Annotated in this window: 56 protein-coding genes (2 of these 56 only partly in view); 28 read left to right on the forward strand and 28 right to left on the reverse strand. The window is 70.4% G+C overall.

The genetic code is table 11. From position 1 onward, the window contains the following. Positions 1-386: the 3' portion of an iron chaperone gene (locus V6S67_RS00825; RefSeq protein ID WP_334208437.1), read on the forward strand. Its footprint begins 55 nt before the window's first position; 386 of the gene's 441 nt are visible here — the last part of the coding sequence; its start codon lies beyond the left edge, outside the window; its stop codon occupies positions 384-386. A 164-nt stretch (positions 387-550) separates the two neighbouring features. After that, entirely contained in the window at positions 551-1,387 is an 837-nt protein-coding gene (locus tag V6S67_RS00830; protein ID WP_334208438.1) for an SRPBCC family protein, read from the forward strand. Between the two features lie 86 nt (positions 1,388-1,473). On the opposite strand, the gene V6S67_RS00835 is transcribed toward V6S67_RS00830, so the two are convergent. From V6S67_RS00835 to V6S67_RS00855, 5 genes are all read right to left on the reverse strand, one after another. Beyond that, a complete protein-coding gene (locus V6S67_RS00835; RefSeq protein ID WP_334208439.1) occupies positions 1,474-4,659 on the reverse strand; it encodes an RICIN domain-containing protein in 3,186 nt (1,061 codons plus the stop codon). Positions 4,660-4,689: 30 nt separating this feature from the next. Continuing rightward, positions 4,690-6,735: a beta-galactosidase gene (locus tag V6S67_RS00840; RefSeq protein ID WP_334208440.1), complete on the reverse strand. Its 2,046-nt coding sequence runs from the start codon at positions 6,733-6,735 to the stop codon at positions 4,690-4,692. A gap of 171 nt (positions 6,736-6,906) precedes the next feature. Continuing rightward, positions 6,907-8,259, reverse strand: a complete 1,353-nt coding sequence (locus tag V6S67_RS00845; RefSeq protein ID WP_334208441.1) for an ABC transporter substrate-binding protein — start codon at positions 8,257-8,259, stop codon at positions 6,907-6,909. Positions 8,260-8,297: 38 nt separating this feature from the next. After that, positions 8,298-9,236 (reverse strand): carbohydrate ABC transporter permease, encoded by a 939-nt coding sequence (locus V6S67_RS00850; RefSeq protein WP_442884673.1) that lies wholly within the window; start codon positions 9,234-9,236, stop codon positions 8,298-8,300. A 2-nt stretch (positions 9,237-9,238) separates the two neighbouring features. Beyond that, positions 9,239-10,177, reverse strand: coding sequence for a carbohydrate ABC transporter permease (locus V6S67_RS00855; protein WP_334208442.1), 939 nt, complete (start codon positions 10,175-10,177; stop codon positions 9,239-9,241). Positions 10,178-10,270: 93 nt separating this feature from the next. Between V6S67_RS00855 and V6S67_RS00860 the strand changes: the two genes are divergently transcribed. After that, a complete protein-coding gene (locus V6S67_RS00860) occupies positions 10,271-11,305 on the forward strand; it encodes a LacI family DNA-binding transcriptional regulator (protein ID WP_334208443.1) in 1,035 nt (344 codons plus the stop codon). Between the two features lie 42 nt (positions 11,306-11,347). On the opposite strand, the gene V6S67_RS00865 is transcribed toward V6S67_RS00860, so the two are convergent. From V6S67_RS00865 to V6S67_RS00890, 6 genes are all read right to left on the reverse strand, one after another. After that, on the reverse strand, positions 11,348-11,644 hold the full coding sequence (locus V6S67_RS00865; RefSeq protein ID WP_334208444.1) for a hypothetical protein: 297 nt from the start codon (positions 11,642-11,644) through the stop codon (positions 11,348-11,350). A 48-nt stretch (positions 11,645-11,692) separates the two neighbouring features. Then, positions 11,693-12,046 carry a GNAT family N-acetyltransferase gene (locus V6S67_RS00870; protein WP_334208445.1) on the reverse strand — a complete coding sequence of 118 codons (354 nt, stop codon included), beginning with the start codon at positions 12,044-12,046 and terminating at the stop codon, positions 11,693-11,695. A 297-nt stretch (positions 12,047-12,343) separates the two neighbouring features. After that, positions 12,344-13,006, reverse strand: coding sequence for an ANTAR domain-containing protein (locus tag V6S67_RS00875; protein ID WP_334208446.1), 663 nt, complete (start codon positions 13,004-13,006; stop codon positions 12,344-12,346). Positions 13,007-13,093: 87 nt separating this feature from the next. Then, the gene (locus tag V6S67_RS00880) at positions 13,094-13,441 is read right to left on the reverse strand and encodes a hypothetical protein (protein ID WP_334208447.1); all 348 of its coding nucleotides are present in this window, start codon (positions 13,439-13,441) and stop codon (positions 13,094-13,096) included. Beyond that, positions 13,441-14,196 (reverse strand): GAF and ANTAR domain-containing protein, encoded by a 756-nt coding sequence (locus V6S67_RS00885; RefSeq protein WP_334208448.1) that lies wholly within the window; start codon positions 14,194-14,196, stop codon positions 13,441-13,443. Before V6S67_RS00885 ends, V6S67_RS00880 begins: the two co-directional genes overlap by 1 nt. Positions 14,197-14,795: 599 nt before the next feature. Continuing rightward, positions 14,796-15,050 (reverse strand): hypothetical protein, encoded by a 255-nt coding sequence (locus V6S67_RS00890; RefSeq protein ID WP_334208449.1) that lies wholly within the window; start codon positions 15,048-15,050, stop codon positions 14,796-14,798. A gap of 284 nt (positions 15,051-15,334) precedes the next feature. Here V6S67_RS00890 and V6S67_RS00895 point away from each other — a divergent pair, with 284 nt between their 5' ends. Next, entirely contained in the window at positions 15,335-15,586 is a 252-nt protein-coding gene (locus V6S67_RS00895; protein WP_334208450.1) for a hypothetical protein, read from the forward strand. Positions 15,587-15,616: 30 nt separating this feature from the next. Here the strand turns inward: V6S67_RS00895 and V6S67_RS00900 are convergent, their stop codons facing one another. Genes V6S67_RS00900 through V6S67_RS00910 form a run of 3 tightly spaced genes read right to left on the reverse strand, consistent with a single transcriptional unit; the run spans position 15,617 to position 17,658 of the window. Beyond that, a complete protein-coding gene (locus V6S67_RS00900; protein ID WP_334208451.1) occupies positions 15,617-16,384 on the reverse strand; it encodes an SCO1664 family protein in 768 nt (255 codons plus the stop codon). Then, positions 16,384-16,941 (reverse strand): DUF3090 domain-containing protein, encoded by a 558-nt coding sequence (locus V6S67_RS00905; protein WP_334208452.1) that lies wholly within the window; start codon positions 16,939-16,941, stop codon positions 16,384-16,386. Before V6S67_RS00905 ends, V6S67_RS00900 begins: the two co-directional genes overlap by 1 nt. A 15-nt stretch (positions 16,942-16,956) precedes the next feature. Beyond that, positions 16,957-17,658 (reverse strand): histidine phosphatase family protein, encoded by a 702-nt coding sequence (locus V6S67_RS00910; RefSeq protein ID WP_334208453.1) that lies wholly within the window; start codon positions 17,656-17,658, stop codon positions 16,957-16,959. 241 nt (positions 17,659-17,899) lie between these two features. Between V6S67_RS00910 and V6S67_RS00915 the strand changes: the two genes are divergently transcribed. Further along, positions 17,900-18,979, forward strand: coding sequence for a TerC family protein (locus tag V6S67_RS00915; RefSeq protein ID WP_334211487.1), 1,080 nt, complete (start codon positions 17,900-17,902; stop codon positions 18,977-18,979). Between the two features lie 87 nt (positions 18,980-19,066). Here V6S67_RS00915 and V6S67_RS00920 read toward each other — a convergent pair whose 3' ends face one another. Beyond that, the gene (locus V6S67_RS00920) at positions 19,067-20,173 is read right to left on the reverse strand and encodes a spore photoproduct lyase family protein (RefSeq protein ID WP_334208454.1); all 1,107 of its coding nucleotides are present in this window, start codon (positions 20,171-20,173) and stop codon (positions 19,067-19,069) included. Between the two features lie 176 nt (positions 20,174-20,349). Here V6S67_RS00920 and V6S67_RS00925 point away from each other — a divergent pair, with 176 nt between their 5' ends. Beyond that, the gene (locus V6S67_RS00925; RefSeq protein ID WP_334208455.1) at positions 20,350-21,369 is read left to right on the forward strand and encodes a DUF808 domain-containing protein; all 1,020 of its coding nucleotides are present in this window, start codon (positions 20,350-20,352) and stop codon (positions 21,367-21,369) included. 39 nt (positions 21,370-21,408) lie between these two features. Here the strand turns inward: V6S67_RS00925 and V6S67_RS00930 are convergent, their stop codons facing one another. Next, positions 21,409-22,245 carry a polysaccharide deacetylase family protein gene (locus tag V6S67_RS00930; RefSeq protein WP_334208456.1) on the reverse strand — a complete coding sequence of 279 codons (837 nt, stop codon included), beginning with the start codon at positions 22,243-22,245 and terminating at the stop codon, positions 21,409-21,411. A gap of 280 nt (positions 22,246-22,525) precedes the next feature. After that, positions 22,526-23,233, reverse strand: a complete 708-nt coding sequence (locus tag V6S67_RS00935; protein ID WP_334208457.1) for a GntR family transcriptional regulator — start codon at positions 23,231-23,233, stop codon at positions 22,526-22,528. Between the two features lie 189 nt (positions 23,234-23,422). Between V6S67_RS00935 and V6S67_RS00940 the strand changes: the two genes are divergently transcribed. From V6S67_RS00940 to V6S67_RS00995, 12 genes are all read left to right on the forward strand, one after another. Continuing rightward, on the forward strand, positions 23,423-24,187 hold the full coding sequence (locus V6S67_RS00940) for an RraA family protein (RefSeq protein ID WP_334208458.1): 765 nt from the start codon (positions 23,423-23,425) through the stop codon (positions 24,185-24,187). 68 nt (positions 24,188-24,255) lie between these two features. Further along, the gene (locus V6S67_RS00945; RefSeq protein WP_334208459.1) at positions 24,256-25,155 is read left to right on the forward strand and encodes an NAD(P)-dependent oxidoreductase; all 900 of its coding nucleotides are present in this window, start codon (positions 24,256-24,258) and stop codon (positions 25,153-25,155) included. Beyond that, a complete protein-coding gene (locus V6S67_RS00950; protein WP_442884674.1) occupies positions 25,148-26,149 on the forward strand; it encodes a carbohydrate ABC transporter permease in 1,002 nt (333 codons plus the stop codon). The genes V6S67_RS00945 and V6S67_RS00950 overlap by 8 nt, the downstream gene beginning before the upstream one ends. Continuing rightward, positions 26,146-27,030, forward strand: a complete 885-nt coding sequence (locus V6S67_RS00955; RefSeq protein WP_334208460.1) for a carbohydrate ABC transporter permease — start codon at positions 26,146-26,148, stop codon at positions 27,028-27,030. The genes V6S67_RS00950 and V6S67_RS00955 overlap by 4 nt, the downstream gene beginning before the upstream one ends. Before the next feature lie 54 nt (positions 27,031-27,084). Next, positions 27,085-28,446, forward strand: a complete 1,362-nt coding sequence (locus tag V6S67_RS00960; RefSeq protein WP_334208461.1) for an ABC transporter substrate-binding protein — start codon at positions 27,085-27,087, stop codon at positions 28,444-28,446. A gap of 100 nt (positions 28,447-28,546) precedes the next feature. After that, a complete protein-coding gene (locus V6S67_RS00965; protein WP_334208462.1) occupies positions 28,547-29,725 on the forward strand; it encodes a CaiB/BaiF CoA transferase family protein in 1,179 nt (392 codons plus the stop codon). Beyond that, positions 29,722-30,510, forward strand: a complete 789-nt coding sequence (locus tag V6S67_RS00970) for an enoyl-CoA hydratase (protein ID WP_334208463.1) — start codon at positions 29,722-29,724, stop codon at positions 30,508-30,510. The genes V6S67_RS00965 and V6S67_RS00970 overlap by 4 nt, the downstream gene beginning before the upstream one ends. Beyond that, a complete protein-coding gene (locus tag V6S67_RS00975) occupies positions 30,510-31,448 on the forward strand; it encodes an amidohydrolase family protein (RefSeq protein WP_334208464.1) in 939 nt (312 codons plus the stop codon). Before V6S67_RS00970 ends, V6S67_RS00975 begins: the two co-directional genes overlap by 1 nt. After that, positions 31,432-32,622 carry a fumarylacetoacetate hydrolase family protein gene (locus V6S67_RS00980; protein ID WP_334208465.1) on the forward strand — a complete coding sequence of 397 codons (1,191 nt, stop codon included), beginning with the start codon at positions 31,432-31,434 and terminating at the stop codon, positions 32,620-32,622. The genes V6S67_RS00975 and V6S67_RS00980 overlap by 17 nt, the downstream gene beginning before the upstream one ends. Then, positions 32,622-33,638 carry a C-terminal binding protein gene (locus V6S67_RS00985; protein WP_334208466.1) on the forward strand — a complete coding sequence of 339 codons (1,017 nt, stop codon included), beginning with the start codon at positions 32,622-32,624 and terminating at the stop codon, positions 33,636-33,638. The genes V6S67_RS00980 and V6S67_RS00985 overlap by 1 nt, the downstream gene beginning before the upstream one ends. A 6-nt stretch (positions 33,639-33,644) precedes the next feature. Continuing rightward, positions 33,645-35,102, forward strand: coding sequence for an aldehyde dehydrogenase (NADP(+)) (locus V6S67_RS00990; RefSeq protein WP_334208467.1), 1,458 nt, complete (start codon positions 33,645-33,647; stop codon positions 35,100-35,102). Continuing rightward, the gene (locus V6S67_RS00995) at positions 35,099-35,617 is read left to right on the forward strand and encodes a gamma carbonic anhydrase family protein (protein ID WP_334208468.1); all 519 of its coding nucleotides are present in this window, start codon (positions 35,099-35,101) and stop codon (positions 35,615-35,617) included. Before V6S67_RS00990 ends, V6S67_RS00995 begins: the two co-directional genes overlap by 4 nt. Before the next feature lie 46 nt (positions 35,618-35,663). Here V6S67_RS00995 and V6S67_RS01000 read toward each other — a convergent pair whose 3' ends face one another. After that, positions 35,664-37,127, reverse strand: a complete 1,464-nt coding sequence (locus tag V6S67_RS01000) for a protein adenylyltransferase SelO (protein ID WP_334208469.1) — start codon at positions 37,125-37,127, stop codon at positions 35,664-35,666. Positions 37,128-37,259: 132 nt separating this feature from the next. Here V6S67_RS01000 and V6S67_RS01005 point away from each other — a divergent pair, with 132 nt between their 5' ends. Beyond that, positions 37,260-37,424, forward strand: a complete 165-nt coding sequence (locus V6S67_RS01005) for a hypothetical protein (RefSeq protein WP_334208470.1) — start codon at positions 37,260-37,262, stop codon at positions 37,422-37,424. A 60-nt stretch (positions 37,425-37,484) separates the two neighbouring features. Further along, entirely contained in the window at positions 37,485-38,180 is a 696-nt protein-coding gene (locus tag V6S67_RS01010; RefSeq protein ID WP_334208471.1) for a DsbA family oxidoreductase, read from the forward strand. A 37-nt stretch (positions 38,181-38,217) separates the two neighbouring features. On the opposite strand, the gene V6S67_RS01015 is transcribed toward V6S67_RS01010, so the two are convergent. The 3 genes from V6S67_RS01015 to V6S67_RS01025 form a co-directional block, all read right to left on the reverse strand. After that, positions 38,218-38,400 (reverse strand): hypothetical protein, encoded by a 183-nt coding sequence (locus V6S67_RS01015; RefSeq protein WP_334208472.1) that lies wholly within the window; start codon positions 38,398-38,400, stop codon positions 38,218-38,220. A 71-nt stretch (positions 38,401-38,471) separates the two neighbouring features. Beyond that, positions 38,472-39,317, reverse strand: coding sequence for a metal-dependent hydrolase (locus tag V6S67_RS01020; RefSeq protein WP_334208473.1), 846 nt, complete (start codon positions 39,315-39,317; stop codon positions 38,472-38,474). A gap of 112 nt (positions 39,318-39,429) precedes the next feature. Beyond that, a complete protein-coding gene (locus V6S67_RS01025; RefSeq protein WP_334208474.1) occupies positions 39,430-39,756 on the reverse strand; it encodes a hypothetical protein in 327 nt (108 codons plus the stop codon). 123 nt (positions 39,757-39,879) lie between these two features. On the opposite strand from V6S67_RS01025, the gene V6S67_RS01030 reads away from it, so the two are divergent. The 5 genes from V6S67_RS01030 (at position 39,880) to V6S67_RS01050 (ending at position 46,433) form a co-directional block, all read left to right on the forward strand. Then, a complete protein-coding gene (locus V6S67_RS01030) occupies positions 39,880-40,854 on the forward strand; it encodes an MsnO8 family LLM class oxidoreductase (protein ID WP_334208475.1) in 975 nt (324 codons plus the stop codon). Between the two features lie 215 nt (positions 40,855-41,069). Then, positions 41,070-41,978 carry a PRC and DUF2382 domain-containing protein gene (locus V6S67_RS01035; RefSeq protein WP_334208476.1) on the forward strand — a complete coding sequence of 303 codons (909 nt, stop codon included), beginning with the start codon at positions 41,070-41,072 and terminating at the stop codon, positions 41,976-41,978. 134 nt (positions 41,979-42,112) lie between these two features. Beyond that, positions 42,113-43,090 carry a D-cysteine desulfhydrase family protein gene (locus tag V6S67_RS01040; protein ID WP_334208477.1) on the forward strand — a complete coding sequence of 326 codons (978 nt, stop codon included), beginning with the start codon at positions 42,113-42,115 and terminating at the stop codon, positions 43,088-43,090. Then, on the forward strand, positions 43,087-44,217 hold the full coding sequence (locus V6S67_RS01045) for an aminotransferase class V-fold PLP-dependent enzyme (protein ID WP_334208478.1): 1,131 nt from the start codon (positions 43,087-43,089) through the stop codon (positions 44,215-44,217). The genes V6S67_RS01040 and V6S67_RS01045 overlap by 4 nt, the downstream gene beginning before the upstream one ends. 386 nt (positions 44,218-44,603) lie before the next feature. Beyond that, the gene (locus V6S67_RS01050; RefSeq protein WP_334208479.1) at positions 44,604-46,433 is read left to right on the forward strand and encodes an immune inhibitor A domain-containing protein; all 1,830 of its coding nucleotides are present in this window, start codon (positions 44,604-44,606) and stop codon (positions 46,431-46,433) included. Positions 46,434-46,643: 210 nt separating this feature from the next. Here V6S67_RS01050 and V6S67_RS01055 read toward each other — a convergent pair whose 3' ends face one another. Further along, entirely contained in the window at positions 46,644-47,393 is a 750-nt protein-coding gene (locus tag V6S67_RS01055; protein ID WP_334208480.1) for a hypothetical protein, read from the reverse strand. Positions 47,394-47,700: 307 nt separating this feature from the next. After that, positions 47,701-48,120 carry a GtrA family protein gene (locus V6S67_RS01060; RefSeq protein ID WP_334208481.1) on the reverse strand — a complete coding sequence of 140 codons (420 nt, stop codon included), beginning with the start codon at positions 48,118-48,120 and terminating at the stop codon, positions 47,701-47,703. A gap of 153 nt (positions 48,121-48,273) precedes the next feature. Here V6S67_RS01060 and V6S67_RS01065 point away from each other — a divergent pair, with 153 nt between their 5' ends. Then, positions 48,274-49,287, forward strand: coding sequence for a zinc-binding dehydrogenase (locus V6S67_RS01065; RefSeq protein WP_334208482.1), 1,014 nt, complete (start codon positions 48,274-48,276; stop codon positions 49,285-49,287). Between the two features lie 4 nt (positions 49,288-49,291). Here V6S67_RS01065 and V6S67_RS01070 read toward each other — a convergent pair whose 3' ends face one another. From V6S67_RS01070 to V6S67_RS01080, 3 genes are all read right to left on the reverse strand, one after another. Continuing rightward, positions 49,292-49,813, reverse strand: a complete 522-nt coding sequence (locus tag V6S67_RS01070) for a flavin reductase family protein (protein WP_334208483.1) — start codon at positions 49,811-49,813, stop codon at positions 49,292-49,294. A gap of 47 nt (positions 49,814-49,860) precedes the next feature. After that, the gene (gene soxR / locus V6S67_RS01075) at positions 49,861-50,301 is read right to left on the reverse strand and encodes a redox-sensitive transcriptional activator SoxR (RefSeq protein ID WP_334208484.1); all 441 of its coding nucleotides are present in this window, start codon (positions 50,299-50,301) and stop codon (positions 49,861-49,863) included. 181 nt (positions 50,302-50,482) lie between these two features. Next, on the reverse strand, positions 50,483-51,340 hold the full coding sequence (locus tag V6S67_RS01080; RefSeq protein WP_334208485.1) for an SDR family oxidoreductase: 858 nt from the start codon (positions 51,338-51,340) through the stop codon (positions 50,483-50,485). Positions 51,341-51,489: 149 nt separating this feature from the next. Here V6S67_RS01080 and V6S67_RS01085 point away from each other — a divergent pair, with 149 nt between their 5' ends. Together V6S67_RS01085 and V6S67_RS01090 are read left to right on the forward strand one after the other, a co-directional pair. Continuing rightward, positions 51,490-52,593, forward strand: coding sequence for a Gfo/Idh/MocA family protein (locus V6S67_RS01085; RefSeq protein ID WP_334208486.1), 1,104 nt, complete (start codon positions 51,490-51,492; stop codon positions 52,591-52,593). Beyond that, the gene (locus V6S67_RS01090; protein ID WP_334208487.1) at positions 52,593-53,375 is read left to right on the forward strand and encodes a ThuA domain-containing protein; all 783 of its coding nucleotides are present in this window, start codon (positions 52,593-52,595) and stop codon (positions 53,373-53,375) included. The genes V6S67_RS01085 and V6S67_RS01090 overlap by 1 nt, the downstream gene beginning before the upstream one ends. A 21-nt stretch (positions 53,376-53,396) precedes the next feature. On the opposite strand, the gene V6S67_RS01095 is transcribed toward V6S67_RS01090, so the two are convergent. Continuing rightward, a complete protein-coding gene (locus V6S67_RS01095) occupies positions 53,397-54,869 on the reverse strand; it encodes a mannitol dehydrogenase family protein (protein WP_334208488.1) in 1,473 nt (490 codons plus the stop codon). Positions 54,870-54,906: 37 nt separating this feature from the next. After that, a protein-coding gene (locus tag V6S67_RS01100) for a nucleoside/nucleotide kinase family protein (RefSeq protein WP_334211489.1) crosses the window boundary here: on the reverse strand, positions 54,907-55,307 show its 3' portion. It continues 235 nt past the right edge of the window; the window shows 401 of its 636 coding nt (coding positions 236-636); the start codon falls outside the window, past its right edge; the stop codon is at positions 54,907-54,909.

Genomic DNA, 55,307 nt, shown 5'->3' on the forward strand with positions numbered 1-55,307 from the left:
TGAAGGAGCGGTCGGCGGAGATGCGCGCCGAGGCGAAGCGCGGCAAGAGCCGGGCCGCGGGGGAGAAGGCGATCCAGGACAAGATCGCCGAGATGCCGCAGCCCGACCGCGGGATCGCTGAGAACTACCACGCGCTGGTGTCCGCCGTCGCCCCGGACCTCGAGCCCAAGACCTGGTACGGCATGCCGGCCTACGCGCGGGACGGAAAGGTGGTGACGTTCTTCCAGGCCGCGGCGAAGTTCGACTCGCACTACTCGACGATCGGCTTCAACGACGCCGCGAACCTGGATGACGGCGTGTTCTGGCCCAATGCTTTCTCGATCACCGCGTGGAACGACAAGGTGGAGGAGGAGTTGCGCCGCCTGGTGGCGAAGGCGGTCAGCTGAGCATCACTGCGGTTGCCGATGTCCGAATTCCGGCTCGGCGCACGACCCGGAAGTTCTCCTCGCCTGCAGCAGACGGAGGCCGCGGTATACTAAGCAGGCTGATGAATTGCTTCAGTTGTTACTCGCATCGCCAGACGCAGTCCGTCCTAACCGAAGGAGACTCCATGAGCACGAAGGTCGAGAAGAGCATCCTGGTCAACGTCCCGATCAGCATTGCCTACAACCAGTGGACCCAGTTCGAAGAATTCCCGCACTTCATGGGTGGGGTCAAGTCCGTCACGCAGCTCGATGACGAGCGCCTGAACTGGATCGTGGAAATAGGCGGCGTCCGCCGCCAGTGGGACGCGACGATCCTCGAGCAGGTGCCCGACACGAAGGTGTCGTGGGCCGCGACCGAGGGCGCGACGAATGCCGGGTCGGTCTCCTTCGAGGACGTCGGAGGAGGACAGACGCAGGTCCACCTCGCCCTCGAGTACGAGCCCGAGGGCCTTGTCGAGAAGATCGGCGACAAGCTCAACGTCGTCGAGAACCAGGCCGAGGCGGACCTCGAGCGGTTCAAGGCCTTCATCGAGGACGAGGGGTACGCCACGGGCGCATGGCGCGGAACCGTGGGCACCGGTATCGACACGGGCGCGCCCGGCGTCGAGGCGGCTGCGGCTTCCCGTGGTGACGGTGGCAAGGCCGGGATCTCCGGCAAGGTCGCAGCCGGTGTCGGCCTGGCCGCTGCAGCGGCAGCCGTAGGGGTCGCCGCCGGCAAGAAGCGCGGCGACGCGGACACCGTGGACGCCGGGGAGAACGACGTCACGATCACCCCCATCGACGGTGCGGCACCCGAGGTGTACACGAGTGAAGAGAGCGAGCTGTCTCCGAGCACCAGGGACACCCTCCTGCCGGTGGACGACGTCGATCCTGTCGGCACCGGGCACCAGCCCGGGTCCGCCACGGACGCACTGGATGATCCGTTGGTGGACAAGAACCGCACCACGGGCGGAGCGCTCTGACCGGCGACTGACGGTCCCGCTCCGGAACGACCGACAGCCACCCCTCCATCAGGAGCGGGTGGCTGTCGTCGTTCTCCGGGGTGCTGCTAGCGGGTGAGGGTCACCCGGTACTCACGCGTGGCCGAACCGTCCTCGCTCGTCACGGTGATGACGGCGGTCCGATTGCTGCCGGCGGGCTGCGTCACGGACACCGAGGCATAGGGATCCGACGGCACGGCGGAGACCGCGGGTGTCCTGCCCTTGATCGGAGCGGAGTAGCCCGTGACCGACGGCGAGAAGTCCGCCACCGGGGTGCCGCCCACGCTGATGCCGGCGAGCGTGGCGTCCGACGAGGTGGCCGGGACGAAGCCGAGTACCTCGATCTCGCTGACCACCATGTGCGTGTTCGGGCGGGCCGTCATGACCACCCGCACGGACGACGCCGTCACCCCGCTGAGGGGCAGGGTCACCACGGGGGCCGGGGAGCCGGCCGGGACGCCGACCGGTGCGCCGGAGGACGTCCACCGGCCGTCGGGGCCCTGAACCTGCAGCTGCACGGTCTGCGCGTAGCTGTCCGTGCTGCCGTCGCGGAAGAAGTGCACCTTCACGCCGCCGAGGGGCTGCGCCTCGGCCAGGGTCACCGTCAGGGTGTCGGCCGGGTTCTTGGCGCTGGAGCGCCAGTTGGACCACGCCTTGTCGCGGGTGTCGCCGTTGAACAGGCCGGCCGTGCCGTAGCCCGGCTCGGTGAACGTCGCGTTCGCGGTGGTGCCGCCGTCGTCGGCCACGTTGTCCGCCGTGCCCTCGGTGACCTGGATGCGGACGGTCGCCGGGAGGGTGGTGCCGTCGCCGGCATCGGCGTTCCCGGTCAGCTCGTACACGCCCGGGGCGGGGTGGCTGACAGCGGTATCCCAGGTGACGGGACGCTCCACGGTCCCGCCCTCACTACCCACGGCGGTCACCGTGGGCGGCAGGGCCGGGAGCCCGCCGACCACGGCCTTGGCACGCGCGGGCTGCGTGGACACGAGGGTGTCCACCGTGACCGTCAGTTCCGCGGCGAACTGCATGCCGGTGACGTCCGTGGCGGTGCCCTTGACCTTCACGGTGCCGGGCTTCCTCCAGCGGTTGTCGTTGGGGATCTTCCACTCCACGGGGATGGCCCCGCGGGCGCCGTCGCGGAACACCGGCGTCACGGTCGCGGGCAGCACGGGCGCGGTACCGGGGACGGTGAACGCCGTGGCGGGCTCCACGGACAGGACGGTCTCGTCGATGAGCGTCCAGCGCTGGTTGGCGCCGGAGTTCGCGAGGTAGAGGGTCACCGGTGCGCCCTCGGCCGTCGATCCGCCGCCCACCTCGAGCAGCAGGTTCGTGGCGGCGTTGACGAAGGTGTAGGTGCCGTCGCCGGTGGTCGAGGCGATCCACTCCGCCCGCGGGTCCGCACCCGCGGGGGTGAGGACGGCGGCGCCACCCTCGTCGGCCAGCTGCGAGGCGCCGTCGAGCGTGGTGATGGAATAGCGCTCGCGGTTGGTGCCGTCCTCGCCGAGGCTGGTAAAGCGGAAGAGCTGGGCGGCGTCGACGGGGTCGGTCGTGCTGATGACGGCGGTGCCGCCCGTGGTCTCGATCGACCTGCCGCTCTGCACGCCCTGCAGCCGGTACACATGCCCGTCCTGGAGGGCGGCCGCGTCCGCGGCGACGCCGGAGACGCCCTCGACGACGAAGGTCGTGACGGACTGCGCGGGCGCGGTGACGACGGCGGAGCCGCCCTCGATCGCGACCGGAGCACCCTCGACGAGCGCACCGTCGGCGTCGCTGACCACGGGGGTCACGGTGGCACCCCGGGCGACGGAGCCGAACTTCGAGAAGTCCAGCACCACGGGCCTGGCGTCGGTGGACTCGTTGATGTGCACCACGGCAGCGCCGGTCCCGGTGATCGCGGCGGTGGTGTCGTCGTCGTTCACCTGCACCAGGCGGTCGCCGGGCTGGATGTAGTGCGTGTAGTTCCGCACCGTATCGAACTTGGTGTTCGTGTAGATGGGGCAGCTCTCGAGGGTGTCAGCATCGGTGCAGTCGAACGGCATCTGGATGCTGCCCCAGTTGGCGCCGGCCGCGCTCTCGCCGCCGGGGGCCATGTTGTCGTAGTCCTCGACGGGCTGCCAGAACACCCAGGCGCTGGGTTCGAGCTCCCGGAGATCGTCGGTGATGCGCTTGGCCATACCGAGGCCCGGCTCCATGCTGGTGAAGCTCTGGCCGTTGCCCCAGGAGCCCTCGACCTCGCTCATCCACAGCGGCTTGTCCTCGCCCTTGGCGATGTCCCGCACGGTGGTGCGCTGGCCGGTGCCGTACGTGTGGACGTTGAGCTGGTCCACGAGGGCGCGGACGTCCGCGGGGTAGCTGTTCCAGTTGGTGGCGAAGGTGCCGGGGTTGGTCTCGTCCATCGCGGAGATGGTGGCGTCCGTGTCGGCGTCCTGCAGCTGGGTGGCGAGGTCCCGGAGGACCTGCTGCTGCAGCTGCGGGCCCATGTGGGCGCCCTCCTGGCGGCCGCCGGTCGGTTCGCCGGCGGCGTCGAGCTGCGTGCTCCAGTAGTTGGTGTTCGGCTCGTTGAACGGATCGAGCGTGTCCACCTCGATGCCGTGCGCCTTCTCGAGCTCCTCGGTGACGCGCACCAGGTAGGCGTTGAAGTCGGAGATGCTCTCGGGCTTCAGCTGGTCGGCCGTCGCGTTGAACCCGCCGGACGTGTAGCCGCTGACGGTCTGGAACCAGGGCGGGGAGTTGCTGAACGTCTCCCAGTGCGTGATGTCCTGCTTGATGCGGTCGATCCACCAGCGCTGCGTGGCGTCCGCCTCGAGGTTCCAGTCGGCCGGGTCCTCGGGGTCGAACCAGTCGGTGTCCTCGCGCGTGGTCCCCTCGGGGGCGTTCCACCAGCCCTCGACGGCGCCGCCGGGACGCAGGTAGTCCTTCACGTCCGGGGCGTTGCCGCCGCCGATGTTGTAGCGGGCGATGTTCAGGTTCAGGCCCTCGGGCCCGAAGACCAGCTCCGCGAGGCGGTTCCGGATCTCGTCGGGGTAGTCCCCCGTGGCGTTCGCGAACCAGACGAGGCTCGTGCCCCAGCCCTCGAACTCCTCGCCCTGGTAGGAGGGGTCGGGCGTGAGGGTGAGGGCGCCGTCGGGCACGGCGGCAGGTACGGGCGGTGCCGGGGGCGCGGCCTGCGCCGCACCCCCGACCAGGGAGGCGGCGGCCAGGACGGCGGCCACCCCTGTGGCGGCGGCCTGAGTGGCACGCCTGGATCGATTCGTCATTGAACGGGTTCCTTCCAGCAAGGGGTTGAACTACGAGACGGTGGTGCCTGAGACCTTCCTCGTGAGCACGGCGACGGAGCGGGGTGCCAGCTTCGACTCCTCGCCGGTGAGCGTGTCGCCGTCGACGCCGGTGATGTCCACCGGCGCGTCGGTGCGGTTGATGAGGAAGACGTAGTCCGTGCCGTCGCCGGTGCGGATGACCTGCTCGACGGCGCCGCGGAGCTCGGCGGGCAGCTCGCCGGCGATCCCGGCGCGGGCGGCGAGGTCCGCGAGGACCGGTGCGATGCCTTCGGCGCCGAGGTGTGCGCCCACGTAGGCGGCACTGCCGGACCCTACGGCGCGGCGCGTGACGGCGGCATCGCCGGCGTGCTCGCCGCTCGTGTAGCGGGTGAGGACCTCGAGGTCGTCCGCGCGGGGGTGCACGCGGTCGGCCCACAGGGTCGCGGCGGTGCCGTTGTCCAGCTGCACGGTCTCGCCGTCGAGCAGGGGGCCGAACTCGTCGACGCGCACGCCGAGCAGGTCCGCGAGGGCTCCCGGGTAGCCGCCGAGCCAGATGTGGTCGTTCTCGTCCGTGATACCGCTGAAGTAGCTCGCGACGAGGTGCCCGCCGCTGCCCACGTACTCCTCGAGGCGCGTCTTCAGGGCGGCCGGGACCACGTGGAGGACGGGCGCGACGACGAGGCCGTAGCCGGTCAGGTCCGTCGCGGCGGGGACCACGTCGGCGCGGATGCCGAGGGCCAGGAACGCCGAGTACCAGTCCAGGGCCTCCTGCCTGTAGCGCAGGCGATCGGAAGGGTGGGAGTCCTGTTCGGACGCCCACCAGGAGTCCCAGTCGAAGAGGATGGCGGCGGGCGCGGCGCTGCGGCGCGATCCGACGACGGCGGAGAGCTCGCCGAGCTCGCGGCCGAGGTCCACGACGTCGCGGAAGATCGGGCTGTCCTCGCCGGCGTGGGGGACCATCGCGGAGTGGAACTTCTCGGCGCCGGCCTTGGACTGCCGCCACTGGAAGTAGCAGACGGCGTCCGCGCCGTGGGCCACGTGGGTGAGGGAGTCCCGGCGCAGCGCCCCGGACTTCTTCGGGGTGTTGACGGGCTGCCAGTTCACGGCGCTCGTGGAGTGCTCCATGAGGAACCAGGGCCTGCCGCCGGCGATGTTGCCGGTGAGGTTCGCGGAGAAGGAGAGCTCGTCGACGGCCTGCGGACCGGGCACGAAGTAGTGGTCGTTGGCGACGAAGTCCACCTCGGCGGCCCAGTCGGCGTAGTCCATGCCCTTCGTCTCGCCCATGACCATGAAGTTCGTGGTGACGGGGATGTCCGGGGTGATGCGGTTGAGGATGTCGCGTTCCTCGCGCAGGTACTGCTTCAGGGCGTCCGAGGAGAAACGCTTGAAGTCGAGCTGCTGCGTGGGGTTCGGGTGCGAGGCAGCCTGGCGCGGAGGCAGGATCTGCTCGAACCGCGTGTACCGCTGAGACCAGAAGTCGGTGCCCCAGGCGTCGTTCAGGGCGTCGATGCTGCCGTAGCGGTCGGTGAGCCACGTGCGGAAGGCGCGGGCGGCGTCGTCGGAGTAGTCGTAGATGTTGTGGCAGCCGAGCTCGTTGGACACGTGCCAGGCGCAGACGGCCGGGTGGTTCCCGTACCGCTCGGCCATGGCTGTGACGAGCTTCAGGGCGTGCTCGCGGAAGACGGGGCTGGTGGGACGCCAGTGCTGGCGCGCACCGGGCCAGAGGGTGCCGCCGTCGGCGGTGACCGGCAGGATCTCCGGGTGTTCGGTGGCGAGCCACGGGGGCGGGGAGGCGGTGGCGGTGGCGAGGTCCACGGCGATGCCGTGGGCGTGCAGGAGCTCGATGACCTCGTCCAGCCACGCGAAGTTCCAGGTGTCGCGCTCGGGCTGCAGGCGCGCCCAGGAGAAGATCGCGAGCGACACCACGTTGACGCCGGCCTCCCGCATGAGCCGTACGTCCTCGTCCCACGTCTCACGCGGCCACTGCTCCGGGTTGTAGTCGGCGCCGTAAGCCATGCGCCTGCGGTTCGGCTCGGACGGCCAGCGCAGCCAGCGGTGGGTGGTGGGTGTTGACACGGTACAGCTCCTTGGGGTGTTGCCTGAGGCTCTTGTGACGCACGCGGGGCGCTCCCCGCCGTGCCTCCCGGAGGGCGACGACGGCGGGGACCGGCGGGATGTGGAACGGGCCGGGCGGGTGCGCGCGAGCTCCCGCCCGGCCCGGGTCTGGTGGTGCAGGTGCGGCCAGGACTACTCCGAGACGGTGAAGCCCTGCTCGGTGCCGTACTTGATGCTGGCGTCCTGCCAGGCCTTCAGGCCGTCCTCGAGCGGGGTGTCCGAGACGTAGGCCTGGCCCACGGTGTCGTTGAAGACGCTGTTCGCGTAGACCTGGAAGGGAAGGTAGGACCAGCCGTCGGAGACGTTCTGCGCTGACTCGGCGAAGATCTCGTTGGCCTTCTGGCCGCCGAAGTACTCGAACTCGGCGTTGAGGAACTCCTCGGACTCGAGCGCGGCCGACGTCGCGGGGAACGCACCGCCGTCGATCCTGGTCTGGACGCCGTCACCCACGTTGGCGTAGTCGAGGAAGGCGTACGCGAGAGCGCCCTGCTCGCTCGCTGCGGGGATGGTCAGCGAGGAGCCGCCGTTCTCGGCGCTCGCGGTGCCGCCCTCTTCCCACTGGGGGAGCGGTGCCGCGCGCCACTTGCCGGCGGCCGCGGGGACGCCGGAGGTGAAGTTGCCGGGCATCCAGGCACCGGTGGCGAGGGTGGCGATGGTGCCGGTGCCCAGGCCCTGGTACCACTCGTCGCTCCAGGAGCTGATGGGGGCCAGGAGGTCCTCGTCGAGGAGCTGCTGCCAGGTCGCGGCGAACTTCGTGGAGCCCTCGTCGGAGAAGTCGACCTTCACGTCGGTGCCGTCCACGGTGTAGGGCTTGCCGCCGGCCTGCCAGATGAGGCTGGTGGCGAAGCCGGCGTCGCCCGTGTCATTGGCGATGTACACGTTGGGGTCGGCCGCGTGGAGTGCTCGGGCCGCCTCGAGGTATTCGTCCCACGTGGTGGGCACCTCCACGCCGTACTTCTCGAAGACCTCGGTGTTGTAGAACAGGGCCATGGGCCCGGAGTCCATCGGGAGGCCGTAGATGCCCTCGTTCGCCTGGACGGAGCTCCACGGGCCGGGGCTGAAGGTGTCGGCGAGGTCGCCGGCGCCGTAGCCGCTGAGGTTCTGGACGGATTCGGCGAGGGCGAACTGGGGGAGGGCGTAGTACTCGATCTGCGCGACGTCGGGCACACCCGACCCGGCGGCGATGGCGTTCTGCAGCGCCGTGTACTGGTCGTTGCCCGTACCGGCGTTCACGAGGTCGATGTTCACGTTCGGGTGCTCGGCCTCGAAGTCCTCGACGACCTTCTCCAGGGTGGGCTCCCAGGCCCAGACGGTGAGATCGCCGCCGGCCTCGAGGGCCGCCTGGACGTCGTCGGCGCTGACCTCTTCGGGGGCCGCGCCGCCGGCGTCGTTCCCACCTCCGCCACCGCAGGCGGTGAGGGCGAGGGCCGCGGCGAGGGCGAGTGCCGAACCGCGCAGCACTGCCGGGGAGATTCTGCTCTTCATGGGGTTCCTTTTCACATCATCGTTGTCGGAAGGGGCTTTTACTCTTTGACGGCGCCGGCACTGAGGCCGGACTGCCAGTAGCGCTGCAGCAGGAGGAACGCTGCGATCAGCGGGAGGATGGTGAGGAGCGAGCCGGTGATGACGAGGTTGAAGATCGCCTCGCCGCCGGCCGTCGAGGCCTGCGCGTTCCACGCGTTCAGGCCCAGGGTCAGCGGGTACCAGGCCGGGTCCTTCAGCATGATCAGCGGCAGGAAGTAGTTGTTCCAGGTGGCCACCATGGTGAACAGCAGCACCGTGACGATGCCCGGGCCCAGCAGCGGCAGGCAGATCTGGAAGAAGGTGCGGAACTCGCCGGCGCCGTCCATGCGGGCCGATTCCAGCAGCTCGGTGGGGATGGCCTCGGAGGCGAACGTCCACATCAGGTACAGGCCGAACGGGGAGATGAGGGACGGGATGATCACCGACCACGGGGTGTTGGTGAGGCCCATCTCGCTGAACATGAGGAACGTGGGTACCGCCAGGGCGGTGCCGGGGACGGCCACCGCGCCGATGACGACGGCGAACACGGCCTTCTTGCCGGGGAAGGCGAACTTGGCCAGCGCGTACCCGCCGAGGACGGCCAGGAACGTCGCCCCGCCGGCACCGAGCACCACGTACAGCACGGTGTTGAGGAACCAGCGGCCGAAGATGCCGTCGTCGTAGGCGAGGGTGTCGCCGATGTTCGTGAACAGGGCGAAGTCGCCGCTGAACCAGAGGCCGAACGAGGTGAAGAGATCGGCCTGGGTCTTCGACGAGTTGATGACCAGCCAGACCAGTGGGATGAGGCTGTAGACCAGGACGACGCCCGTGAGGACGGTCAGCAGGACGCTGCGCTTCGGGTTGTCCACGCCGCGGCGTGTGCTCCTCATGCGCACGTACGCGGGCTTCTGCTTGGTCCTGTGCTTGTCCGTGCGGGTGGGTTCGACGGCGACGCTCATGGTCAGCCCTCCTTCCGCATGCCGCGCAGCTGCACGGCGTAGGCGATGACCATGGTGATGACGCCCATGATGATGGCCACGGTGGCGGAGTAGTTGTACTGCTGGCCGGAGAAGCTCAGCGAGTAGGCGTACAGGTTCGGGGTGAAGTACGTGGAGATGGAGTTCGGCGCGAGGCTCTGCAGGATGGCGGGCTCGTTGAAGAGCTGGAAGCTGCCGATCACCGAGAAGATGCCGGCCACCACCATGGCCCCGCGGATGGCGGGCAGCTTGATGGCGGTGACGAGGCGGAACTGGCTGGCGCCGTCGATCTCCGCGGCCTCGTAGAGGGACTTCGGGATCACGCTGAGGGCGGAGTAGAAGATCAGCATGTTGTAGCCGATGAACTCCCAGGTGACGATATTGCCGATCGAGGCGAGGATCAGCTCGGGAGAGAGCGGGTTCGGCAGACTGATGCCGAGGGCGCTGTTGATGTTGCCCACCAGACCGAAGCGTGTGCCGTACATGAAGCCCCACATGAGGCTGGCGACGACGGCGGGTACCGCGTACGGCAGGAAGATCGAGATGCGGAAGAAGGACTTCCCGTAGAGCCTGCCGCTGTCCAGGGCCAGTGCCACCAGCAGGGCGATCAACAGCATGACCGGCACCTGCACCGCGAGGAAGAGGACCACGCGGAGGAGGGAGGACCAGAACTGGGGATCCTGCAGGGCCTGGCTGTAGTTGGCGAGGCCTACGAAGCCGTTGCCGCCCACGAGCTGGTTGCGGAAGAAGCTGAGCCAGATGGAGTAGGCGATGGGGGCCAGGAAGACGACCGCGAAGACCGCCATGAAGGGGCCGATGAACAGCCAGCCGGACCAGGAGGACTTCCGGAGGCGCTTCTGCGCTCGCTGCGCGGGACGGGGCTGCGTGCCGAGCGTGGCCGGTGGGGGTGACGCCGTCGTCATGGGTGGATCCTTCTGACTCTCGGTGATGTTTGCGCAAACATAACAGACCTGGCTGATAGATGTTTACGTAAACATTGTTGTTACGATGGTCACATGTCCACTCCGCCGCGTCAACACCTCCTCCGCGAGGACCGGCGGGTCTCCATGTCCGATGTCGCCCGGCTGGCCGGCGTCTCGGCGCAGACGGTGTCGCGGGTATCCAACGGCAGCCCGGGTGTCATCGAGGCGACGCGCCAGCAGGTCATCCGTGCCATGGACGAGCTGGGCTACCGGCCCAACAGTGCGGCGCGGGCCCTGAAGCGGGGGAGCTTCCGGACCCTTGGCGTCATCCTCTTCACGCTCTCCACCACCGGCAACGTCCGCACGCTCGAGGCCATCGCCGCGCGCGCCGCCGAGGAGGATTACGCCATCACGCTGATCCCCGTCTCGGCGCCCACGCAGGCGGGCGTGCGGGGCGCCTTCTCACGGCTGAACGAGCTGGCGGTCGACGCGATCATCGTGATCATGGAGGTCCACCTGCTCGACGCCGCGACGGTATCCCTGCCGCCGGGCGTGCACGCCGTGGTCGTCGACTCCGATGCGAGCGACGGGTACAGCGTCATCGACACGGACCAGGCCGACGGCGCGCAGCAGGCCGTGGAGCACCTGCTGGACCTGGGGCATGCGACGGTGTGGCATGTAGCCGGGCCGTCGGCGTCCTTCGCGTCGGAGCGGCGTGTCAACGCCTGGCGTTCCACCCTCGCTGCCCGGGGTCGGGAGGAGCCGCCGCTGCTGCGCGGGGACTGGTCGGCGGACTCGGGCTACCTCGCCGGCCTCACTCTGGCGTCCTCCGACTGCACCGCGGTGTTCGTGGGGAACGACCAGATGGCACTGGGGGTGCTGCGGGCGTTCCACGAGAAGGGCATCCGGGTGCCGCAGGACGTCTCGATCGTCGGCTTCGACGACATCCCGGACAGCACCTCCTTCAGCCCGCCGCTGACCACCGTGCACCAGGACTTCGCGGAGGTGGGCCGGCGCTGCGTGGACAAGGTGCTGAAGCAGATGCGGGAGAACTCGACGGAGCCGGGACGGGAGCTGGTCCCGACGCGCCTGGTGGTGCGGGAGAGCACCGCGGCCCTGGAGCGTTGAGCGCGTCTGCGGGTGGTCGGGTCCGTATGCATCGCCTCCCGCTCAGGCTGTCCAGCCCAGGAAGGTGCCGCCGACCCACATCGCGCCGAACCATGTGACCACCGCCGTGACAGGTACCAGAAGCACCCGGTAGGACTGGCGTGACGCCAGCTTCACGCCGATCCAGGTGAGGATCAGCCACCAGACGAGGAACAGGCCCACGGCCCACAGAGGGGCGGCGAGGCCGCTGACCACATAGAAGTATCCCGCCACCAGGTGCGCGGCCCCGGCAAGCGCGGCAGCCACGAGATAGAGCACGAGTCTGGCGCCGTGCCTGGCCGGGCGCAGGGGAGGGCGCATGCCTTCAGGGTATTGCGGTCGTGGAGCGGTGTCGCTGATCATGCCGGCTCAGTGCCCGGGACCGGGGTCCAGGTCGGGGCACCCGGGGTGGTCCGCCAGGAATGAGAAGGCCATCGGGCACTGCGGAACGAGGCTCAGGCGTCGTCGGTGGGCGTCGAGCACGATGTGGCGCATCAGGGTCACATCCATGCCCTGGTCGCGGAATCCGGGGTGTTCCACTCCGTCGGTCAGGACTACCTGCTCTCCCTTCACCGTGTACGTGAGGTGAGCGGCGAGGGCGCCGTCGATGAGCAGTTCGAAGCGTCCGTCGAGGGGATTGTCGCGGAAGGTCTCCTCGAGCTGGTGTCTGGAACCGCGATCCGTCGACTGCTGCGCCCGGACCTCGGGGTCGCCGGGCATCATGTGGAGTTCCTCGACCGGACTGTCAGCCGGGTGGATGGGTTCTGATCGCACCGGAGGCGCGGGCTGGCGGGGCAGACGGAATCTGTCCGGGCCGGAGTCGCAAGTTCGGGCATGGCCGTTTCTCTGTTGGTCCGAAACCTGGCCCGTGGCTAAACCCCGGTCTCATGACCAGCCTAGCGGGGAGCGCGCCCGGGGGCGAACGGGGCTGTTTCTTGCCTTTCCCGGCACTGACGCCGAAGTCCGCGCAGCTCTTCCGGGACCGGCGCGCGCATCAGGAGTGCATCAGTGGTCTTCGGGTCAGAGTGCGTCGAAGAGCTCCCGCAGCGCCTGATCGCCGGACTGGGGCTCATCCTGGGTGAGCAGGCCCGCCCGGTCGATGATCTCCTGGGAGATGACGACGACCTTGCGGTTGATGCGCTGGCTGTGGGAGCTGATCCGGTCGAAGGCCTCGGTGGCGTTGAGGCCGGCACGTCCCATCAGGATGCCCTTGGCCTGCTCGATGACGGCCCGGCTGGCCGCGGATGCAGCGACGGCTTCGTTGGCGAGGCGGTGGGTGTCCGCGTGGATGGACCGGGTGAGGTCGACGACCAGCGCCCACACCCCGACCGGTTCCTTCTCATCATTGAGGATCAGGTCCGCGGAGATGAGGAGTTTGTGGGTGTGCCCGTTGAGGTCCCGCAGGGAGGTGTAGACCGATGAGGGTCCTCCGACCGTGGTGACCTTGGTCCAGAACGCCAGCACGGAGTCCCGGTCCGCCGGATCGACGTGGGACAGACCGAGTTCGAGGGTGGGGACGACGTCGCCGCGTTCGTAGCCGTGGATCCGGTACAGCTCGTCCGACCAGTGGTAGACGTTGTCGGCGAAGTAGTGCTCGACGGTGCCGGTCGGACAGTCGATGAAGTACTCGACACTGGACACGGCCCCGGACACGGGCACAGCGGGCTCGTTGGTGGTGGTCATGGGGGAAAGCCGTTCGACGTGCTCGACACGGGCTGGTGTCTTAACCCGTCTCCAAACGGACAGATTAGCAAAAACCCGCGCCCGGTCCTATGTGGAGTCCGAGGGGCGGTGCCCTCCGCCGTCCTCGTCCAGCTCATCGAGGATGTTCAGGACACCTGTTGCATCCTGGGCGATGGGGTCGTCACTGGACTCGTCCGTGTAGGGGGCGGTGGGGGCAGGCGTCTCGCTGGTGAGTTCGTTGACCGCGTGGGAGACGAGGTTGCGGTCCTGTGGGGTCAGGATGGTCAGCCCGTTGAGGTAGGCATCGATCTCGAACTCGTCGGCGTTCCCGGTGAGGGAGAAATAGCGGAGCCAGACGTTCTCCAGATCGAGCCCGCCGGCGTGGATGGCGTGCAACGTGCGCTGTCGTTGCTCCTCGGCAGAGTACCGGGTCATCAAGCACCGGGGGCGGGGTTCGAGCCGTCCCGACGCTCGCTGATCCTGGCGGCCATAGTGCCGATCGTGGTGTCCGCGTCCGTGGCCAGGTCGATCAGGTGATTCATGGCCGCCTGCCGATCCAGGTCGAGGCGTTCCATCAGGATGCCGCGGGCCACGCCGATGGTGTCCCGTTCGGCCAGGGACGCCTTGACGTCGTTGCTGATCCGCTGCGGGGTGTCGCTGGCCTGAATATGGCCGAGGAGGGCTGCGGCGGAGCGGGCGAGGTTGGTCAGCAGCCGCCGGTCCTCGTCGGTGAAGGCGTCGACGGTGTCGGCGTAGACCTTCATCGCCCCGAGTCCTGCCGGCGTATTCAGCAGGGGTACGCTCAGGCACGAGCGGATACCGCGTGGTTCCACGGCCGAGGCCCACCGCGGGAAGCGGTCATCGGTGCGGGTATCGGCGATGTAGACGGACTCACCCAGCGACCAGGCCGTGATGCACGGCCCTTCCCCGAACTCGTATTGCAGGTCGTCGGCTTCGAGCACGCGCGGGTCCGTCGCGCCGACACTCATCCGGGTGCCGTCCGTGTCGATGATGCTCACCCCTGCGCCCTCAGCGGCGCCGATGATGTCACGGGCGATCTCGGCGAGCCCGTCGACGGCGTCGTGGGCGGTCTGCTCGGTGAGGAGGTAACCGTTGGTGCGCCCGAAGACCGCCAGGAGCTCGGGAGGAAGAGAGGAATCGGGGGACGGATGAGAGGGTGAGGTGTTCACGGCAGGCCTTCGACTGTCCTGCAGGGGTGCCACCCCTGCCGGTTGAGGGCTGTCTGCTCAACCCCGGGAGATCCCGCTCGCGCGGTATCCGCCCCAGAATATTACCGACACGGTCGCGGTGCAGGGAAATCTTCCTGCACCGTCTGCCGGGAGGTCGCCGGCAGGGTCGGGCTCAGGACTCGAAGTGCGCGGTGGGTGGGTGCTGCCCGGGTGCCTTCCTCATCGAACTCCCCGGGGCGGGTGGAGTACAGGTCTAGGGCCGCCAGCCCGCACCCGCGGCCGCACCAGCAGGACGGCGCAGTGGACCTCGGCATCGGGACGCGACAGTGTGGCGGCGGCCTGCCGCGAAAGACCCTCGAGGAAGGCGCCGATGTCGGGACAGGCTCCAGGACGAGGTCCTGGAGCCTGTCCAAGAACGGTTCCGGCTCTACCTGCTCCGGGCTCATCGGGCGCTCAGTAGGGCGATCGGCATGCTCACCGGCAGGGTGGCCGGCAGGGACGGACGACGGTAGGTTGCCGGGTGCGGACATCGGGTGACCAGCTTTCGCACCGGGCGGCCCCATCAGCCGGGGCCGGTAGGAGGCACCTGGGAACGGGTGCTAGTCCAGGGCCGGACCGTGCACGAATTCGGCTTTGGGGCGTGGGGGGAGATCGTCGATCAGCTCGTTCAGGGCCAGCGCGACGAGGTTCCGTTCGCCCTGCGGCAGCGCGTACATGCCATGCAGGTAGGCGTCCAGCTCGAAGAGCGTGAGGTTGCCGCAGACGCTGTAGTAGTGGAGCCACAGGTCCTCGGCGGTCACTTCTGCCTTGTGGGCTGCGAGCCAGGTGCTGTGTTGCTGGGTATGAGCAGTCATTCGGGGCCTGCTTGGGCTTCGACCGGGAAGCGGTATGTGTCCGTGCTCTTGAAAACACCACCGGGGAACCGGAATAGCCCCGGGCAGACACTCGTTGTACCCATTTTAGCCTCTGCTCACCGAGGATCGTGAATCATTTTCTTCTCGGGTAGGGGTGGACGGGCTGGGCGGGCGGGACGTAGTGCCCTACTGCCCCGCGGGGGCACCGGGTTGTATGAAGTGGAACCCGGGGCACGCGGTACCGGGGCGCTCCTGTCACACCCCTGACCCGAAGGACACGCATCATGACCAGCATCAGTGCTCTGTGGACCACGCTCGACACCGATATCCAGCAGTGGCTACTGCGCAATCCCGCGACGATGGTCCTGCCGCGGGCCTTCGTCCACCAGGTGCAGAGCGGCACGGGTGAGACCCTCGACCTCGACGAACGTGGGGAGCACTGGCTGTCTCCCGAGGAGATGCTCTTCCTCGAGGCCAAGAGGGACGGAACCGTGGCGGCTGCGGGTGGGACCGATCCGCGCAGGCAGCGGGCCTAGAACAGCAGCGAGCCTAGGACAGCAGCGAGCCTAGAACAGGGGCCAGGGGACCGCCGGCATCCCGCCGCGCGGGCCCGGGAACCGTCCCGTCGCGCGCAGGGCGGCACAGCGTGCGGCGAGCGAGGAGATCTCCTGGGCCGTGAGCAGCTCCGCCAGGTCCCGGCCCAGGTCGCCCTGCAGCGCGTGGCTGACGCGGTTGACGCCCTCGGACTCCTCGGCGGTCAGCGCCTCGCCGACCCACCCCCACAGGACCGTCCGCAGCTTGTGGTCGCTGTGGAAGGTGAGCCCGTGGTCGACGCCGTACCGGTGTCCGTCCACCATCTCGAGGATGTGGTCGCCCTTGCGGTCGGCGTTGTTGACCACGACGTCGAACACCGCCATGCGCCTCAGCGCCGGCGTGTCCTCATGGACGAGGGCGACGATGCGTCCCTCCTCGTCCTGGCCGTCGAGGACATGCCTCCAGCCGGTCTCCGGCACGTCGTCCATCGCGACGAGGTCCACGGCGTCCTGCTCGGGGTCCGTCTCCTGCCAGGACTGCACCATGCCCTCGCCGAACGGGCCCTCGCGCAGCCAGGTGCGCGGCACGATGTTCCAGCCGAGGATCTCCGAGATCAGGTACGCGGCGACCTCCCGATGGGCCAGGTGCCCGTCGGGGAAGTCCCACAGCGGCTTCTCGCCCCGGATCGGCTTGTACACGACCGCCGCGTCGCCGATGCTGCCCAGGAAGGTGGCGTTCGACGCCGTCGTGATGCGGCCCGTGAGCGTCAGCTCGGCGGCCACGGGGTCCGGCGCCGGCATCAGACCTCGGGGAGGGTGCAGGTGTGCCCGTCTGCGTCGATGGGGTACCCGCAGATCGGGCACGTGGGACGGCCTGCACCCACGACCTCGAGGGTCCGCTTGGCGAAGGCGCGGGCGGTGCCGACCGGCATGCGCACGCGCAGCACCTCGGATGCGTCGTCGTCGTCGTCGAGGAATACCTCGACGGGATCGGATTCGTCCTCGACCTCGACGATCGGGTAGGCCTCGACGACGATCTGCGCCGTCGTCGGATCCCACCCCAGGCTCATGACGCCCGTACGGAACTGCTCCTCGACGGGCTCGAGCTGGTCGTTGTCGACGAGTTCGATCGGCGTGCTCGTGGGAACGCTGAAGGGGTTGCCCTCGAGGGTGATCAGCTGGTCGAGGATCTCGTCGATCTTCTCCGCCAGCTGGGCCGACTGCTGCTTCTCCAGGGCGATGCTCACGATCTGCTTCCCGGTGCGCACCTGCAGGTAGAACGTGCGCTCCCCCGGGACACCGATGGTGCCGACGACGACGCGGTCAGGCCAGGCGAACTCGTGAACAGTTGTAGGCATGGCTCTATTTTAGGCTCATGGGGCCGGCGGGGCCGTGTGTCCCGCACCACCGCCCACGGGCGCGTCGCCTGCGGGCGCGGTGTTCGCCAGCCAGGACAGGTCCCCGCCGTCGGTATTGGTCGCGTGGACGGTCGGCCGGCCGGCGCCGTAGCGCACGATCGAGACCGAGGCCGGGCCGACGTCGATGCGCTGGAACAGGTCGAGGTGCATGCCGAGTGCGTCGGCGAGGATCGACTTGATGATGTCTCCATGACTCACCGCCACCCAGACGGCTCCCGGTCCGTGCTCGGCCTCGAAGGCTGCGTCGTGGCGACGGACCGCTGCCACCGACCGGGCCTGCATCGCGGCCATGGATTCGCCGCCGGGAAAGATGACGGCGGACGGCTGGGACTGCACCACCGACCACAACCCCTCGGTCGCGAGCTCCTTGAGTGCGCGGCCCTGCCACTGCCCGTAGTCGCACTCGGTGAGATCGGGATCGAGCGGCGCGTGCGGCGTCCCGGTCTGGCGGTCCAGGATGGACCGGGCCGTCTGCCGGCACCGCTCGAGAGGGCTCGACACCACGCCGACCACGGGCACGGCGGCGAGCCGCTCACCGGTCCGGGCCGCCTGGTCGAGCCCCACCTGGTCGAGGCTGACGCCGGGGGTCCGCCCGGCCAGGGTTCCGGTGGCATTGGCTGTGGTGCGTCCGTGCCGCACGAGGATGACTGTGGCCATCCGCCCAGCCTAGTCACCCGCACCGCCCACGGATGCGACCAGGGACTGTCAGGGCAGCGCAGGGAGCGACGGACGTTTTCCCATGCGTTAGCATGGACGTATCAAGGGGAGTACTCCCGACTGCGATCGGCTCGTCACTACGGATGCTGCACAGCATCCCGGGCCATCGGTTCCGGTTCCAGCCGGAGCGGAGGAGACCTTGGCGCCTCTGTCCGACGCCTACCCCTTGGGAGCACCCCTCATGCAGGTCACACCCCTGATCTGGTTCATCACCATTGCCGTGACGATCCTCTTCTTCGTCTACGAGTTCTTCGCGCACGTGCGCAAACCCCACGAACCGTCCATCGGTGAATCCGCCCGCTGGTCGGCGTTCTACATCGGACTCGCCCTGCTGTTCGGCGTCGGCATCGGCGTCGTCTCGGGCTGGACGTTCGGCGGCGAGTACTTCGCCGGCTACCTCACCGAGAAGGCCCTGTCGATCGACAACCTCTTCGTGTTCCTCATCGTGATGACGGGCTTCGCCGTCCCGAAGAAGTACCAGCAGAAGGTGCTGATGATCGGCATCATCATCGCCCTGATCCTGCGCGGCGGGTTCATCGCCATCGGTGCCGGCCTCATCGAGAACTTCTCCTGGATCTTCTACATCTTCGGCGCCCTGCTCCTCGTCCTGGCCTACAGGCAGGCGTTCGGCAGCCACGAGTCCAACCCGGCGAACGGCAGGTTCATGCAGCTCGTCCGCCGCGTGCTGCCCGTCACGGACGAGTACCACGGGGACAAGCTCACCGTGAAGCGGGACGGCACGCGCTTCGTCACGCCGATGCTGCTGACCATCATCGCGATCGGCTTCGTGGACCTCATCTTCGCCGTGGACTCCATCCCCGCCATCTACGGCCTGACCAACGAGGCGTACATCGTCTTCACGGCCAACGCGTTCGCCCTGATGGGCCTGCGGCAGCTGTTCTTCCTCATCGGCGGGCTGCTCGAGCGCCTCGTCTACCTGGCCCAGGGCCTCGCCGTCATCCTCGCGTTCATCGGCGTGAAGCTCGTGTTCCACGCCCTGCACGTCAACGAGCTGCCCTTCATCAACGGCGGCGAGCCGCTGCTCTGGGTGCCCGAGATCCCCATCTGGTTCTCACTGCTGTTCATCGCTGCCACCATCGCCGTCGCCACCGTGGCGAGCCTGCTCAAGACCCGGGGCGACGGGGGCAGGAACGACGGCGACCGGGACGCCGGCGGGCAGCCGGCCGGCGACGTCACCGACGGGTCGGTCGCGGATCCCCGGGCCGACGACGCCAGCACCGGCGCGGGAGTGCCGAAGTAGCACCGACGGGCGTTCCCGGCCACCGATGTGCGGTGGCCGGGAACGCCCGCTCTGCTCCGGGGTCCGGTGACCGCCGCCCCGGGTGGATCAGGTCCAGTAGAGGAGCTTGGCGGCCGGGAGGCGCCGCTCCAGTTCCTCCGTGAACCACGTGCGCATCTCCGTCATGGTCTGCTTCGGGTACACGTACTTCACGCCGCCGAACTTGGACCGCTTCTGGGTGCGCAGGTCCTCGTCCATCTCGAGCTTGGTCCTCGGGTACCAGCCGAGCAGCACCTCCTTGCTCGCGGGCGTGAAGCGGTGGGTGATGATCTCGGCCGTGAGATCGAGGCTGTCGACCCCCGAGACGGCCGCGGCGACGTCGTCGAGCAGTGCGCCGTACTGCTCCCGCCAGCCGGGAATGGGCATGATCGGGGCGATGGTCAGACCTACCCGGTAGCCGGCGGTCGCGACGGCGCGGAGGGCGGCGAGGCGCGCGGGCATGCGTGCGGTCCCGCCCTCGAAGCGGTTGGCCACTTCGGTGGCGTTCACTGAGAAGCGGATGCGGGTCCGGCGGCCGTGGTCGAGGGTCACGAGCTCGCCGACGTCGTCGAACTTGGTGGTGAAGCGCAGCTGGACGTCGCTCCCGAATTCACCCGAGCCGACGCGGGAGATCGCGGCGGCGAGCGAACCGGTCACGCTCTCGATGCCGAGGGGGTCGGTGTAGCAGGACAGCTCGAACGTGGTGCCCTCGTCGCCGCGCTCGATCGTCCCGCGGGTCACCGACCCCCTGCCGGCATGGGTGCGGATCCCGTCCAGGACGTCGTCGAGGTTGGCGTAGGCGCGGGTGACGGGCGGTCCCTGGAGGGACCCGGCGAGGTAGCAGTACTGGCAGTGCGCGGGGCAGCCCCTAGCCAGGTCGATCCGCCAGTCGGCGCTGGGTGGGATGGGCTGCGGCTTGAGGGCGCTGGGAGGGGCCACGACCACCGCGAGCGTGTTCTTGGCGGACGCGTACGTCTCGCGCTCGGTCGCGCCGCGCAGGCCGGTCAGCGCGTTCCCGGACAGGAACCGGATGTCGTCGACGCCGGCGAGCTCGCACCGCCGGACGATCTCGGCCGTGTGCGGGAGTTCGGCTGCAGCCCGCGTGATCAGCACATGTCGGGGGACCCACAGGCGGGTAGGGGAGAGCGTGGTCAGGTCCAGTTCCTGGGCTGTCATCATCACCTCGTACAACAACCGGGAGAGCGGGTCTGTTCCGTCGCGACGGCCCCGCGCAGGGTGCCGGACCCTTCGCCGTGCTGCCCGCCGCCGTATACTCCGAGCATGCCGATCACCCGCCTTTCCTGTGGCATCCCCGCCCCGAATCCTTCTCCCGAGTACCGCGGGAGCGAGCTGTGAGCGGCGGTCTCGTCGCGCTCCTCGACGACGTCGCAGCCCTGGCCCGCATCGCGGCCGCCTCGGTGGACGACGTCGCCGCCGGGGCCGCGAAGGCAGGGGCCAAGGCCGCCGGCGTCGTCATCGACGACGCCGCCGTCACCCCGCAGTACGTCTCCGGTGCCGATCCGTCCCGCGAACTGCCGATGATCAAGCGGATCTTCTGGGGCTCGCTGCGGAACAAGCTGCTGATCATCCTGCCGGCCCTGCTGCTCGTCAGCGCGTTCATCCCGGGCATCATCCCGTTCATCCTCATGCTCGGCGGCACCTACCTCTGCTACGAGGGCGCCGAGAAGGTCTGGCACAAGCTCCGCGGCCACCACGAGTCCAAGAAGGCGCCGGCCGTGGAGCGGGGGCCGGAGGCGGAAGCCAGGGTCACCAAGGGCGCCATCACCACCGACTTCATCCTCTCCTGCGAGATCATGGTCATCTCGATGAACGAGGTGGCCGACGAGTCCCTGGTGGCCCGGGCGCTCATCCTGATCGTCGTCGCGCTCGCCATCACCGTGCTGGTGTACGGCGCGGTCGCGCTGATCGTCAAGATGGACGACATCGGCCTGCACCTGACCACCAAGGACTCGGAGGGCTCGCAGCGCCTCGGCCGGCTGCTCGTCAGGGGCATGCCCGGCGTCCTGGCGGCGATCACCCTCGTCGGGACGATCGCCATGCTGTGGGTGGGCGGCCACATCATGCTGCAGGGCGCCTACGACCTCGGGTGGCACGCGCCGTACGACCTGGTCCACGTGCTCGAGCACCCGTTCGTCGGCATTCCCGTGGTGGGCGGCCTCCTGGCCTGGCTCGTGAACACCCTCTGCTCGGCCGTCCTCGGACTGGCGTGGGGCCTCGTGGTCATGGCGATCGTGCATCCCCTGCTGAAGATGCTGCCGTTCGGCAAGAAGGGCGAGCACGAGGAGGGCGAGATCCGCGCCGCCGTCGCAGGCCATCGGCCGGCGGGACGGAACACCGGACACAGCGCCTAGCCGCGCCCGCCGTCGTCCTCGATGGGGACGACGGCGGGGCTAGCGGCTGAAGACGTCGTCCAGGGTGACGGCGGTCAGCCCGCGGTCGGCGACGAGTTGCCGGAGCTGCGGGAAGACCCGCGTGACCGGGAGGTGGTTCAGATGCCCGATGACGATGTGCGCGGGCAGGAACCACTGGTGGGCGAGGTCGAGGATCTCCTGGTCTGTCCGCAGGCCCGAATCGGCCAGCGAGCCGTACCACATGACCGGGGAGGTGTACCCGATCGATGCCGCCGCCGCGTCCGTCCGCGCGTTGCGGTAGCCGTACGGGGGACGGTAGTAGGGGCGTGGGTCGACGCCGAAGGTGGACACGATGAAGTCGTGGTTCCGCTGGAGTTCCGCGACGATGTCGGCGTCGCCGAGGCGGGTGAGGTCGGCGTGGGACCACGTGTGGTTGCCCAGCTGCACCTGGCCGGATGCCACCAGCGGCTTGAGCAGCTCCGCATGGTCGGTCCACCCCGGGTAGCAGCCGTTGAGGAAGAACGTCAGGCGGGTGCCGCTCGTGCGCGCGAAGTCGGCGTAGAGCCGGACCACCTCGCTGTCGGAGCCGTCGTCGACCGTCCACGCGAGCACCGGCTCGGTGGTGGGCAGGCCGGTGAGCACGCCCGGCGGGAGCCGTACCTTCGTGACCGTGGGGGGTGCCGGCGCCGGAGGAGGTGACGGCGTCACCGGCGGCGGCGAAGGCGACGGTGACGGTGCGGCCGACGGCGGGACCGACGGGCTCGGCGCCGCCATGCCCGCCGCCTTCGCCGCACCGCGGACGGGATCCGCGCAGGCGGCCAGGCCGAGACTCGCACCGGCCACGACGACGGCGCTCATGAATGTTCGACGCTCCACATCAAGGCCTTCCCCCATGACGACGTCCGCGCAGCGTGGGCCGACCCCGCGGCAGCACCCAAGGGGTCACGCAGCACGGGGCGGCCTGCACGCAGGGCCGGGAGAGGCCCGGCCGTGGAAGTCGGCTCTCGGAGCCTACAGCGCGGCACGGGGCGGGTGGCGGAACGCGCGGGCGCGCCGCGTCCCGGCCCGATGCAGTCGTGGGTGACGACCGACCACGGCGTGGGGGAACCGGGGCCCGTAGCGGGCGCGCATCTGCGGTGCCGGCGAGGGGGCGGTGCTACCGCTTCTGCGGGGACCCCGCCGGTGGGAGTTCCAGGAAGGACCGCTCGCCGTGCACCGCGAGCTCCGCGAGGACGGCCTGCGGGTCACCGGCCTCGATGAGCTCGAGGAGGTGCCGGTGCCGGCCCACATGGTCCACGAGGTTCTCGTGGTAGTGCTCCCGGACGTAGAGGTTGCGCGCCATGCAGAGCAGGAGCTGCTGCTGGACCGAGGCGTAGCTCGCCTCCAGGCGGCGATGCCCGGCCAGGGCCACGATGGAGGCGTGGAAGGCGTAGCCGCTCTCCACGAGCATGGCCCTGTCCTCGCGCTGCGCGCAGTCCTCCATCCGCTCGAGGGCGGTCCGGCAGCGCTCGAGCCTCCTGGGATCCGATACCGGGACCCCGAGCTCGACGGCGAGCTTCTCGAACGCCGAACGGAGCGTCAGGATCTCGAAGACATCCTGGTCAGTGAGGGTCGCCACGACGGATCCCTGCCGTGGTCGGGTCTCGATGAGCCCTTCCTGCGACAGGATCCGCAGCGCCTCCCGGAGCGGGGGCCGGCTGATGCCGAGTTCCTCGGTCAGTCGTTCCTCGATGAGCCGGTCACCAGGACCCATCGCACCCGAGAGGATCTGCTGGCGGATGGCTTCCGCGGCGAGATCCACGAGGCTGGAGGACTTGATGCGTCCGGGCGGGGCCGGGGCGGAGGTACGGGTGGAAATGACCACGGATGATCCTCCATCTGGGTGGCGGGCGTGCTCTGTCTCCAGCCATTATGCGGCGCACCCTTGTCTTCTGTCGACTGGATGCTGTAGACAATAAACAAGTGCGAAGCGTGATAGGGGTCACTCGCCCTCACCGGCATCACCCCGACCGAGCTGCACCACGACTGTTCCCGAAGAAGTGAAAGGTGTCCCATGACGCTCACCAACAGCACGGCGCCCGTCCACGAGAAGGCTGACCCGGATGATCTCAACAGCCTCTACAAGCACCTGCGGGTCGCGGACGTGGCCGACGCACTCGACGGCATCGGCTACTTCGACATCAACCTCATGGATCCGGCCATCCACCCCCTGTGGTACGGCATGAAGTTCTGGGGGCACGCGGCCACGATCCGCGCCGTGCCCTCGAACAAGCCCATGTGGAAGCTCGACTCGACGCAGGACATCGTGGAGGCCCACCGCATCTGGTTCGAGAAGATGGGCCACAAGAAGCTGCCGGCGGACCTCCGTCCGGGGCACGTCATCGTCATGGACTCGGGTGGAGGCCGGGAGGTCGGCTTCTGGGGGTCGGAGAACGTCATGGCAGCGGTCGGCGCCGGGGCTGCGGGCATCATCACCGACGGCTACTGCCGTGACACGGGCGAGGTGACCCTGCAGCGCAACCCCATCTGCGTGAGGGAGCGCGGACGCACCATCATCCCGGGTCGCATCGAGGTCGTGGAGGTGCAGACCACCATCGCCTGCGGCGGTGTGCAGGTGCAGCCCGAGGACATCGTCGGGTGCGACGACGACGGCATCATCGTGGTTCCCGCCGCGGTGGCCCACGAGGTGGCGGTCCACGCCCGCGCCATCCTCCTGGCCGACATGCACGCGCGCACGAAGCTGTACGAGGCGCAGGGCCGGCCGAAGGACAGTTCCGTGGACATCGAGGCCGTCGTGGCCTACTACGAGGGCCTCTAGCCGCCCGTTCCCGTCAGCCAGTGATGCCGGGTCCTCACCCGGCATCACTGCAACGCTCCGGAGGGAGTATGGCAATGAAGCCAGGCACCACAGCTGTAGGGCTCGCCGGACTCGGCAACCTGGGCCTGCCGATGGCGCACGCACTGCTGGATGACGGGTGGTCCCTCACGGTCTTCGACCCCGTGGAGGACAGGGTGCGGTCCTGCGTCGACGCCGGCGCGAAGAGCGCCTCGTCGGTCGACGAGCTCGCCTCGGCGGATGTCCTCATCCTCGTGGTGCCGGACGACGCCGCCGTGGAGTCCATCCTGCTCGGGGACCAGGGCTACTTCGCCGCCAGCTCCGAGGGGGCGGTGATCGTCCACAGCACCATCCTCCCGGCGTCGGCCCAGGCCCTCGCCGAGACGGCGAAGACACAGGGGACGCGCTTCATCGACGCCCCCGTCAGCGGCGGGGCCGCCAGGGCGCGGAAGGGCGATCTCACGGTGTTCGTCGGAGCCGAGCGTGACGACTTCGACGCGGTAGGGGATCTGCTGCACGCCGTGGGCAGCGAGGTGCTGCTCGCCGGCGGCCCGGGGACGGGCGCCGCCACGAAGCTCGCGAACCAGATGATGATGTTCTCAGCCCTCGCGGGAGCCTACGAGGCCCTGGACGTCGCCGGGAAGTACGGCGTCGATCCCGGAATGGTGCTCAGGAGTGTCGCCAGCTCCACGGGCGGCTCCTGGGTGGCCGCCAACTGGGGCTTCTTCGACGAGACGGCGGCCGCGTACACGGCGAGCGGAACCGCTGTCAGCGACCGCCCCTGGAGCAAGGATCTGTTCGAGTTCATCACGGCCGCGAGGACGGCGGAAGCATCCGTCCCCTTCGCCGGTCTCCTGAGTCAGCTGCTGCCGGGCTACGTCGAGTCCCACGCGCGTGACGCAGCAGCCGGCGACGGTGCCGGGCACAACGGGAAGGACGACGATGACTGACACCACCAAAGCGGCGCAGACCGCGCTCCTGAGCGGCTCCCTCCCGCCCGACACCCCATCCGGGGGCCGCGCCATGGCGCCGGTCGACCGGACGGCCTCGCGGCGCAGGCGGTCCCGCCGGGAGGCCTGGGCGGCGTTCGGGTTCCTCTCACCGTGGATCGTCGGCCTGCTGCTGCTCACCATCGGGCCGATGCTGTACTCCCTGTACCTCTCCTTCACGAAGTACGACCTCCTGTCCCCGCCGGTCTGGGTGGGGCTCGAGAACTACGGACGGATGGCGGCGGCCGACCCCCGGTTCATCGACTCCGTCCAGGTGACCTTCCTGTACGTGGTGGTCTCCGTCCCGGCGGTGCTGATCGCATCCCTCGGTGTGGCCCTGGTCCTGAACCAGGGCATGAAGGCGCTGTCCGTGTACCGTGCCGCGTTCTACCTGCCGTCCCTGATCGGCGGCAGTGTCGCCATCGCCCTCCTGTGGCGTCAGGTCTTCGGCCAGGAGGGCATCTTCAACCAGGTGCTGGCCGTCTTCGGCATCGAGGGCCAGAGCTGGATCGGCAATCCCAACAGTGCGCTGTACACGCTCGTGGTCCTGAACGTCTGGACGTTCGGTTCCACCATGATCATCTTCCTGGCAGGGCTGCGGCAGGTGCCGCGGGAGCTGCACGAGGCCGCGTCGGTCGACGGCGCCGGTGTCTTCCGGCGCTTCCGCCACGTGACCCTGCCGCTGCTGACACCGCTGATCTTCTTCAACATCCTCATGACGACCATCAACGCCTTCCAGGCCTTCACCCCCGCCTACGTGGTCAGCAACGGCAGCGGCGGCCCGTTGAACTCGACGCTCTTCTACACCCTGTACCTCTACCAGCGCGGCTTCGCCAACCTCGAGATGGGGTACGCATCCGCCATGGCCTGGGCGCTGGTCGTGGTGCTCGGGATCTTCACCGCGCTCCTGTTCGCGTCGGCCCGGTTCTGGGTCCACTACGGAGATGAACGATGACCACCTACGCACCCGTCCGCAGGAAGCCCCTGTTCGGGCGATCCATGTCCCGCAACAAGGCCGTGCTCGCCATCACCCGGCATTTCCTGATGATCGTGGTGCTGCTCGTCATCCTCTACCCCCTGCTGTGGATGGTGGGCGCCTCGTTCAGGCCGGCCAACGAGACGTTCACCACCCTCAGCCTCTGGCCGGGCACCTTCACCCTCGACAACTACAGGGATGGCTGGACCCTCGGCTCCTTCACGTTCACGCGGTACTTCCTGAACTCCCTGCTGATCACGCTGCTGTGCGTCGTCGGGAACGTGATCGCCTGCGCCCTCGCCGGATACGCCTTCGCACGGCTCGAGTTCCCGTTCAAACGGACCCTGTTCGCCGTCATGCTCGGCACCATGCTGCTGCCGTACCACGTCACGCTCGTACCCCAGTACGTGCTGTTCAACGAGCTGGCCTGGATCAACACCATCCTGCCGCTGACGGTGCCCAAGTTCCTCGCGACGGACGCCTTCTTCATCTTCCTGATGGTCCAGTTCATGCGGACCCTCCCCCGGGAACTCGACGACGCGGCACGGCTCGACGGCTGCGGCCACGTGGGGATCTTCCGGCGGGTCATCCTGCCGCTGTCCATCCCTGCGCTGGGCACCACCGCGCTGTTCACCTTCATCAACACGTGGAACGACTTCCTCGGCCCGCTCCTCTACCTCAACCGCCCCGAACTGTGGACGGTCACCCAGGGGCTCAACAGCTTCCTGGACGCGACCGGACAGTCCTCCTTCGGGCCCCTGTTCGCTATGGCGACACTCTCCCTGGCACCGGTGGTCGGCTTCTTCTTCGCCGCCCAGCGCCTGCTCATCGAGGGGATAGCCACCAGCGGCCTGAAATAGCACCGCAGCACTGCCCACCACGCCGGACGCACGGCACAACCAATGGAGGAAACGATGACGATTCAATCTTCGATCACGCGACGCTGGCCGCGCAGAGCAGTGGCAGCAGGCGCGCTGGGTGCCCTGCTCGCCGTCTCGGCCTGCGCGGGCGGCACCAGCATCGGCGAGACGCCGGCCGGCGAGGAGGTCCAGGACGGGCAGGGCGAGGTCACCGGGAGCGCACGGCTCGCCTGGTGGGGTTCCGGCCAGCGCAACGAGGTGACCAACGCCGTCGCGGACAACTTCGAGGCGGCCAACGAGGGCGTCACGCTCGAGCGGGAGTTCGCCGACTTCGGTGCGTACTTCCAGCGGCTCAACGTCCAGGGGACGAGCGGCAACCTGCCCTGCATCACGCAGATGCAGGGCCGGCAGCTGAACGACTACACCTCACGCGACCTGTTCCTCCCCCTCGATCCCATGATCGAGTCGGGTGCCATCACTGTGGACGACATCCCGGAGGAGGTCCTCGACACCGGGCGCGGGACCGACGGCAACCTGTACGTGGTGCCCTACGGTGCCGCCTACGACGCCCTGGTGGTCAACGAGACCCTCGTGGAGCAGGCCGGGAGCGAGATGCTCCCCGAGGACTACACCTGGGACGACCTGGTGAGCTGGGCCACCGAGATCCAGGCGAACCTGCCGGAGGGCGTCAATGCGCTCTCGCTGAGCGGTGGGCGCCCGAACTTCCTCATCAGCTACATGGCGGCCAACGGGGAGACCCTCTTCGAGAACGACCAGCTGGGCTTCTCCGAGGAGGCGCTCGTCGAGTACTGGACCATGTGGGAGGAACTGCGCAAAGCCGGCGTGACCGCCACGCCCGCGCAGATGAGCGAGCAGCCGGAACAGCCCGAGCAGAGCTACGTCTCCCGCGGCGTGACCGTCGCCGACACGGCCCCGGGCAACTCGCTCATCAACTCGCAGAAGACGCTGGACGGACTCGGCAACGGCCAGAAGCTGGTCTCCCTGCGTCTCCCGTCGGGCGAGGCCGGACCGGGGAACGTGCTGTTCACCTCCGGATTCGCCATCCCGAAGAGCTGCGACAACATCCCGACGGCGGCGGCGTTCATCGACTTCTGGGCGAACGACGACGAGTCCGCTGCCGTCTTCGCGTCCTCCAACGGTGCCGTCACCAACTCCCGCCATCTCGAGGCACAGCTTGCGAACCCGGAGCTCCCCGAGCTCCGGAAGAAGGACCTCGAGCTGTACCAGGAGATCGCCGCCTCGGAACCGCCCACGGTCGTCTACCCTCCCGGTTACCAGGCGACCTTCGAGGAGTCCTTCACCCGCGCCTACGAACGCGTGAGCTTCGAGGAGGTCTCGATCGAGCAGGCCGTGTCCGACTTCTTCACCGAGGTGAACGCGGGTCTCGGCAGCTAGGGCTGCGCTCCCGGGCGCGGCGGAGGACGGCGTCCGCCGTCGTCCTCTGCCCGCCCCCGCCCCGCTTCCCGTCCGAGACCTTCCTAGCTAGGAGACTGCTGTGCCCCCTTCATCGCCGCCCCCCACCGAGCCGCCCCCGGCCGACGCGCTGACCGGAATGACCGTCCTCGACCTGACCCAGGTGATGGCAGGACCGTTCTGCACCATGGTCCTCGCCGATCTCGGTGCCGACGTCATCAAGGTCGAGAACCCCACGGACGGCGACCAGACCCGGCGCTCCTGGGGGATCTCCGGCAAAGGGGAGGACAGCCGCGCGTTCCTCAGCCTGAACCGGAACAAGCGCAGCGTCACGCTGGACCTCAAGACCACCGAGGGCCTGGACACCTTCTACAGACTGGTCGAGACCGCCGACGTCGTGATCGAGAACTGGAGACCCGGCGTCGCGGAACGGCTGGGCCTCGGATTCGACACCCTGATCGGCATCAATCCGCGGCTGGTGGTCGCGAGCATCTCCGGGTTCGGAACCACGGGCCCGTACGCCACGCGCCCCGGGTACGATCTCATCGCCCAGGCCATGGCGGGGGTCATGAGCATCACGGGGGAGCCCGACGGGCGCCCGGTCAAGAGCGGACTCCCGGTCGCGGATCTCGGCGCGGGCCTCTTCTGCGCCGTCGGGGTGCTCGCCGCCTGGAACTCGAGCAAGGAGACCGGTCGGGGACAGTACCTCGAGACGTCCCTCTTCGAGGCGACCCTCGCCCTCTCGGTCTGGGAGTCCACCGAGTTCTGGACCACGGGGTCCGCGCCCCTCGCCCTCGGTTCCGCCAACCGCATGTCGGCGCCGTACCAGGCACTGGCCACCAAGGACGGCTACGTCACGATCGGGGCGAACAACGAGCGCCTGTGGCGTCGTCTCTGCACGGCCATCGGACGCGAGAACCTGCTGGACGATCCACGGTTCGTCGACAACCCGAGCCGGATGACCCATCGGGCCCTGCTCGTGTCAGAACTCGAGGCGACGTTCGCCGACCGGACGACGGCCGACTGGGTGGAGGTCCTGCTCGGGGCGGGGGTGCCCGCCGGGCCCATCCAGGACTACCGGCAGGTCCTCGAGGACGACCCCCACGTCAAGGAGAGGGACATGATCAAGTTCATGGACCATCCCGTCGAGGGACGGGTGGAGGTCATCGGTTCGCCCCTGCGACTGAGCAGGACCCCGGCCAGCATCCGGCGCCCCCCACCCTTGCTCGGCGAGCACAACGACGAGGTGCTCGGGCCATGAGCGTCGACGCCGACACCGGGGGCCGGATCCTGCTCGAACGGACCGGGCCCGTCCTGCGGATCCTCCTCTCCAACCCCGGGCGCCACAACGCGCTCACATGGCGCATGTACGACGAGTTCGATACGGCGCTCGAGCAGGCGTCCGCGGACCCCTCTATCCGCGTGGTCGTCATCCGCGGCCAGGGTACGGCGTTCGCCGCGGGGACCGACATCACGCAGTTCGCGTCCTTCACGACCGGCGAGCAGGGGCTCCGGTACGAGCAGCGGGTCGGCGCGATCCTCGGACGGCTGCTGGGCCTGGACATCCCGGTCATCGCGGCCGTCGACGGCCCCGCCGTCGGAGCCGGGTTGGCCATCGCCGCCTGCTCCGACGTCGTCGTCGCCACCGACGCGTCGACCTTCGGCGTGCCGATCGCCCGCACGGTCGGCAACTGCATCCCGCCGGCCGTGCTGCGGCGGCTGCAGGCCCGGATGGGGCCGGGCCGCACCATGGCCATGCTCCTCACCGCGTCCCTCGTCCCGGCGCACGAGGCGCAGAAGGCGGGCTTCGTCCACACGGTGGTCCCCCGGGACGAGTTCGACGACACCCTGGAGCGGCTCAGCACCAGGATGAGCCGGACCGCCCCCATCACGGTCGCCGCGCTCAAGGAGATGGACCGGCGGCTGCAGGAGGACCCCACCGCGGAGGCCGACGACCTCCTCCTGCGCTGCTACGGCAGTGAGGACTTCCGGGAGGGCGTCGCCGCCTTCACGGAGCACCGAACACCCCGATGGAAGGGACTCTGATGCAGCAACCGGACGCCACCCGCCGCGTCATCGACGCGCACCACCACTACTGGAAGCTCGAGGCGCAGGAGCAGGCCTGGCGGACCTCCGACCACGGCGCGATCGCGCGGGACTACGAACCGGCGGACCTCGCCGGTGACCTCGCAGGGTCCGGGGTGGATGCCACGGTACTCGTGCAGTCCGTCGACAGCAGCGACGAGAACGACCGGCTCGCAGCGTACGCCTCCTCCTGCACCACGGTGGCGGGCGTGGTCGGCTGGCTCCCGCTCGACCGGCCCGAGGCCGCACGTGCCGAGCTGGCGCGCGCCGACACGGCATCGTGGAAGGGGGTGCGCTGCCTCGTCGGCCGGCGTCCGCTGTCGTGGCTCGAGGAGCCGCGGGTGATCGCACTCTTCGAGGACCTCGCCGAGCAGGGGCTGGCCTGGGACATCGTGCCCGTCACCCACGACCAGGTGTCCGCGGTCGGCACACTGACCCGGGCCGTCCCCGACCTGCGGGTGGTCCTCGACCACCTCGCCCGTCCGCCCGTGGACTCCCGGGGCTGGGAGCCATGGGCCGGACAGATCGCCGAACTGGCCGCGTCTCCCTCCGTCTCCATCAAGATCTCCGTCGGCATCGACGTCCTGACGAACTGGAGTGACTGGCGCCCGGACGAGCTGGCCCGCTACGTCGACTGGGCCCTCGCCAACTTCGGGCCGCAGCGCTCGATGCTGGCCAGCAACTGGCCCGTCATCCTCCTGCGGCGCAGCTACCAGGAGGCATGGCAGGACCTCTCCGCGCTGGTGGCAGCCACCGGACTGTCGGGCGGGGAGCTGGACGCGGTCCGCGGGGGAGCCGCGACCAGGGCGTACCGCCTCGGGCCCGACGGCGGAGAACCCGACCACCACGAACCCGACCACCACGAACCCACGAAGGAAACCCATGCGACTGCTCGATGACCCCGCCGACGTGCTGCCGGCCGATGCGGACGCGGCAACGCTCGTCGGCCGGGTGTTCGACCCCGCCGTCGGCGGGCCGTGCGTCGTCGTCGTCCGTGACGGGCGGCTCCTCGACATCACCGGGACCTTCCCCACCATGACGGACCTGCTCGAGTCGCCCGATCCGGCGCAGCGCGTCGCAGCGGTCGCCGGATCGCGGAACTGGGATCTCACCGAGGTGCTCCGGAACTCGCTCGACGAACCCGGATCCGGGCCCCGCCTCCTCGCTCCCGTCGACCTGTCCGTGCTGAAGGCGGCGGGCGTGACGTTCGCGCATTCCCTCATGGAACGGCTGATCGAGGAACGGGCGGGCGGGGACCCGCGTGCCGCCAGTTCGTTCCGTGCCCAGCTCGAGCAGCTGGTGGGCGCCGACCTGGCGGCCGTGCGCCCGGGCAGCGCCGACGCGGCAACCCTCAAGGAGGAGCTGTCGGCCAAGGGCCTGTGGTCGCAGTACCTGGAGGTGGGGCTGGGACCCGACCCGGAGGTCTTCACGAAGGGGCCGGTGCTGTCCGCGGTCGGGTGCGGCCAAGAGATCGGGGTCTCCTCCCTGTCCGCCTGGAACAACCCGGAACCGGAGATGGCCATCCTCGTCACGTCCGAGGGTGAGGTGGTCGGCGCCACCCTGGGCAACGACGTCAACCTCCGCGACGTCGAGGGCCGGTCGGCGCTGCTGCTCCCGCGGGCGAAGGACAACAACGCCTCCGCCGCCGTGGGCCCGTTCATCCGCCTGTTCGACCGCCACTTCGGCCTCGACGACGTCCGGCGTGCCGACGTCAGGCTCCAGGTGCTCGGCGAGGACGACGGCTTCGTCCTCGACGGCGTCAGTTCCATGCCGCTCATCTCCAGGGACCCCGAGGCCCTGGCCCGCTACACGGTGGGGGACTCGCACCAGTACCCCGACGGGGTCCTGCTCTACCTCGGGACGCTCTTCGCGCCGAGCGTGGACAGGGACGGCACGGACATGGGCTTCACCCACCATCTCCGTGACGTCGTCCGGATCTCGAGCCCGCAGCTCGGCACGCTGGTCAACCGCGTGAACACCTCCGAGGCCGCGCCGCCCTGGGACTTCGGGATCCGGGACCTCATCAGGAGCCTCGCCGAACGCGGGCTGACCGACTCCGTAGGAGTGCGGTGATGCGCATCGTCGTCACGGACCACAACTTCACCGGGCTCGACGACGAGCGCGCCGCCGCGGACGCGCTCGGGGCCTCCTTCGAGGTGCACCAGGCCGCGACCGAGGAAGCCGCGGCGGACGCGGTCCGCGGCGCCGACGTCGTGCTGGTGAACTTCGCCCCCATCACCGCGCATGTCCTCGACGCACTGCCGGCGGGAGCCGTGGTGATCCGGTACGGCATCGGCTACGACAACGTGGACCTGGACGCGGCGGACGAGCGTGGGATCTCGGTGTGCAACGTGCCGGACTACGGTGCCGACACGGTCGCCGACCACACGCTCACCCTCATCCTGGTCCTCGTGCGCAAGGTGGTGCAGTTCGATCGTGTCCTCGCCGCCGGCACCTGGATCGCGCCGCCGGCCCTGGCGCCGATCCGGGCAGCGGCCGACACCACGGTCGGTCTCATCGGGCTCGGCCGCATCGGCCTCGGCGTCGTCGCCCGGCTCCGCGCCTTCGGGTTCCCGGTGCTGGCCTTCGACCCGTTCATCGACCCGTCCGTCGCCGGCGGGCACGGTATCGAGCTCGTCGACCTCGACGCACTCTTCCGGCGCGCCGACGTCGTCTCGCTCCACGCGCCGGCGACGGCCGAGACGCACAAGGTGATCAACGCCGCGAACCTCCGGCGGATGAAGCCGGGTTCCTTCGTGGTGAACACGGCGCGGGGAGCCCTGGTGGACCAGGACGCCGTCCTCGAGGCCCTCGAGTCCGGGCAGCTCGCCGGCGCGGCCCTCGACGTCTTCGACCCCGAACCCCTGCCCTCCGACCACGGGCTGCGGGGGCACCCCCACGCGATCCTGACCCCCCACGCCGCCTTCTACTCCGAGGCATCACTGGCGGCACTCCAGCGACTCGCCGCCGAAGAGGCGTCCCGGGCGGGCCGGGGCGAACCGCTGCGTTGCCAGGTCAACCGGCCGAGGGCAGCGACACCACTTCCCACGGCATCCGCCGCCGCGCCTTCCGCACCCGACAGGAACTGAGCCGCCATGTACAGCACACAGGACGACACATCGATCGAGGCCCTGGAGCGGATCCTGACCGGCGCCGCCGCTGCTGCGGACCCCTGGGCGGCGGAACCGGCCACCACGCGGGCCACCGTGCTCCGCACCGTCGCGAAGCATCTGGACGCCCAGGCGGACGTCCTCGTGGCTCTGGGCATGAAGGAGACAGCCCTGCCGGAGGCGAGGCTGCGGGGCGAGCTCGTCCGCACGACCTTCCAGCTCAGGCTGTTCGCCGAGGTGCTGGACGACGGCTCCTACCAGGACGTCCGGATCGACACCGCGGACGCGCGGTGGCCGATGGGCGCACCGCGACCGGACCTGCGGCGTGTGCTGGAGCCCGTGGGCCCGGTGCTGGTGTTCGCCGCGAGCAACTTCCCGTTCGCGTTCAGCGGGGCCGGCGGCGACACGGCGGCCGCCCTTGCCGCGGGGTGCCCAGTCATCCTCAAGGCGCACCCCGGGCATCCCGAACTCTCGGCCGCGACCGCCGGTATCATCCAGGACGCCCTGTCCGACCTGGGGGCTCCGGCAGGACTGTACTCGGTCGTCTTCGGCGTCGAGGCGGGGAGGGCCGCCCTCACCGATCCCCGGGTCTGCGCCGGGTCCTTCACCGGGTCCATCGCTGCCGGCCGCGCGCTGTTCGATCTCGCCAACGCCCGGGCCACACCCATCCCCTTCTTCGCGGAGATGGGCAGCGTGAACCCGTCCTTCGTCACCCGGGCGGCGGCGAGGGCACGGGGAGCGGACATCGCGGCCGCCTTCTTCGCGTCACTGACCGCCAGCGCGGGGCAGTTGTGCACCAAGCCGGGCGTACTCGTGGTCCCGGAGGAGATGCTGGACCACCTGCGCACCCAGACACCCCCCGCCCCGTCCCCGCTCCTCAACGCCGGGATCCAGAAGGGGTACACCGATTCGCTGCGGGCGCTGGCATCCCACGACGGCGTCACCTTCCTCCTGGACGGCGGGAGCGCGTTCGCCGACCCGCCGGAAGCGACACTCCTGACCACCACCGTGGACGCCGTGCTGCGCGATCCCTCACTCCTCGCCGAACGCTTCGGGCCGGCCGGGCTGGTGGTCACCTACCGCGACGAGGACGATCTGGTGCGCCTCGCGCGGAGCCTGGACGGTCAGCTGACCGCAAGCCTCCACGGCGAGGACGACGACGACCTGCGCGACCTGACCCGCGAGCTCGCCAAGCGTGCGGGCCGCGTGCTGTGGAACCAGTGGCCCACCGGAGTGTCCGTCACCTATGCGCAGCAGCACGGAGGACCCTACCCTGCGACCACCCACGCCGGCAGTACCTCCGTGGGGACTGCCGCGATCCTCCGCTTCCTCCGCCCCGTCGCCTACCAGGGCTTCCCGCAGTCACGCCTCCCGGAGGTCCTGCGCGACGACGCGCCCCACCCGGGGTACCGGATGATCAACGGGAAGCCGGTGTCGGCATGACGCTCGTCCCGTTCCGCGGAGCCTCCCCTGCGGTCCACGGGACCGCGTTCGTCGCCCCGACGGCGTCGCTCATCGGCGACGTCGTCCTCGGCCCCGCGTCGAGCGCCTTCTACGGCGTCACCGTCCGTGCGGACACCACGCCCATCCGGGTCGGGGTGGGCAGCAACCTGCAGGACAACGTCGTGGTGCACGCCGATCCCGGCTTTCCCGCGGTCATCGGCGACCGGGTCAGCGTGGGCCACGGTGCCGTGGTGCACGGGTGCACCATCGAGGACGACTGCCTCGTCGGCATGGGCGCCACCGTCCTGAACGGGGCCGTCATCGGCACGGGATCGCTGATCGCCGCGGGCGCCGTCGTGCTCGAGGGCACCGTGGTGCCGCCGCGCTCGCTCGTCGCCGGCGTCCCGGCCAAGGTCCGCCGCGAACTGACCGACGACGAGATCGCAGGCGTCAGGAGGAACGCCGAGCAGTACACGGCCCTGGCGGAGGAGCACCGGCGCGCGACGACGACCTGACGGGCGATGAAGGCCCTGTGACGCCGCCGACCCGGTGCTGGTGCGGTCAGGTGCCGCAGTACGTCGTGTACCGCCCGAAGTCGTCCGGGGCGCCGGCGGCGTACCGCTCCAGCCCGGGCCGTTCCTCGAACGGGCGGCCGATGACGTCCACGAGCCGGTTCATCGGTTCCAGGTCGCCGGCGGTCGCGGCCTCCAGTGCCTCCTCGACGAGGTGGTTCCGCGGGATGTACACGGGGTTCACGCGGTCCATCGCGTCGGCGTCGGGGCCGAGGGCCAGCCACCGCTCGGTCCAGGCGTCGAAGGCGGCGACGTCGAGCACCCGGTCCCGTGCGGGCCGTGCGTCGCCGCGCACGACCGACCCGAGGCCCCGGAAGAACGACGTGTAGTCGACGTGGTTCTCCTGCAGCAGGGTGAGGACGTCGTTGGCGAGGGCCGAGGCGATGTCGTCCTCGATGTCGTCGGGCAGGCCCAGCTTGCCCTTCATGCCGGCGAGCCACGCGCCGCTGTACCGGGGGCGGAAGGATTCGAGCACGCCGACGGCGAGGGCCACGGCCCGCTCCTGGTCGGGGTCGATGAGTGGCAGCAGGGTCTCGGCGAGGCGGGCGAGGTTCCACTCGGCGATGAGCGGCTGGTTCGCGTAGGCGTAGCGGCCGCCGCGGTCGATGGAGCTGTAGACGGTGGCGTAGTCGAAGACGTCCATGAACGCGCAGGGCCCGTAGTCGATCGTCTCACCCGAGATGGTCACGTTGTCCGTGTTCATCACGCCGTGGATGAAGCCCACGAGCATCCACCGGGCCACGAGCGATGCCTGCGCGGACAGGACCGACTCGAACAGTGCCAGGTAGGGTCGTTCAGCGGCTGCGGCCTCCGGGTGGTGGCGGTCGATCGCGTGGTCGGCCAGGCGCGTGAGGAGGTCCGCGTTGCCGGTGGCGGCCGCGTACTGGAAGCTCCCGACGCGCAGGTGGCTGCTCGCGACGCGCGTGAGGACGGCGCCGGGCAGCAGGGTCTCGCGGCGTACGTTCCGCCCGGTGGCGACGACGGCGAGGGAGCGGGTGGTCGGTATGCCGAGTGCATGCATGGCCTCGCTGACGATGCACTCGCGGAGCATGGGCCCGACGGCGGCGAGTCCGTCGCCGCCGCGCGCGAATGGGGTGCGGCCGGAGCCCTTGAGGTGGATATCGCGGAGGCGGCCCGCGGCGTCGGTGACCTCGCCGAGCAGCAGCGCCCGGCCGTCGCCGAGGCCCGGGTTGAAGCTGCCGAACTGGTGGCCGGAGTAGGCCTGGGCCACCGGGGTCGCGCCGTCGGGCACCGAGGTGCCGAGCAGGAGGGCGAGGCCATCGGGGGAGCGGAGGAACCCGGGATCGAACCCCAGCTCCGCCGCCACCGGTTCATTGAGGGCCAGCAGGCGCGGCGCCGGGGCGTCTTCGGCCTGCCAGGCGACCGCCATCTCGGGCAGTTCCCGCGCGAAGCGACCGTCGAAGGTGACCCTGGACTCTGTAGGCACGCTCATCCTCCCACCGTACGCCGGGCGGTCCGGTGCCGCGTTTCGGGCGGAGGGCTGGCCGCCCGCGCGGTCGCCCCCTAAACTGATAAGCCACCTGATGTTTCCGGGGTGACGAGGCGATGATCGAAGGAGATCAGCATGGGCATCAGCAACAGGATCAGGACGGCCGCGAACCGCTACCTCAGCAGGTCGGGTACCGGGACGACAGGGAAGCCCGTGGGAGGCACGGCCGGCCGGCGCGGCACTCCCGTACCCTCGGGCAAGACCGGCGGGTTCATCCGTAACCTGCTCAACCGCAGGTAGCGAGGACGCCCAGGCCCTCCTTCAGGAATAGGGCCTGGGCGCTCCGCGGTTGTGCTGGATGTGCACATAGAGATCTGGTCCGACGTCAAATGCCCGTGGTGCTTCGTCGGTAAGCGCCGTTTCGAGAAAGCCCTCGCGGAATTCCCCCACCGGGACGCCGTGCAGGTGACCTGGAAGAGCTACCAGCTCGACCCCTCCCTCCCCGACCATTACGAGGGCACCGAGCAGCAGTACCTCGCCGAGCGCAAGGGCATTGCCCCGGAGCAGGTCCGGGAGATGTGGCAGCACCTGTCCCGCCAGGCTGAGGGTGAAGGGCTCTCCTTCGACTTCGACAGGGTGGTGGTGGGCAACAGCTTCACCGCGCACCGCTTCCTCCACCTCGCGAAATCCCACGGCCGGGGTGACGCCGCGAAGGAGGCCATCATGTCCGCGCACTTCGAGCAGGGACTGGACACCTCCGACGTCGAGGTGCTCGTCGCCCTCGGCGCGGGGATCGGTCTCGGCGAGGCCGAGATCCGTGAGACCGCAGCAGGCGACCGGTTCGCCGCCGACGTCCGCCACGACATCGAGGAGGCCCGTACGCTCGGCGTGCAGGGCGTCCCCTTCTTCGTCATCGATCGCAGGTACGGGATCTCCGGCGCGCAGCCCGTAGAGCTGTTCCGGGAGGCACTCGATCAGGCCTGGCGTGAGTCCCACCCCCTGGTGTCACTCACGCCGTCGCCCGACGGCCCCGCCTGCGGCCCCGACGGCTGCTGAGCCTGCCTGACTCATGCGCTGCAGCCGCTCTGCCGGGTCAGCCGCGGGGTGACCCCGAAGCCATCCTCCGTAGCTCGTCCTGCACGCGTGCCAGTTCGCGCCGGCGCTGGGCATCGAGATCCTCGGGATCCGGCCGCCTGCGCCGCGTGGGCTCGGGCGCGCGCACGGGCGCCTCCTCCTCCGCCTCGAGGGGATCGAAGAACAATCCGTCGCGGTGCATTGACCTTCCCTTCGTCCGGTGTCAGAGCTGACCCTAGCCCTGCCGTGTTTCCGGCACTTTACGGAGCCGTCTCAGCCGGCTCCCGCCACGCGCGCCACCACCATCGCGCCGTCGTCGAAGTGCGCGATGGCCCAGCCCATGCCGCAGACGGCATACAGGGAGATCGGCACGAGGAGGCACCATTCACGCAGGGAACCGGCGTTGCCGAGCACGGGCACGGCGATGTTGCCGTTGGGCCGCCAGACCTGGGCGACCACCGGCACCTTCGCCAGGCTGCGGGGCCTGCGGAGCCGGAACGGGTACACGGGATTGCAGCCGCCGGTGGTCAGCATGTCGCCGAGGATGTGCGCGACGACGCCGATACCCACGGCGAGCGGGAACCAGAACTGCTCCTCGGGCGCGAACGCCGTGACGAACGCGCCCGCGGTCAGGCCGACAGCCCAGGGTGAGCGCCGCATGCTGTCCGGGATGATCTTCAGGGCCTTGGCCGCGAAGGAGACGAGCAGCACCGTGAGCAGGCCGGCGCCCGGGTAGATGGTGCCGAAGTCCGCCGTCTCGACGGTCCACAGGCCGGCGACGAACGCGACGGCGACGAATGCGGCGACACCGAGCAGCGAATGCGTGCCGCGCCGGTGCCCTCCCGAGACGGCCCCGATCCCGGCGCACAGCAGGTTGGACAGCGGCGGCAGGGAGTGCGCGATCGTGGCGCTGTGGTGGTCGGCGTCGGGCAGCAGCGCGGAACCCGCGGTGACGAGGGCGCCGGTGACGACGCCGACGGGGCTGACGTCCAGCAGCCCGAGGCCGAGGGTGACGGTGTCGGGCAGGACGGGCAGCAGCCGGCCCGGGTGCACGTCGATCCGGGTGGTGGCGGCTACCCAGGCGGCGGCGCCGCAGGCAGCATGGTGGGCGCCCATCATCGCGGGAGTCCTTTCGGTGAGACCGCGCCGGCTGCAGGATCGCGGCCGACGACGAGATCCCATCCTGACGCGCGCCACCGTCATTATCGCGAGAGGGGGTGCACCGCCGGCGTCAGTGGGGGCGGAGCTGCCGGGCGTCGGCGCCGGACGGGGCGGTGCGGGTGCGCAGCCACTCCTCGGCGTCGTCGCCAAGGCCGGCTGGTACCGCGGCCTTCTCCAGGCTCCGCCGGAAGCTCTCCGTGATCGCACACTGGATGTGCAGCCGGGCCTCGTCGCCGGGCTCCGCGCGTCCTGCGGCGATGCGGTCGGCGATCAGCAGGAGCCGTGCCTGCGAGTGGGCGATGCTGTCCGCGAGGTGGAGGCTGCGGTTCCCGTCCTGCGCCGGGGGCGCTGCCGGCGCGGGCTGCTGTGGACGACGGTCCCTCGTGAAGATGCCCATGACGCTGACTCCGCTGGTGGTCGGCCGGCCGGACCCCGTTGTTCGACTGGCTCGGGCGATGTTGCCGACGCCCGTGGCGCAACACTACCGGAATGGCCCGGCCGCGTCGCTGGTTCCACGGATATGACCTCCCTCTTCGCCGGCGTGTCCCTCCTCGACCGCGCCCAGTCACGTCTCGGCTCTCCCGAGGAACGGACGCTGCAGGACGTCATCGTGCGGGCCCGCCGCGCCGAGCGGCTCGGTTTCCGGCGGTTCTGGGTCGCGGAGCACCACGGCGTGCCCGGCATCGCGGGATCGGCGCCCGCCGTGCTCGCGGCCGCCGTCCTCTCGGCCACGACGACGATCCGCGTGGGCACGGGCGGCATCATGCTGCCGAACCATCAGCCGCTGGTCGTGGCCGAGCAGGCCGCGACGCTGGCCGCCCTGTCCGGCGGGCGCTTCGACCTCGGGATCGGCCGGTCGCTCGGGTTCACGCAGGCGGTCCGGGCTGCGCTGCGGACCGGGAAGGAGGAGGCGGACCGCTTCGGGGAGGACATCGCCGAGCTGCTCGCCTTCCTCGGCGGCACCGCGCCCATCACGGCCCGCCCGCAGGACGGCGGCCGCACGCCCGTCTTCGTCCTCGCCACGGGGCGGGGCGTGGACCTCGCCGCGGAGGCCGGACTCGCCGTCGTGCTCGGCGGGCCCGCGCTGTTCCGTGACAGCCAGCCCGCCCTCGACCGCTACCGCGCCTCCTTCCGCCCGTCGGCGTGGTGGGACGCCCCGCACGTCACGGCGTCGCTGAACGTGGCCGTCGCGGGCACGACGGCGGCGGCGCGGCGGCTGCTCCTGCCCGAGGCCCGCGCGCTCGCCGTCTCCCGGACACGGGGGTACTTCCCGCCGCTCGAGGCCGCCGACGGACCGCTGTCCGCGCGGGAGGAGGGTCTCGTCGGGGAATCGCTCGCCACGGCCGTGTACGGTACCGCCCCTGAGGTCGAGCGACAGCTCGCCGAGCTGAAGGACCGCACGGGGGTCGATGAGTTGCTCGTCAGCGGCGGGGCGTTCGACCTCGAGGCGCAGGCCGCCTCCGACGAGATGCTGGCCGCGCTGACCCTCCGCTGACCCTCCGCCGACCCTCCGCCGACCCTCCGCCGACCCTCCGCCGACGCCGTGCGTCCGGGCATGGGCCGGTCGGCGACACGGACCGGAGCGCAGCCGCCGCCCGCAGACCAGACCCCGGCACAGATAGTAAGCATGCTTGTTATGTGGGGCTGAACCGCTCTAGTCTGTCGAGATGCGCCGCTTCCGGCGGGCGGCACCGACGAGAGGAACCCCACATGCTCACCCTGCACGATCTCGAACCCCTTCTCGGCCATCGCAGCGCCGTCGTCACGGACCAGGGGGACAGGGTGGGCACAGTGGGCGAGGTGTTCCTGGACCACGCCACCGATACGCCGGCCTGGATCACCGTGCACACCGGCCTCTTCGGCACCAGGGAGTCCTTCGTGCCGCTGGATGGCGCCGCCGTGGACGACGGCCGGCTCGTCGTCGCCTACCCGCGGGACCTCATCCGGCACGCCCCGTCGACCGAGCGCGACGGCGGGCTGAGCCCGGAGGACGAGAGCGCGCTGTTCCGCCACTACGGGCTGGAGACGAGGACGACGGCGACGACGGCGACGACGCCGGCGGGTGACGACCCTGCGCTGCACGAGGGGCGCGACGACGACGGCGAACCGTGGATGGTCCGCTCGGAGGAACGGCTCCGCGTCGGGACGGAGACGTACGAGGCGGCCCGTGTCCGGCTGCGGAAGCACGTCGTCACCGAGGAGGCCGCGGTGCGGGTGCCGGTCCAGCGGGAGGAGCTGCGGATCGAGCGCGAGCCCGTGACGAGGGCCGATGCAGCCTCCGGTGACTCGCTGTTCCAGGAGGAGATCGTCGAGTTCGTGGGTCACGAGGAGCATGCCGTGCTGGTGGGCAAGGAGACCGTGCCCGTGGAACGCGTCCGGCTGGGCAAGGCCACCGTCACCGGCAGGACGACCGTGCGGGAGCAGGTGCGGAAGGAGCGCATCGCCGGCAGCGTGGACGGCGAGGCGATACCCGATCTCGACGCCGGCACCCGCGGCTCCGGGGGCCGCGGTCGGCGCGCGGCCGGCAGCGCAGGCGGCGGACCGGCAGCGGAGGACTCCACAAGGATCACCACCAACAGCCCCAACCCGCTCCTCAAGGGCAGGAACAGGCGGCGCTGAGACCGTCCGGCACGGCTGCCGCCCGGGGCCGCCCGGGCCGGCTGCCGCCCGGGGCCGCCCGGGCCGGTGAGCCCCCGGACGGCCGTGGATCCGCTAGCGTCTGGGGAGACGCCGACGAGCACGTGGAGGAAGACATGACGGATCCGATCGTCCGGCCTGCGGGCACCCCTGTCCGGGCGGGCCTGGGGTCCTGGCCCACGCCGCTGGAACCCGCGCCCCGCCTCTCGTCCGCGCTCGGCCTCGATTCCGGGGACCTCTGGATCAAGCGTGACGATCTCATCGGCCTCGGCGGTGGCGGCAACAAGGTGCGCAAGCTCGAGTGGACCGCCGGGACCGCGCTGGCGGAGGGCGCCGACGTGCTGGTCACGAGTGGGGCGGCCCAGAGCAACCACGCCCGCCTGACGGCTGCTGCGGGCGCCCGGCTCGGGATCGACGTCGTCCTCGTGCTGACGGGGGAGCCTGCGCCCGCCGGCAACATCGCCCTCGACGCCCTGCTCGGCGCCACCGTGCACTGGTGCGGCGACGTCGGGGACGAGGAGCTCGCCGCCCGGGTGCAGGACGTCGCGGACGGGCTGTCCGCGCAGGGCCGACGTCCCACGGTCATCCCCTTCGGCGGGTCGAACGCCCTCGGTGCCACCGGCTACCGGACGGCGGGCGAGGAGCTCCTGGACCAGGATCCCGCCGTGCAGGAGGTCGTGGTGGCGGTCGGTTCGGGCGGGACCATGGCAGGCCTCGTTGCGTCGCTCGGCGCCGGACGCGTCCTCGGGGTGGACACCGGGGCGATGTCCGAGCCGGCCCCGGCCGTCGCCCGGATGGTCGCGGAGCTGACCGGACAGCCCGCGGACGCCGCGGGCCTGCGGATCGACGGGAGCCTGCTCGGGACCGGCTACGGCTCCGTGACGGACGCCGTCCTCGAGGCCATGCATCTCGCCGCCCGCACCGAGGCCCTCGTCCTCGATCCCACCTACACGGCGCGTGCCATGGCCGGGCTCCTGCGCGCGGTCCGGCAGGGCGAGCTGGTCCGCGGCCGGCGCGTCGTGTTCTGGCACACCGGAGGGCTGCCCGGCCTGCTGGGACACACGACGGCGCTCGAGAGGATCATGGCCGGATGAGCACCACCGAGCGCGACGCCGCGGCCTTCGCGTCCTATCAGGCATCCTTCACCGAGGCGCCCGGGTACCTGAACTTCGCGAGCTTCGGCCCGCCGTCGCGTGCCGTCCGCGAGCGGGTCACGCACCTCCTGGAGATCGCCGGCGAAGGGGGCGACGCGGGCGAGACCCTGCACGGGGAGGACCTCCGCGCCCGGGAGGCCTTCGCGCGGCTCAGCGGATTCCCCCTCGAGGACGTCGGCCTGACCGCCAGCACCTCGCTCGGGCTGTTCCAGGTGGCGTTCGGCCTGACCGGCGGATCGGTGCTCGTCAGCGCCGGGGAGTTCCCGGCCAACACCTATCCCTGGCTGCGCACCAGCGCCGCGGGACGGGCGCGCGTGGAGCTGGTCGGCGGACCCGGCACCCTGATGACGCCCGACGTCGTCGCCCGCGGACTCACGGACGACACCGTCGCGGTGAGTGTCAGCGCCGTCGACTTCCGCACCGGCTACCGCGCCGACCTCGCGGGGATCCGTGGAGCGATCGGACCCGACCGGCTGCTGGTGGTCGACGGCATCCAGGGCTTCGGCGTCGCGGACGTGGAGTGGACGCTCGCCGACGTGCTCGTCGCCGGGGCGCAGAAGTGGATCCGCGCCGGCTGGGGCGTCGCGGCGTTCGCCGCCTCCCCGCGGGCCCTCGAGCGGATCGACCCGCTGCTCACCGGATGGACGGGCGTCACGGCGTCCCGCCGGTACGACGGCGAGGAGCACCCACCGCTGCCCGGAGCGCAGCGCTTCTCCATCTCGAACCTCTCGCCGTATGCGACCGGGGGCCTCGCGGAGGCCCTCGCCCTGATCGAGTCGGTGGGCGTGCCGGCGATCGAGGGCATCATCGCCACCCACGCCCAGGCGCTCGTCGAGCAGCTCGATACCGCGGGGGTGGAGGTCCTCTCGCCGCGGGAGCGCGCGGACAGTGCGGGGATCGTGGTGGCAGGCATCCCCGGGCGGGCGGCCGAGGCGCACGCGGCGCTGGCCGATGCCGGCATCACCGCGACGCTGCACGGGGAGGACCGCATCCGCTTCTCCGTCCATGCGACCACGCGCTCCGAGGTGCTCGGCGAGGCCGCGAAGGTCCTGGCGCCGTTCGCCTGACGCGCGGCCCGGGTCACTGCGCCCGGGTTACTCCTGCGCCCAGGTTACTCCTGCGTCCGATCACACCTGCGCCAGGCCGTCGTTCCCGGGTTCTGGGCGACGGGCCGTCGAACCGCGGCGTGTCCCGGCCCGCCACGCGGTTCCGCCGCAGAAGGTGGGAACGACGGCGGCCGGCAGTGGCCCGCGCGGCACTATAGGACGCCGACCGCCGTCGCGCCAGACCGCACCACACCGATGGTTCACAGAACGCAACCAATCCTGAAAGTGTCCGGGGCCGGTGCTAGCGTCCCAGTCAGAACATGTGACCTAGGCAACATGTTCGTCTGCCCGGGCGACCGACCCGGGCGTGCTCCACATCAGCTGGGATATTTCATGAAGGAGAACCCTTGAATCTCACCACTCGTCCCCGGGGGCTGCGGTGCGCGATGGCGCTCGCCGTGACCACCGCCGTCGTGCTCGCTCCCGTGAGCGCGCAGGCCACTACCGGCATCGCGGCGGACTCGCCGACCGCGGCGTCGTCGTCCACGTCCTCGCCCAGCGCCGACGGCGCGGCGCAGAAGCTCGATGACCGCTCCGATCCTGCGGCCGAGGAGCGCCGCGACCTCAACCAGCAGGGCGTGGAGAAGGTCATCTCCGGCGAGGCGAAGGTCGAGGACCGCAACGGTTCCAAGGCCGTCAAGGTCGCTCCCGGCCAGTGGGCGCAGTACGGCCTGCAGGACAGCGACCAGATCCTGTCCTTCCTCGTCGACTTCGGCGACAAGGTGGACCCCCGCTTCCCCGGCTCCGCCCCGGGCCCCACGCACGGCGCGATCAAGGAGCCGAACCGCGCGGTGGACAACTCCACCTACTGGTCCGACACCTTCGACCGCGAGCACTACCTCGACATGTTCTTCGGCACGGAGGGCGAGTCGCTGAAGGGCGTCTACGAGGAGATGTCGAGCGGCCGGTACACGGTCGACGGCGACGTCAGCGACTGGGTGACCGTCCCCTACACCTCGGCCAGCTACGGCGAGACCGAGAGCCAGGCGGACATGACCCGCTTCGTGCAGGACACCGCCAACGCCTGGTACGACGCCCAGATCGCGGGCGGCAAGACCGCAGCCGAGATCGACGCATACCTCGCGGGCTTCGACCAGTGGGACCGCTACGACTTCGACAAGGACGGCGACTTCGACGAGGCCGACGGCTACATCGACCACTTCCAGGCCATCCACGCCGGTGAGGGCGAGGAGGCCGGCGCGGCGTCATCGGCCATCTGGTCGCACCGCTGGGCGGTCGGCCAGGCGGGACGCGGCACTGCCGGTCCCGCTGCCAACCCCTTCGGCGGCATCAAGATCGGCAAGTCGGACGTGTGGATCCGCGACTACACCACGGAGCCCGAGAACGGCGGTCTCGGTGTCTTCGCGCACGAGTACGGCCACGACCTCGGCCTGCCCGACCTGTACGACACGAGCGGCGGCGAGAACGGCACCGGCTTCTGGACGCTCATGAGCTCCGGTTCATGGCTCGGCCACGGTGACGGATCGATCGGCACCACGCCCAACCACATGGGCGCCTGGGAGAAGCTGCAGCTCGGCTGGCTGGATTACGACGTCGCCACGACCGGCGTGAAGTCGACCCACAAGATCGGCCCCTCGTTCCACGCGACCAAGGCCCCGCAGGCCGTCGTCGTGAACCTGCCGAAGGACGCCGCCGGCAACAACCGCTTCTACATCGCCGAGAACCGGGTGTACGCGGGCTACGACGCCACGCTCGCCACCGGTCCGTACAACTTCGGCTGGGGCGTCACCAGCCCCGACACCGTGGAGCACTACAAGTACCAGGACGGCCTGAGCATCACGTACTGGAACACCGCGCAGGCCAACAACAACACGCGCCAGCACCCCGGCGCCGGCCTGGCCCTGCCCGTGGACGCCCACCCCAAGGCCCTCACCTGGTCCGACGGCACCGCGCTCCGCAACCGCATCCAGAGCTTCGACGCCACCTTCGGCAAGGAGGCCACCGATCCGCTGAGCCTGCACCGTGAGACGGCTGCGGGCATGACGACGGCCACCGTGCCGTCGCAGCCCGGCGTCGCCGTCTTCGACGACACCAACCCCAACGCCTACTACGACGCCACGAACCCGCAGGGTTCCGTCGTCGTCGCCGGGACCGGGACGAAGATCGAAGTGGTGCAGTCCAACTCGACGGGAATGCTCACCCTGCAGGTCCGCTAGTCCTTCAGCGACCACGGAACGCACGTAACGCACGTACCGCACAGAAGGAGCCGGGAGGTCACTCCCGGCTCCTTCTGCGTTCCCGTCCGTCCCGCCGTCCCGGCGTCCTTCCCGGGTTCTGCGGGTCCGAGGCCCGGAACGCGCCGTGTCCTCCTGTGACGCGCGGCTCCGTCGTCGGAAGGGACGGACGACGGCGGGCCCGCGGGCGCCCTAGTGTGTGTGGTTCCGGCGCCTCGGCCTGGCGACGACGGCGATCGCGACGGCCAGCGCGAGCGCCACGAGGCTGAGCACGCCGGCGGCGACGTAGCGTGCCGACGCGCCGAGACCTGCCTGCTCCACGTCCTCCCCCGCTTCCTCCCGGGGCGATGATCCCGGAGCGGCCGACGTGGCGGACGTGCGCGGGAGCGGGTTCGACGGCTGCACCGGGGCCCGGGACACCTCCCCGCCGGACGTGCGGTCCGCGGTTCCCGCGGGAGCGGGCGCTGGTGACGGTGCCGCCGGTCCCGGCGGCGCGGGCTCCGGGGGTACAGGCCGCTCGGGGTCGACGGGCGGAGCAGGAGCAGGAGCAGGTCTGGGCGGTACGGCGGGCGGATCCGTCGGGTCCGTGACCCCGCCGGTCGGCGGGACCGCGGGGGCGGTCGGCGGGGCGGACGGCGGGTCGGTCGGCGGGGCGGGTCGGACCGGTTGGACCGGGGGGACCGTCGGGATGACTGGGTCCGTCGGAGCGGGGTCCGTCGTCGGAGGAGCGGGTTCCGCGGTGGGCGGCCCGGGGACGACGGGCGGCGCGATGACCTCCTCCGGGGGAGGCAGGGCGGGCTCGGACGACGGGACACCGGGACCGACGGTCGCGGGACCCATCGCCGGACTTACCGCAGGACCCATCGCCGGGGCCGCTGCAGGCGCCGCGAGCAGGATTCCGCTGCTCAGGGCCAGTGTGCTGACGGTGGCGGGAAGGCGCATGGCGGAATCTCTTCCAAGAGGCGGCGAACGGCTGCGGGAGTGGCGGGACGGCGCCGGCAGCACGCTGACGGGTGCGCTCCATCGTACGGGCCGCGCGTGGTCACCGCCGGGGCTCACGCCCCGGTCCGGACGCTTGCACGGGGTGCCGGATCCGGGTAGCGGGAGCACTGGGCCGCCGCACGAAAGGGCAGCACCCGCCGTCGTTCCCTGGTTCTGACCGACCGGTTGTCGAACCGCGGCGTGTCCCGGCCCACCACGCGGTCGAAGCACCGATAGGTGGGAACGACGGCGAGGGGAGCCGCGGCGTTCAGGCGGGTTCGACGGCCGACGGGCGGAAGACGAAGAAGCGGTAGGCGAGGTAGCGGAACACGTTGCCGAGCAGGACACCCACGACGTTCCCGGAGATGTTGTTCGCCAGCGGGCTCGTGAGTCCGAGGGCGTAGTGCGAGACGAAGAGGCACGCGGCCGCGATGCCGAGGCCCACGAGGTTCGTCAGGCCGAACAGGACGGCCTCCTCGCGTTTCGGGCGACCGGCGAACTGGCGGAAGGTGACGTAGTGGCTGCCCAGCCAGGAGACCCCGGTGGCCAGGGTCACGGAGGCCACCTTCGACGTGATCGGCCCGATGCCGAAGCCCGAGGCGAGGATGTTGTAGACCGAGATGTCGACGATGAACGCGATCGTCCCCACGATCGTGAAGGAGCCGAGGCGCTGCAGCGCTCCACTCATGGCTTTCCTCCTTCGACGACATTCCATTCTACTCCTTAGGTTGCCTAAGCAACTAATTGCACGCACTGCCCGCGGGGCTTCGTCAAGGCACGGCCTCGGACGGCGCCGGGTGCCGCCCGCTGGCTAGCATGAGGGCCTACCCGAGGAGGACCCATGAACGAGACCATGCTCGCCGGACGGCTCGACGTCAGCACAGGATCCTTCGAGGTGAAGGAGGTGCCGGTTCCGACGCCGGGCCCCGGCTTCGTCCGCGTGAAGGTCCAGGCGGCTGGTGTCTGCCTCTCCGACGTCCACCTCATCGAGGGGCTGCTGAGGCCGATGCACCTCCGCGGCGACGAGGTCACCCTCGGCCACGAGGTCTCCGGCAGCGTGGATCTCCCGGGCGACGGCGTCGACGGCTGGGTGCCGGGCGACCGCGTCGTCCTGCAGGCGGGTTACGAGCACGGGGGCGTCACCCTCACCATGGGCGTCGACTACGACGGCGGCTGGGCCGAGTACGTCGTGGTCCCCGCCGGCGTGCTGGTGCCGCTGGGGGAGCACTTCCCCTATGATCAGGCCGCCATCATCCCCGACGCCGTCTCGACCCCCTGGGCCTCCATCGTGTCCACGGGGCGCGTGCGGCCGGCCGAGGCGGTCGGCGTCTGGGGCGTCGGCGGGCTCGGCGCGCACGGCGTGCAGCTGCTGCGCCTGGTGGGCGCCGCCCCGATCATCGCCGTCGACCCGCTGCCCGAGGCCCGCGAGCGGGCGCTCGCCTTCGGCGCCGACCTGGCGCTCGATCCGCGGGCCGACGACTTCGCCGCCTCCCTGGCCGCGGCGACCTCCGGGCGCGGGCTCGACGTCGCCTTCGACTTCGCGGGCGTCGACGCCGTCCGGTCGCAGGCCCTCGCCGGTCTCGGGCTGCAGGGCCGGCTGGTGCTCGTGGGCCTGAGCGGCAACCCGATCACCATCTCGGACAGCACGGCGTTCTCCTACACGCGCAAGCAGGTCCGCGGACACTACGGATCCGAGGCCCACCATGTGCCGGAGCTCGTGGTCCTGGCGGAGCTCGGCCGACTGGACTTCGCCCGCTCCATCAGCGACACGCTGCCGCTGCGCGACGCCGCGACCGCCGTCGAGCGCCTCGAGCGCAAGGAGGGCAATCCGATCCGGCTGGTCCTGGTGCCCTGAGGGCTCAGTCCATCATGGACCGGTCGTCCAGCCGATGGTAGGAGCGGTTGTGGTAGACCAGCGGCGTGGTGCCGTCGGGCCCGCTCTGCTCGATGGACAGGACCTCCGCGGCGACGATCATTGATCCGCCGATGGGCAGCCGGTGCAGGATGCGGCAGCGCAGGGCCCACGGCGCATCGGCCAGCAGCGGCTCGCCCGTGGGCAGCGGCCGCCAGGCGACGGCCCCGCCGAAACGGTCGGCACCACGGGTCGCGAACAGCCGGGCGATCTCGAGCTGGTCGGCGCCCAGCAGGTGCACCACGAGGGTGTCCGCCCGGACGAGGGCCGCGGCCGACGACGACGCCGTCGACACGGAGAAGGCGAGGACGGGCGGCTCGGCCGATACCGAGGACACCGACGACGCCGTCAGGCCCACCGGCCCCTCCGGTCCCTGTGCCGTGATGACCGCGATGCCCGCCGGGTGGGTACGGAAGGCGTTCTTGAACAGGTCGGCGGTGGGGAGCGCGTGGTCCGCGGGGGCAGTCATGCCGTCAACGCTAGAACCTCAACAAAGGTCGAGGTCAAATCGGCGGATCAGGGGTCGAGGAGTGTGGACGGGATGCCGCGCCGGCCGGCGTCGTCGTCGGGGTTGACGAAGCCGCAGGTCGCCAGGGACAGGCAGCCGCAGCCGATGCAGCCGCCCAGCCGGTCCCGCAGGTGTTCGAGCTGCGCGATGCGTTGCTCGATCTCCTGCTGCCACGCGGCGGACAGCCGCTGCCAGTCCGCCTGGTCCGGGACGCCGTCCTTCGGCAGCTCGGCGAAGGCCTTCGCGACCGTGGCCAGCGGGATGCCCGCGCGCTGCGCGGCCCGGATCACGGCGACACGGCGGAGGATCGCGCGGTCGTAGCGGCGCTGGTTGCCCGAGGTACGGCGGCTCTGGATCAGGCCCTGGCGCTCGTAGAAGTGCAGGGCGGAGACGCTCATGCCGCTGCGCGCGGCCAGCTGTCCTACGGAGAGGGCCTGCTCAGGGGGCACGCTGCGTCCTTCCGGTTGCGCCGTCGTCCTGCCAGCGTAGTGCCGCGTCCGTCAGGCCCGCAGCCGCTGCCCCCGCCGTCGTCCCCGGTTCCTGCAGCCGCAGCGGGTCGCAGCGCGGCGTGTCGCGCTCCGACCCGCACCAGCGGCCCGAAAGCCGGGAACGACGGCGGCCGGCAGGGACCTACCGGCCCAGCAGCCCGGCGACGTACTCCCTCAGCGGGGTGGTCGGGCGGCCGATGATGCGCGCCAGGGTGCCGTCGCTGTCGGCCAGGGCCCCGTCGGCGATGTTCGCGTCGAGCGCGGCCGTGAAGCCTGCCGCGCCCTCGTCGAGCCCCGCGGCCGTGAGCGCCGCGACGTACTCGTCCCCGGAGAGCTTCTCCACGGTGACGGGTGTGCCGCTGACCTCGGCGACCGTCGCGGCGAGCTCGTCGAACGTCCAGGGCTCGTCGCCGCCGAGTTCGAGGATCTCGCCCGCGTAGTCGTCGGACAGCAGGACGACGGCGGCCGCCTCGGCGAAGTCGCGCCGCGGCGCGCTGGCGACCCTCCCGTCGCCCGCACCCGTCAGGAGGCTGCCCGTGGACGCGGCCTGGCGGATGGTGCCGTCGTAGTTCTCGGTGTACCAGTTGTTGCGCAGCACGGTGTACGTGAGGCCGGACCCCTCGAGCAGCCCCTCGGTGGCCTTGTGCTCGGGGGCGAGGACGAGCGCCGTCGTCGTGGCCCTGGGGGCGCTCGTGTAGACCAGCGACGCGTCCACCCGGCGCGCGGCGTCGATCACGGCCTTGTGCTGCACGGACCGCTTGCCCGGCTCATTGCCCGAGATGAGGAGGACCTTCTCCACGCCCGCGAAGGCGGCGTCGAGCGTGGACGCGTCGGCGTAGTCCATGCGTGCCGTACGGACGCCCTGCGCGGCCAGGCGGGCGAGCACCTCCTCGTTGCGTCCGCCGGCCACGATGGTCGACGGGTCGACGCCGCGCGCCAGCAGTTGCTCGACGACGAGGCGGCCGAGGTGGCCGGTGGCTCCGGTGATGGCGATGGTCATGGCTGTCCTCCGATTCGGGCACCCGGACGGTGCGTCTACCAGCGGTAACGGGGCGCGGCCGAAAAGACTTCCCGGGGCGCCGCGTGGACAGCACCGGCGACCAGGCGGTAGGACTGCAGGGAGAAGACTCCCACCCACGAAGGACCGCCGTGCACCAGACCCCGCCCGATCCGCAGCGCCCGAGCCAAGGCCGCCTGAAGGTGGGGGTGGTGGGCATCGGCTGGGCCGGCCGACAGCACCTCGAGGCCTATGCGAACAGCGCCGACGTCGAGATCCTCGGGCTGGCGGGCATGGAGCCGGACCTCCTCGCCGAGCTCCGTGACACGTACGGCATCCCGCATGCCGTCGAGCGCTGGGAGGACCTGATCGCCCTCGAGGGGCTCGACGCCGTCAGCGTGGCCGTGCCCACGTTCCTGCACGCGCCGATCACCGTCGCAGCCCTCGAACGAGGCCTCCATGTGCTCAGCGAGAAGCCGATCGCCCGGAACGGCGACGAGGGTCAGCTCATGGTCGACGCCGCCCGCAGGGCCGGGCGCGTCCTCGAGGTCGCCTTCAACCACCGGCGCCGCGGCGACATCACGGCCCTCAAGCGCGTGATCGACGACGGCGGACTCGGCCGCCCCTACTACGCCAAGGCCTCCTGGCTGCGCCGCTCCGGCATCCCCTCCCTGGGCAGCTGGTTCACCAACCGGGAGATGGCCGGCGGTGGTCCGCTCGCGGACATCGGCGTGCACGTGATCGACTACGCGCTGCACCTGCTCGGCGAGCCGAAGGTCCTGTCCGTCTCGGCGTCGGCCTACTCCGAGCTGGGGCCGCAGGGCCGCGGAGGCGGCGGCGGATACAGTGCCCAGGCCATGGGCTCGGCGTTCGAGGTGGAGGACTTCGCCTCGGCGTTCATCCGCCTCGAGGGAGGCGCCACGCTGCTGGTCGAGGCGGGCTGGGCCGCCTACCGCGATGCCGACGACCTGCTGGACTTCCGCGTCTACGGCACCGACGGCGGGGCCGAGCTGACCCGGCTGGGCGGACCGGACGACGCCCGGGAATCCCTGCGTGTCTTCAGCGAGAAGGGCGACTACGACCCGGAGGTCGGCCCCTCGCTCGGCCATCAGGGCGTCGTCGACGAGTTCCTCGCCGCCATCCGCGCGGGTGCATCCGAGTGGGGCCGCCACGACGGCTCGCTCGCGCTGGGCCGCGCCCGCATCATCGACGCCTGCTACGCATCCGCAGCCCAGCACCGGGAGATCCAGCTCTGATGACGACCGACACGACAGCGAGCACCACCTTCGACGGCAAACCGACCGTCGTCGTCTGGAACGAGGGCGTCCACGAGGCCCGCAACGAGCCCGCCACCATCGGCCGGATGTACCCGGGAGGTATCCACGGGGCCATCGCGGACGCCCTCGCCGGCTACTTCCCGGGCTCCGACATCAGCACGGCGACCCTCGCCGACCCCGAGCACGGCCTCACCGAGGAGCGCCTCGCGGGTACCGACGTGCTGCTGTGGTGGGGGCACATCGCCCACGGCGAGGTGTCCGACGCCGTGGTGGAGCGCGTGCACCGCCACGTCCTCGGCGGCATGGGCCTCGTGGTGCTGCACTCTGGGCACTTCTCGAAGATCCTCACGCGGCTCCTCGGGACCACGTGCTCGCTGAAGTGGAGGAACGACGGCGAACGCGAGCTCGTGTGGACCGTCAAGCCGTCGCACCCGATCGCGGCGGGCGTCGAGAGCCCGATCGTGATCCCCGAGCAGGAGATGTACGGGGAACTGTTCGACATCCCCGAACCCGACGACCTGATCTTCATCAGTTCCTTCGAGGGCGGTGAGGTGTTCCGCTCCGGCGTCACGTTCTCCCGCGGGAAGGGCCGGATCTTCTACTTCAGCCCCGGCGACCAGGAGTACCCGGTCTACCACCACCCGCAGGTGCAGCGCGTGCTCGCCAACGCTGTCGACTGGGTGGCGCAGCCCGGAGCGGAACGGGCACGGCGCGAGGCGCCCGGCGTCGAGAACCCGGCCCGGGACTGGTTCCTGACCTGACCGGGCAGGCCGCGCTGAGGGCTAGTCGGCCAGCGCGGCCACGAGCGCCGCGGCGCCGCGGGTGTGGAGCGTGTCCAGCGCCTCGAGGTAGGACTCCACGAACACGGGCTGCTCCGCGAGGTCGAGGAACAGGTCCTGCTGCCGGAGGAACGCGAGCGGGTCCGTCCGGGTACGCGCGGCCGCTGCCGTGACCTGGTCACGCAGCCGGTCGACGACCTCGATGGGCTCTCCCGCCTCGTCCGTCCCCTCGGCGTAGCGGGCCCAGGCGGCGATGATCGCGGCGCCGTAGCGGATGCTCCTGCCGGCCTCGAGGTTCTCCCGGACGATGGGGACGAGCCACTTCGGGATGCGGTCCGAGCTCTCGGCGCACAGCCGGGGGACGGTGTCGCGGACGGCCGCGTTCGAGAACCGGGAGATGAGCTGGCGCCGGTAGGCGTCGAGGTCCACGCCGGGCACGGGCCGGAGCGTGGGGGTGGCCTCCTGCTCCATGTAGCCCAGGAGGTACCGGGCGAAGTCCGGATGCCGGCAGACCTCGTGCACCAGGCCGTACCCGGCCAGGTAGCCGGGGTAGCAGAGCGCCTGGTGGCTGACGTTGAGCAGCCGGAGCTTCATGAGCTCGTATGGTTCGACGTCGTCCACGAGCTGCACGCCCGCGTCTTCCCAGGCAGGGCGTCCCTGTGCGAAGGAGTCCTCCAGGACCCACTGCTCGAAGTCCTCGCAGACCACGGGCCAGGCGTCGGTGAGCCCGTAGTCGGACGCCAGCTCGTCGCGGTCCTCGTCCCGCGTGGCCGGGGTGATCCGGTCCACCATGGAGTTCGGGAAGGTGACCTCCCGCTCGATCCACGCGGCGAGGTCCGGGTCGCGCAGCCGGGCGAAGGCCGCGAAGACGGACCGGGCGGTGTCGCCGTTGCCCTGGATGTTGTCGCAGGACATCACGGTCAGCCCCGGCAGGCCGCGTTCGCGGCGTCGTGCCAGCGCCTCGGTGACGAGGCCGAAGACGGTGCCCGGCACCGCACCCGGCGCCAGGTCGGCGCGCAGGGTCGGGTGGTCGGGGTCCACGACGCCGGTCACGGGGTCGATGCAGTAGCCGCCCTCCGTGATGGTCATGGACACGATGCGGACCGACGGCGCAGCGATCGCCTCGATGACGGCCTCCGGGTCCTCGGGGGCGAGGAGGAAGCCGATGATCGACCCGACGATCCGGGCCTCCCGCGAGCCGTCGGGGGCCTTCGACACGAGGGTGTAGAGGCCGTCCTGCCTGTCCATCACGGCTTTCATCCGGGCGTCCGAGGGCAGCACCCCGACGCCGAGGATCGCCCAGTCGCGCGCCTGACCGGTCTCGAGCAGGCGGTCCAGGTACATGGCCTGGTGTGCGCGGTGGAACCCGCCGACGCCGAAGTGGACGATGCCCGCGGTCAGACCCGACCGGTCGTAGGTGGGGACGGACAGCGAGGAGGGGAGGGAGGACAGCGTGGAGGCCGAGAGTCGGGTCATGGCGCGCCTTTGCGGAGTGGTCGGTGGGCCGGCTGAATCAGGTGAGCCGCCACTCGGAGGCGTCGAGGACGCGGTCCGCGCGGTCCCGGGTGGCTGCGACGAGCGCACCGTTGGGCTCGTCCACACAGCGCACCCATTCCTCGGCGGCGGCCGGTGTCTTCCCGAACAGGATATGCCGGGCCACGAGCCGGCGGCGGCGCACCTCGGGGTCCACGTCGATGAACCAGACCTCGTCGAGGAGGTCCCGCGCGTCCTGCCAGCCGGGCCTCTCGAGTAGCAGGTAGTTGCCCTCGGTGACGAGCAGGGTCGACGACGGCGGTACCGGCAGGGCGTTGGCGAGCGGTTGTTCGAGGTCCCGTTCGAAGGCCGGCGCGTAGACGGTGTGATCGGGCCGGCCGCGGAGCCGTGCCAGCAGGGCCGCGTAACCGTGCGCGTCGA

Source organism: Arthrobacter sp. Soc17.1.1.1, assembly GCF_036867195.1.
Classification (GTDB): domain Bacteria; phylum Actinomycetota; class Actinomycetes; order Actinomycetales; family Micrococcaceae; genus Arthrobacter_D.

Bases quoted from the DNA above. Each gene is read 5' to 3' on its own strand.
- V6S67_RS00830 (WP_334208438.1), top strand. From the start codon at position 551: ATGAGCACGAAGGTCGAGAAGAGCATCCTGGTCAACGTCCCGATCAGC.
- V6S67_RS00835 (WP_334208439.1), bottom strand. From the start codon at position 4,659: ATGACGAATCGATCCAGGCGTGCCACTCAGGCCGCCGCCACAGGGGTG.
- V6S67_RS00845 (WP_334208441.1), bottom strand. From the start codon at position 8,259: ATGAAGAGCAGAATCTCCCCGGCAGTGCTGCGCGGTTCGGCACTCGCC.
- V6S67_RS00850 (WP_442884673.1), bottom strand. From the start codon at position 9,236: ATGAGCGTCGCCGTCGAACCCACCCGCACGGACAAGCACAGGACCAAG.
- V6S67_RS00855 (WP_334208442.1), bottom strand. From the start codon at position 10,177: ATGACGACGGCGTCACCCCCACCGGCCACGCTCGGCACGCAGCCCCGT.
- V6S67_RS00860 (WP_334208443.1), top strand. From the start codon at position 10,271: ATGTCCACTCCGCCGCGTCAACACCTCCTCCGCGAGGACCGGCGGGTC.
- V6S67_RS00865 (WP_334208444.1), bottom strand. From the start codon at position 11,644: ATGCGCCCTCCCCTGCGCCCGGCCAGGCACGGCGCCAGACTCGTGCTC.
- V6S67_RS00870 (WP_334208445.1), bottom strand. From the start codon at position 12,046: ATGATGCCCGGCGACCCCGAGGTCCGGGCGCAGCAGTCGACGGATCGC.
- V6S67_RS00875 (WP_334208446.1), bottom strand. From the start codon at position 13,006: ATGACCACCACCAACGAGCCCGCTGTGCCCGTGTCCGGGGCCGTGTCC.
- V6S67_RS00880 (WP_334208447.1), bottom strand. From the start codon at position 13,441: ATGACCCGGTACTCTGCCGAGGAGCAACGACAGCGCACGTTGCACGCC.
- V6S67_RS00890 (WP_334208449.1), bottom strand. From the start codon at position 15,050: ATGACTGCTCATACCCAGCAACACAGCACCTGGCTCGCAGCCCACAAG.
- V6S67_RS00895 (WP_334208450.1), top strand. From the start codon at position 15,335: ATGACCAGCATCAGTGCTCTGTGGACCACGCTCGACACCGATATCCAG.
- V6S67_RS00900 (WP_334208451.1), bottom strand. From the start codon at position 16,384: ATGCCGGCGCCGGACCCCGTGGCCGCCGAGCTGACGCTCACGGGCCGC.
- V6S67_RS00905 (WP_334208452.1), bottom strand. From the start codon at position 16,941: ATGCCTACAACTGTTCACGAGTTCGCCTGGCCTGACCGCGTCGTCGTC.
- V6S67_RS00910 (WP_334208453.1), bottom strand. From the start codon at position 17,658: ATGGCCACAGTCATCCTCGTGCGGCACGGACGCACCACAGCCAATGCC.
- V6S67_RS00915 (WP_334211487.1), top strand. From the start codon at position 17,900: ATGCAGGTCACACCCCTGATCTGGTTCATCACCATTGCCGTGACGATC.
- V6S67_RS00920 (WP_334208454.1), bottom strand. From the start codon at position 20,173: ATGACAGCCCAGGAACTGGACCTGACCACGCTCTCCCCTACCCGCCTG.
- V6S67_RS00940 (WP_334208458.1), top strand. From the start codon at position 23,423: ATGACGCTCACCAACAGCACGGCGCCCGTCCACGAGAAGGCTGACCCG.
- V6S67_RS00945 (WP_334208459.1), top strand. From the start codon at position 24,256: ATGGCAATGAAGCCAGGCACCACAGCTGTAGGGCTCGCCGGACTCGGC.
- V6S67_RS00950 (WP_442884674.1), top strand. From the start codon at position 25,148: ATGACTGACACCACCAAAGCGGCGCAGACCGCGCTCCTGAGCGGCTCC.
- V6S67_RS00955 (WP_334208460.1), top strand. From the start codon at position 26,146: ATGACCACCTACGCACCCGTCCGCAGGAAGCCCCTGTTCGGGCGATCC.
- V6S67_RS00960 (WP_334208461.1), top strand. From the start codon at position 27,085: ATGACGATTCAATCTTCGATCACGCGACGCTGGCCGCGCAGAGCAGTG.
- V6S67_RS00970 (WP_334208463.1), top strand. From the start codon at position 29,722: ATGAGCGTCGACGCCGACACCGGGGGCCGGATCCTGCTCGAACGGACC.
- V6S67_RS00975 (WP_334208464.1), top strand. From the start codon at position 30,510: ATGCAGCAACCGGACGCCACCCGCCGCGTCATCGACGCGCACCACCAC.
- V6S67_RS00980 (WP_334208465.1), top strand. From the start codon at position 31,432: ATGCGACTGCTCGATGACCCCGCCGACGTGCTGCCGGCCGATGCGGAC.
- V6S67_RS00985 (WP_334208466.1), top strand. From the start codon at position 32,622: ATGCGCATCGTCGTCACGGACCACAACTTCACCGGGCTCGACGACGAG.
- V6S67_RS00990 (WP_334208467.1), top strand. From the start codon at position 33,645: ATGTACAGCACACAGGACGACACATCGATCGAGGCCCTGGAGCGGATC.
- V6S67_RS00995 (WP_334208468.1), top strand. From the start codon at position 35,099: ATGACGCTCGTCCCGTTCCGCGGAGCCTCCCCTGCGGTCCACGGGACC.
- V6S67_RS01000 (WP_334208469.1), bottom strand. From the start codon at position 37,127: ATGAGCGTGCCTACAGAGTCCAGGGTCACCTTCGACGGTCGCTTCGCG.
- V6S67_RS01005 (WP_334208470.1), top strand. From the start codon at position 37,260: ATGGGCATCAGCAACAGGATCAGGACGGCCGCGAACCGCTACCTCAGC.
- V6S67_RS01015 (WP_334208472.1), bottom strand. From the start codon at position 38,400: ATGCACCGCGACGGATTGTTCTTCGATCCCCTCGAGGCGGAGGAGGAG.
- V6S67_RS01020 (WP_334208473.1), bottom strand. From the start codon at position 39,317: ATGATGGGCGCCCACCATGCTGCCTGCGGCGCCGCCGCCTGGGTAGCC.
- V6S67_RS01025 (WP_334208474.1), bottom strand. From the start codon at position 39,756: ATGGGCATCTTCACGAGGGACCGTCGTCCACAGCAGCCCGCGCCGGCA.
- V6S67_RS01030 (WP_334208475.1), top strand. From the start codon at position 39,880: ATGACCTCCCTCTTCGCCGGCGTGTCCCTCCTCGACCGCGCCCAGTCA.
- V6S67_RS01035 (WP_334208476.1), top strand. From the start codon at position 41,070: ATGCTCACCCTGCACGATCTCGAACCCCTTCTCGGCCATCGCAGCGCC.
- V6S67_RS01040 (WP_334208477.1), top strand. From the start codon at position 42,113: ATGACGGATCCGATCGTCCGGCCTGCGGGCACCCCTGTCCGGGCGGGC.
- V6S67_RS01045 (WP_334208478.1), top strand. From the start codon at position 43,087: ATGAGCACCACCGAGCGCGACGCCGCGGCCTTCGCGTCCTATCAGGCA.
- V6S67_RS01055 (WP_334208480.1), bottom strand. From the start codon at position 47,393: ATGCGCCTTCCCGCCACCGTCAGCACACTGGCCCTGAGCAGCGGAATC.
- V6S67_RS01060 (WP_334208481.1), bottom strand. From the start codon at position 48,120: ATGAGTGGAGCGCTGCAGCGCCTCGGCTCCTTCACGATCGTGGGGACG.
- V6S67_RS01065 (WP_334208482.1), top strand. From the start codon at position 48,274: ATGAACGAGACCATGCTCGCCGGACGGCTCGACGTCAGCACAGGATCC.
- V6S67_RS01070 (WP_334208483.1), bottom strand. From the start codon at position 49,813: ATGACTGCCCCCGCGGACCACGCGCTCCCCACCGCCGACCTGTTCAAG.
- V6S67_RS01080 (WP_334208485.1), bottom strand. From the start codon at position 51,340: ATGACCATCGCCATCACCGGAGCCACCGGCCACCTCGGCCGCCTCGTC.
- V6S67_RS01090 (WP_334208487.1), top strand. From the start codon at position 52,593: ATGACGACCGACACGACAGCGAGCACCACCTTCGACGGCAAACCGACC.
- V6S67_RS01095 (WP_334208488.1), bottom strand. From the start codon at position 54,869: ATGACCCGACTCTCGGCCTCCACGCTGTCCTCCCTCCCCTCCTCGCTG.